55 protein-coding genes, 1 tRNA gene and 1 pseudogene (1 of these 57 running past the window's edge) are annotated in these 57,671 nt (G+C 66.7%); 28 read left to right on the forward strand and 29 right to left on the reverse strand.

Annotation, left to right across the window (positions count from 1 at the left end; translation table 11 throughout):
• Positions 1–444: pseudogene (locus tag NN4_RS17230) on the reverse strand (septum site-determining protein Ssd); the annotation flags it as partial.
• Positions 445–932: 488 nt separating this feature from the next.
• Between NN4_RS17230 and NN4_RS17235 the strand changes: the two are divergent.
• Complete coding sequence (locus tag NN4_RS17235) at positions 933–1,739, forward strand: HAD-IB family hydrolase (protein ID WP_107653782.1); 807 nt, start codon at positions 933–935, stop codon at positions 1,737–1,739.
• 503 nt (positions 1,740–2,242) lie between these two features.
• Here the strand turns inward: NN4_RS17235 and NN4_RS17240 are convergent.
• The 5 genes from NN4_RS17240 to NN4_RS17260 all read right to left on the reverse strand — a co-directional run bounded on the left by NN4_RS17240 (position 2,243) and on the right by NN4_RS17260 (position 8,598).
• Positions 2,243–2,989: a Fic family protein gene (locus tag NN4_RS17240; protein WP_147132027.1), complete on the reverse strand. Its 747-nt coding sequence runs from the start codon at positions 2,987–2,989 to the stop codon at positions 2,243–2,245.
• Between the two features lie 358 nt (positions 2,990–3,347).
• Positions 3,348–5,054 carry a dipeptide ABC transporter ATP-binding protein gene (locus NN4_RS17245; protein WP_147132030.1) on the reverse strand — a complete coding sequence of 569 codons (1,707 nt, stop codon included), beginning with the start codon at positions 5,052–5,054 and terminating at the stop codon, positions 3,348–3,350.
• Positions 5,051–6,028 carry an ABC transporter permease gene (locus NN4_RS17250; RefSeq protein WP_147132033.1) on the reverse strand — a complete coding sequence of 326 codons (978 nt, stop codon included), beginning with the start codon at positions 6,026–6,028 and terminating at the stop codon, positions 5,051–5,053. Before NN4_RS17250 ends, NN4_RS17245 begins: the two co-directional genes overlap by 4 nt.
• Positions 6,021–6,947 carry an ABC transporter permease gene (locus tag NN4_RS17255; protein ID WP_107653778.1) on the reverse strand — a complete coding sequence of 309 codons (927 nt, stop codon included), beginning with the start codon at positions 6,945–6,947 and terminating at the stop codon, positions 6,021–6,023. Before NN4_RS17255 ends, NN4_RS17250 begins: the two co-directional genes overlap by 8 nt.
• Before the next feature lie 61 nt (positions 6,948–7,008).
• Positions 7,009–8,598: a peptide ABC transporter substrate-binding protein gene (locus NN4_RS17260; protein WP_107653777.1), complete on the reverse strand. Its 1,590-nt coding sequence runs from the start codon at positions 8,596–8,598 to the stop codon at positions 7,009–7,011.
• Between the two features lie 414 nt (positions 8,599–9,012).
• Between NN4_RS17260 and acs the strand changes: the two genes are divergently transcribed.
• The 4 genes from acs to NN4_RS17280 all read left to right on the forward strand — a co-directional run bounded on the left by acs (position 9,013) and on the right by NN4_RS17280 (position 13,924).
• Positions 9,013–10,965: an acetate--CoA ligase gene (gene acs, locus NN4_RS17265; protein ID WP_147132036.1), complete on the forward strand. Its 1,953-nt coding sequence runs from the start codon at positions 9,013–9,015 to the stop codon at positions 10,963–10,965.
• A gap of 214 nt (positions 10,966–11,179) precedes the next feature.
• The gene (gene nhaA / locus NN4_RS17270) at positions 11,180–12,439 is read left to right on the forward strand and encodes a Na+/H+ antiporter NhaA (RefSeq protein WP_246180930.1); all 1,260 of its coding nucleotides are present in this window, start codon (positions 11,180–11,182) and stop codon (positions 12,437–12,439) included.
• Complete coding sequence (locus NN4_RS17275) at positions 12,436–12,942, forward strand: phage holin family protein (RefSeq protein WP_107653774.1); 507 nt, start codon at positions 12,436–12,438, stop codon at positions 12,940–12,942. Before nhaA ends, NN4_RS17275 begins: the two co-directional genes overlap by 4 nt.
• A gap of 46 nt (positions 12,943–12,988) precedes the next feature.
• A complete protein-coding gene (locus NN4_RS17280; protein WP_147132043.1) occupies positions 12,989–13,924 on the forward strand; it encodes an alpha/beta fold hydrolase in 936 nt (311 codons plus the stop codon).
• A gap of 234 nt (positions 13,925–14,158) precedes the next feature.
• Here NN4_RS17280 and NN4_RS17285 read toward each other — a convergent pair whose 3' ends face one another.
• Genes NN4_RS17285 through nth form a run of 4 tightly spaced genes read right to left on the reverse strand, consistent with a single transcriptional unit; the run spans position 14,159 to position 17,530 of the window.
• Positions 14,159–15,352, reverse strand: coding sequence for a MarP family serine protease (locus NN4_RS17285; protein WP_147132046.1), 1,194 nt, complete (start codon positions 15,350–15,352; stop codon positions 14,159–14,161).
• The gene (locus NN4_RS17290; RefSeq protein WP_147132049.1) at positions 15,349–16,065 is read right to left on the reverse strand and encodes an NUDIX hydrolase; all 717 of its coding nucleotides are present in this window, start codon (positions 16,063–16,065) and stop codon (positions 15,349–15,351) included. The genes NN4_RS17285 and NN4_RS17290 overlap by 4 nt, the downstream gene beginning before the upstream one ends.
• Positions 16,062–16,700: a TlpA family protein disulfide reductase gene (locus NN4_RS17295; protein ID WP_186818484.1), complete on the reverse strand. Its 639-nt coding sequence runs from the start codon at positions 16,698–16,700 to the stop codon at positions 16,062–16,064. Before NN4_RS17295 ends, NN4_RS17290 begins: the two co-directional genes overlap by 4 nt.
• Complete coding sequence (gene nth, locus NN4_RS17300) at positions 16,697–17,530, reverse strand: endonuclease III (RefSeq protein WP_147132052.1); 834 nt, start codon at positions 17,528–17,530, stop codon at positions 16,697–16,699. Before nth ends, NN4_RS17295 begins: the two co-directional genes overlap by 4 nt.
• A 106-nt stretch (positions 17,531–17,636) precedes the next feature.
• Here nth and NN4_RS17305 point away from each other — a divergent pair, with 106 nt between their 5' ends.
• Together NN4_RS17305 and NN4_RS17310 are read left to right on the forward strand one after the other, a co-directional pair.
• A complete protein-coding gene (locus NN4_RS17305; RefSeq protein WP_107659949.1) occupies positions 17,637–17,864 on the forward strand; it encodes a hypothetical protein in 228 nt (75 codons plus the stop codon).
• 247 nt (positions 17,865–18,111) lie between these two features.
• Positions 18,112–18,786, forward strand: a complete 675-nt coding sequence (locus NN4_RS17310) for a Crp/Fnr family transcriptional regulator (protein ID WP_011206875.1) — start codon at positions 18,112–18,114, stop codon at positions 18,784–18,786.
• Positions 18,787–18,855: 69 nt separating this feature from the next.
• Here NN4_RS17310 and NN4_RS17315 read toward each other — a convergent pair whose 3' ends face one another.
• From NN4_RS17315 to sp36, 3 genes are read right to left on the reverse strand one after another with little or no spacing between them, the layout of a single operon-like run.
• The gene (locus NN4_RS17315) at positions 18,856–19,647 is read right to left on the reverse strand and encodes an MBL fold metallo-hydrolase (protein WP_147132055.1); all 792 of its coding nucleotides are present in this window, start codon (positions 19,645–19,647) and stop codon (positions 18,856–18,858) included.
• Between the two features lie 46 nt (positions 19,648–19,693).
• On the reverse strand, positions 19,694–20,161 hold the full coding sequence (locus NN4_RS17320; RefSeq protein WP_107653768.1) for a RidA family protein: 468 nt from the start codon (positions 20,159–20,161) through the stop codon (positions 19,694–19,696).
• 11 nt (positions 20,162–20,172) lie between these two features.
• A complete protein-coding gene (gene sp36, locus NN4_RS17325) occupies positions 20,173–20,334 on the reverse strand; it encodes a Sp36 family protein (RefSeq protein WP_014981181.1) in 162 nt (53 codons plus the stop codon).
• A gap of 172 nt (positions 20,335–20,506) precedes the next feature.
• Between sp36 and bagA the strand changes: the two genes are divergently transcribed.
• Both bagA and bagB read left to right on the forward strand, forming a co-directional pair.
• Positions 20,507–21,526, forward strand: coding sequence for an ATPase BagA (bagA, locus tag NN4_RS17330; protein WP_147132304.1), 1,020 nt, complete (start codon positions 20,507–20,509; stop codon positions 21,524–21,526).
• 2 nt (positions 21,527–21,528) lie between these two features.
• A complete protein-coding gene (gene bagB / locus NN4_RS17335) occupies positions 21,529–22,659 on the forward strand; it encodes an ATPase BagB (protein ID WP_135234436.1) in 1,131 nt (376 codons plus the stop codon).
• Positions 22,660–22,756: 97 nt separating this feature from the next.
• Here bagB and NN4_RS17340 read toward each other — a convergent pair whose 3' ends face one another.
• On the reverse strand, positions 22,757–23,080 hold the full coding sequence (locus NN4_RS17340; RefSeq protein WP_014981178.1) for a WhiB family transcriptional regulator: 324 nt from the start codon (positions 23,078–23,080) through the stop codon (positions 22,757–22,759).
• A gap of 359 nt (positions 23,081–23,439) precedes the next feature.
• Between NN4_RS17340 and NN4_RS17345 the strand changes: the two genes are divergently transcribed.
• Positions 23,440–25,809, forward strand: coding sequence for a penicillin-binding protein (locus tag NN4_RS17345; protein WP_147132058.1), 2,370 nt, complete (start codon positions 23,440–23,442; stop codon positions 25,807–25,809).
• Positions 25,810–25,866: 57 nt separating this feature from the next.
• On the opposite strand, the gene NN4_RS17350 is transcribed toward NN4_RS17345, so the two are convergent.
• Complete coding sequence (locus tag NN4_RS17350) at positions 25,867–26,331, reverse strand: GatB/YqeY domain-containing protein (RefSeq protein WP_147132061.1); 465 nt, start codon at positions 26,329–26,331, stop codon at positions 25,867–25,869.
• A 146-nt stretch (positions 26,332–26,477) separates the two neighbouring features.
• On the opposite strand from NN4_RS17350, the gene NN4_RS17355 reads away from it, so the two are divergent.
• The 10 genes from NN4_RS17355 to NN4_RS17400 all read left to right on the forward strand — a co-directional run bounded on the left by NN4_RS17355 (position 26,478) and on the right by NN4_RS17400 (position 34,576).
• Positions 26,478–27,440, forward strand: a complete 963-nt coding sequence (locus NN4_RS17355; protein WP_135234433.1) for a metallophosphoesterase — start codon at positions 26,478–26,480, stop codon at positions 27,438–27,440.
• Between the two features lie 38 nt (positions 27,441–27,478).
• A complete protein-coding gene (locus NN4_RS46605) occupies positions 27,479–29,419 on the forward strand; it encodes a DUF8017 domain-containing protein (RefSeq protein WP_147132064.1) in 1,941 nt (646 codons plus the stop codon).
• A gap of 96 nt (positions 29,420–29,515) precedes the next feature.
• A tRNA-Pro gene (locus tag NN4_RS17365) sits at positions 29,516–29,589 on the forward strand.
• Between the two features lie 244 nt (positions 29,590–29,833).
• Positions 29,834–30,997 carry a helix-turn-helix domain-containing protein gene (locus tag NN4_RS17370; protein ID WP_186818485.1) on the forward strand — a complete coding sequence of 388 codons (1,164 nt, stop codon included), beginning with the start codon at positions 29,834–29,836 and terminating at the stop codon, positions 30,995–30,997.
• Positions 30,998–31,237: 240 nt separating this feature from the next.
• Positions 31,238–31,672, forward strand: a complete 435-nt coding sequence (locus NN4_RS17375; RefSeq protein WP_246180924.1) for a DNA-directed RNA polymerase subunit beta — start codon at positions 31,238–31,240, stop codon at positions 31,670–31,672.
• Positions 31,673–31,730: 58 nt separating this feature from the next.
• The gene (locus tag NN4_RS17380; protein ID WP_147132073.1) at positions 31,731–31,937 is read left to right on the forward strand and encodes a hypothetical protein; all 207 of its coding nucleotides are present in this window, start codon (positions 31,731–31,733) and stop codon (positions 31,935–31,937) included.
• 220 nt (positions 31,938–32,157) lie between these two features.
• Positions 32,158–32,376 carry a hypothetical protein gene (locus NN4_RS17385; RefSeq protein ID WP_147132077.1) on the forward strand — a complete coding sequence of 73 codons (219 nt, stop codon included), beginning with the start codon at positions 32,158–32,160 and terminating at the stop codon, positions 32,374–32,376.
• Entirely contained in the window at positions 32,376–32,729 is a 354-nt protein-coding gene (locus NN4_RS17390) for a hypothetical protein (protein ID WP_147132080.1), read from the forward strand. The genes NN4_RS17385 and NN4_RS17390 overlap by 1 nt, the downstream gene beginning before the upstream one ends.
• An 82-nt stretch (positions 32,730–32,811) precedes the next feature.
• Entirely contained in the window at positions 32,812–33,306 is a 495-nt protein-coding gene (locus NN4_RS17395) for a hypothetical protein (RefSeq protein ID WP_147132084.1), read from the forward strand.
• 37 nt (positions 33,307–33,343) lie between these two features.
• Positions 33,344–34,576 (forward strand): hypothetical protein, encoded by a 1,233-nt coding sequence (locus NN4_RS17400; protein ID WP_147132088.1) that lies wholly within the window; start codon positions 33,344–33,346, stop codon positions 34,574–34,576.
• Between the two features lie 491 nt (positions 34,577–35,067).
• On the opposite strand, the gene NN4_RS17405 is transcribed toward NN4_RS17400, so the two are convergent.
• From NN4_RS17405 to NN4_RS17430, 6 genes are all read right to left on the reverse strand, one after another.
• Positions 35,068–35,919 carry a phage major capsid protein gene (locus NN4_RS17405; RefSeq protein ID WP_147132091.1) on the reverse strand — a complete coding sequence of 284 codons (852 nt, stop codon included), beginning with the start codon at positions 35,917–35,919 and terminating at the stop codon, positions 35,068–35,070.
• Between the two features lie 167 nt (positions 35,920–36,086).
• Positions 36,087–36,611 (reverse strand): hypothetical protein, encoded by a 525-nt coding sequence (locus NN4_RS17410; RefSeq protein ID WP_147132094.1) that lies wholly within the window; start codon positions 36,609–36,611, stop codon positions 36,087–36,089.
• 25 nt (positions 36,612–36,636) lie between these two features.
• Complete coding sequence (locus NN4_RS17415; protein WP_147132098.1) at positions 36,637–36,954, reverse strand: hypothetical protein; 318 nt, start codon at positions 36,952–36,954, stop codon at positions 36,637–36,639.
• A gap of 33 nt (positions 36,955–36,987) precedes the next feature.
• Complete coding sequence (locus tag NN4_RS17420; RefSeq protein WP_147132101.1) at positions 36,988–37,689, reverse strand: helix-turn-helix domain-containing protein; 702 nt, start codon at positions 37,687–37,689, stop codon at positions 36,988–36,990.
• A 75-nt stretch (positions 37,690–37,764) separates the two neighbouring features.
• The gene (locus tag NN4_RS17425) at positions 37,765–37,959 is read right to left on the reverse strand and encodes a helix-turn-helix transcriptional regulator (protein ID WP_246180925.1); all 195 of its coding nucleotides are present in this window, start codon (positions 37,957–37,959) and stop codon (positions 37,765–37,767) included.
• A 257-nt stretch (positions 37,960–38,216) separates the two neighbouring features.
• On the reverse strand, positions 38,217–39,356 hold the full coding sequence (locus NN4_RS17430) for a site-specific integrase (protein ID WP_147132103.1): 1,140 nt from the start codon (positions 39,354–39,356) through the stop codon (positions 38,217–38,219).
• A 371-nt stretch (positions 39,357–39,727) separates the two neighbouring features.
• Here NN4_RS17430 and NN4_RS17435 point away from each other — a divergent pair, with 371 nt between their 5' ends.
• The 4 genes from NN4_RS17435 (at position 39,728) to NN4_RS17450 (ending at position 43,399) form a co-directional block, all read left to right on the forward strand.
• Positions 39,728–40,918: a DUF418 domain-containing protein gene (locus NN4_RS17435; protein ID WP_147132106.1), complete on the forward strand. Its 1,191-nt coding sequence runs from the start codon at positions 39,728–39,730 to the stop codon at positions 40,916–40,918.
• Between the two features lie 110 nt (positions 40,919–41,028).
• A complete protein-coding gene (locus NN4_RS17440) occupies positions 41,029–41,781 on the forward strand; it encodes an SDR family oxidoreductase (protein WP_147132109.1) in 753 nt (250 codons plus the stop codon).
• Between the two features lie 179 nt (positions 41,782–41,960).
• Positions 41,961–42,482: a GNAT family N-acetyltransferase gene (locus tag NN4_RS17445; protein ID WP_186818486.1), complete on the forward strand. Its 522-nt coding sequence runs from the start codon at positions 41,961–41,963 to the stop codon at positions 42,480–42,482.
• 83 nt (positions 42,483–42,565) lie between these two features.
• Positions 42,566–43,399 (forward strand): hypothetical protein, encoded by an 834-nt coding sequence (locus tag NN4_RS17450; protein ID WP_147132115.1) that lies wholly within the window; start codon positions 42,566–42,568, stop codon positions 43,397–43,399.
• Between the two features lie 74 nt (positions 43,400–43,473).
• Here the strand turns inward: NN4_RS17450 and NN4_RS17455 are convergent, their stop codons facing one another.
• Genes NN4_RS17455 through NN4_RS17470 form a run of 4 tightly spaced genes read right to left on the reverse strand, consistent with a single transcriptional unit; the run spans position 43,474 to position 48,315 of the window.
• Positions 43,474–44,457 (reverse strand): SCO2521 family protein, encoded by a 984-nt coding sequence (locus tag NN4_RS17455; protein WP_147132118.1) that lies wholly within the window; start codon positions 44,455–44,457, stop codon positions 43,474–43,476.
• Between the two features lie 3 nt (positions 44,458–44,460).
• A complete protein-coding gene (locus NN4_RS17460; protein WP_147132121.1) occupies positions 44,461–45,486 on the reverse strand; it encodes an SCO2522 family protein in 1,026 nt (341 codons plus the stop codon).
• A 6-nt stretch (positions 45,487–45,492) separates the two neighbouring features.
• Positions 45,493–46,413 carry an SCO2523 family variant P-loop protein gene (locus NN4_RS17465; protein ID WP_147132124.1) on the reverse strand — a complete coding sequence of 307 codons (921 nt, stop codon included), beginning with the start codon at positions 46,411–46,413 and terminating at the stop codon, positions 45,493–45,495.
• A 3-nt stretch (positions 46,414–46,416) separates the two neighbouring features.
• Positions 46,417–48,315, reverse strand: a complete 1,899-nt coding sequence (locus tag NN4_RS17470) for an SCO2524 family protein (protein ID WP_147132127.1) — start codon at positions 48,313–48,315, stop codon at positions 46,417–46,419.
• 612 nt (positions 48,316–48,927) lie between these two features.
• On the opposite strand from NN4_RS17470, the gene NN4_RS17475 reads away from it, so the two are divergent.
• Positions 48,928–50,067: a Fic family protein gene (locus NN4_RS17475; RefSeq protein ID WP_147132129.1), complete on the forward strand. Its 1,140-nt coding sequence runs from the start codon at positions 48,928–48,930 to the stop codon at positions 50,065–50,067.
• Here the strand turns inward: NN4_RS17475 and NN4_RS17480 are convergent.
• On the reverse strand, positions 50,064–50,747 hold the full coding sequence (locus NN4_RS17480) for an arsenate reductase ArsC (RefSeq protein WP_371865671.1): 684 nt from the start codon (positions 50,745–50,747) through the stop codon (positions 50,064–50,066). The genes NN4_RS17475 and NN4_RS17480 overlap by 4 nt on opposite strands.
• A gap of 176 nt (positions 50,748–50,923) precedes the next feature.
• On the opposite strand from NN4_RS17480, the gene NN4_RS17485 reads away from it, so the two are divergent.
• The 3 genes from NN4_RS17485 to NN4_RS17495 all read left to right on the forward strand — a co-directional run bounded on the left by NN4_RS17485 (position 50,924) and on the right by NN4_RS17495 (position 54,820).
• Positions 50,924–51,625: a GntR family transcriptional regulator gene (locus NN4_RS17485; protein ID WP_147132132.1), complete on the forward strand. Its 702-nt coding sequence runs from the start codon at positions 50,924–50,926 to the stop codon at positions 51,623–51,625.
• Between the two features lie 93 nt (positions 51,626–51,718).
• Positions 51,719–53,443: an allophanate hydrolase gene (gene atzF / locus NN4_RS17490; protein ID WP_147132135.1), complete on the forward strand. Its 1,725-nt coding sequence runs from the start codon at positions 51,719–51,721 to the stop codon at positions 53,441–53,443.
• Positions 53,444–53,587: 144 nt separating this feature from the next.
• Positions 53,588–54,820, forward strand: coding sequence for an FAD-dependent monooxygenase (locus NN4_RS17495; protein WP_147132138.1), 1,233 nt, complete (start codon positions 53,588–53,590; stop codon positions 54,818–54,820).
• 56 nt (positions 54,821–54,876) lie between these two features.
• Here the strand turns inward: NN4_RS17495 and NN4_RS17500 are convergent, their stop codons facing one another.
• The 3 genes from NN4_RS17500 to NN4_RS17510 form a co-directional block, all read right to left on the reverse strand.
• Positions 54,877–55,467, reverse strand: coding sequence for a TetR/AcrR family transcriptional regulator (locus NN4_RS17500; RefSeq protein WP_147132141.1), 591 nt, complete (start codon positions 55,465–55,467; stop codon positions 54,877–54,879).
• A complete protein-coding gene (locus tag NN4_RS17505) occupies positions 55,464–56,690 on the reverse strand; it encodes a cytochrome P450 (protein ID WP_147132144.1) in 1,227 nt (408 codons plus the stop codon). The genes NN4_RS17500 and NN4_RS17505 overlap by 4 nt, the downstream gene beginning before the upstream one ends.
• A gap of 812 nt (positions 56,691–57,502) precedes the next feature.
• On the reverse strand, positions 57,503–57,671 hold the 3' end of the coding sequence (locus tag NN4_RS17510; RefSeq protein ID WP_147132147.1) for a catalase. 1,319 nt of this gene lie beyond the right edge of the window; 169 of the gene's 1,488 nt are visible here — the last part of the coding sequence; its start codon lies beyond the right edge, outside the window — the gene reads right to left on this strand; it ends in the stop codon at positions 57,503–57,505.

Below are 57,671 nucleotides of genomic sequence, written 5' to 3' on the forward strand. Positions count from 1 at the left end.
GACGGCGGCGGCCAGGGTTGACGCGCCTGCCCCGCCTGCGGCACCTGCCACGGCGACGACAACCCCGTCTCCGGTGCGGTGTTCGCCGTACTCAGCAAACATCTCGATAAGTCCTTCGGCGGCACCGGGCAGCGCGATGACCCGCTCGGCGCCGACGGCCGCGGCGGCTTGCCAATCGGGCAGTCCCGGTTCGCCGTCGGTGGCCAGGACGACGCCGACCCGGCGCAGATATCCGGCCTCGGCGGCCGCCCGCGCGGCGGTTGTGTCCAGGATCACCAGTGGCGCACCGGTCCACGCGTGCCGCCCGACGGGTAGCAGGCGTTCGTCGAGTCCGCGTTCGGCCGCGGCGGCGACGCGCCGCACTTCGTCGCGGAGCCGGGGGTCGTGCAGGAGCACGAGGGCCGGTGGCGGGCTGCTGTTGTCCGGCGCCACTTCAAGATTCATGCGGCTGAGCGTGGCCGAAATCGGCGGACGGCAGAAGAGGAGATGTGCCGATTGTGGATAACTCGGGGGTGTGTAGAACTTTCGAGTTCCGCGACGAGGGGATTCGGCGCCTGCGAAGGGGGAGGTGAACCGTCCCCGGAATAGAGGACGGCCCCAGCCGGGGGGGGAGGAGGCTGGGGCCGTCGGGTTCAGCCCCGGGGGGTCGGGCTGAACGCGCCTGGACCATGTCCAGGTGCCAGCAATACTACACCCAAGCCCCGCCCACAACGCAAGTCTGTTGCGGCAGAACTTTCCGGCGATTACGGGCTCCGCAGGGGTGCGGCAAACTCCCCGCTCGCGGCCACGGATACCGCCGTGTGGGGCGCCGCAGCCCCCGTCGCACCGCCCGCGCTCGATCCCCAGTCGGATCCCCAGTTCCGCGCCGCGCGGTAGCCGCTGCGGGCCCGCGCGTGCCGGGAGGGTGGGGGCGGTACGCCTATGCTGGTCGGGTGGACTCACCCACCGCGGACGGACGCGTCGCCGCCTTCTTCGATCTGGACAAGACCGTGATCGCCAAGTCGAGCACGTTCGTCTTCAGCAAGCCCTTTTACGCGCAAGGCCTGTTGAATCGCCGCGATGTGCTCGAAAGCAGCTACGCGCACTTCCTGTTCATGCTGTCCGGCGCCGACCATGACCAAATGGAGCGGATGCGCGCCCATCTCACGAACATGTGTGCCGGGTGGGACGTCGAGCAGGTGAAAACCATTGTGGCCGAGACGCTTCACGAGCTGGTGGATCCGCTGATCTACGCCGAGGCGGCCGATCTCATTGCCGACCACAAGATCCGGGGCCACGATGTGGTGATCGTGTCGGCCTCGGGCGAGGAGATCGTCGGCCCGATCGCAGAAGTGCTCGGCGCCTCGCACACCGCGGCGACGCGGATGGTCGTCGCGGACGGCAAGTACACCGGCGAGGTCGAGTTCTACTGCTACGGCGCGGGCAAGGTCGCCGCGATCGAAAAGCTCGCCGCCAGTGAGGGTTACGATCTCTCGCGCTGTTACGCGTACTCCGATTCGGTCACCGATCTGCCGCTGCTGCACGCGGTGGGCCATCCGACGGCGGTCAACCCCGATCGCGGCCTGCGCCGCGAGGCACTCGCCGAGGGCTGGCCGATCTTGGCCTTCTCGAACCCGGTGTCGCTGTGGGCCCGGTTCCAGGCGCCGTCGTCCACCACCCTTGCCGCGACCGCGGTGGTCGGCCTGAGCGCCTTGCTCGCCGGCGCGATCAGCTATCGATTGCTGCGCCGGCGCAGCTGAGCTTTAGCCACCACCGACACAGGCGCGACCGCCGCTGCTCGAGCGGAAGCCTGGTACTTGCCGGAGAGGTTTGCTGAGCGCACGCGCAAGAAGTTGCGACGAGGCATTGAACCACGAAACGCCGATCGACACGCCGCAAATCGAATGTCTGAGCAGCTCTTGATGTGAAGGCTGTCACAGAGTAGAAAGGTAACTACGGAAGGTCGGAAGGCCAAGGCAGGACCGGAAGAGAAGGTTCCGTCTCCCGTCCACCCTTCCCAGCACGGACACCAGGCACCCACGCGGAGCGCGCCGCGACAAGGGCAGAAGCGTTGTGGGCCTGCGAAATCCGGGTCTTCGTCGGCGATGGCCTCGCACAGGTTGCGGGGATGAACCGCCGGAGGTCGGACTCTCGCCGAGGCCGTAGAACACAACCCACCCAGCACGCTTGGTAACCGGGTAGTCCGTGCTACGCGGGCGGTGAAGTCGGCAACGACACGCCGCCCGCTTTGACGTGTAGCGGCCTACCCCGACGCCGAATCGGCGATCGACGTGGCCTCCCGCGCACCGTCCTCCAACGCGCCGCAGCACAGCAGCACCCAGCTGCCGACAGCGTCCCCCGCACCGGATCCGAACGCCGCCGCGGCGTCGAGATACGACTGCCTGCGTCGCAGCCAGAAAACCTCGGGCACTCCCAAACTGTGCGGGTCCAGCCCGCTCGACACCGCGACCAATCGCGAGGCCGCGCGTGCGACCACCCCGTCCGCGGTCCCGAACGGACGCAATGCGAGCAGCTCGCCGTGCACCACGGCGGCGATCACCGGAGCCGGCGCACGCGACCCGAGCACCGTCTGCACCAGCAGATCGAGCCGCTCCGCCACCCCGGCATCGGACCGTGGCCTGCCGAGCGCCGCCTCGTCGGTCACCAGGTCGGCCGCGGCGAGCAGATGCAAACGGGCCAGCGCCTGCAACGGCGCGCGCTGCCAGGTGCCCACCAGATTGCGCAGCGCGTCACCGTCCAAGGCCTGGCCAACGCGCAGCGACCCGGCCAGAATCGGGTCGCCGACCTGACCGTCGGCGGGCAATTCGGTGCTACCGCCGTCGATGGCGGCCGACGAACGGGCGGCCCGCACCGCGGCTTCAGCGGCAGTGGTCGGCCAGCCGCGCCGATTCGCCTTGTGCCGATGCACCTCGGCGAGCGCATCGCGGGCGCGGTCGGCCGCGGCACGGACACCGGGGAGATCGACGAGAGGCTGTAGCGGATCGGTCACGGTTTACGAGGCTACTTGCGCCCGCCGTGCCGCCGGACCCAAGCCCACCCCGCTGCGGCCGGACCTAACCCGGCCCCAGGCTCGTGCCCGCCTCGGCCGGCCGCGCGGTGCAGCGCGGTCCGGGGCAGCGCGATGCCATGCCGTGCACTGCTGTCCGTGCCGCGGTGCTGTGCGATGCAGTTCAGTTCCGGGCATCCCTGACACCGGACAACGCCCCAGAACTGCACGATCAGGTCGGTGCACAGCCGCCGCTGACTGGCCCATACTCGGCGCTGCACACCAAGCGGCCACCCCAACCCAACGGGCCGGGGTGGCCGCCGAACTTCGAGTGTGCCGCCGATCCCGACGAGCCGATTACTCAGCTCACCAACAGATCTCGGCCCGGAATGGCGTCGAGCAGCCGCCGGGTGTACTCCTCCCGAGGATTGTCGAAGACCTCCTGGGTGGACGCCGCCTCGACCACCTTGCCGGTCTGCATGACCAGCACGTCATCCGCGATCTGCCGGACCACAGCCAGGTCGTGGGTGATGAACACATACGACAGCCCGAGTTCGGCCTGCAGATCGTTCAACAACCGCAGAATCTGCGCCTGCACCAGCACGTCGAGCGCGGACACCGCCTCGTCACAGACCACGACCTCGGGCGAGAGCGCGAGGGCACGCGCCACGGCGACGCGCTGACGCTGACCACCCGACAACTCGTTCGGGTACCGCCGCATCACGGTGGACGGCAGCGACACCTTGTCGAGCAGTTCGCGCACCGTGGCCTCGCGCTCCTTCGCGGTGCCGATGTCGTGCGTGCGCAACGGCTCCTCGATGGTGCGGTAGATCGAGTACATCGGGTCCAGCGAACCGTACGGGTCCTGGAAGATCGGCTGCACCCGGCGCCGGAACGCGAAGGCGGCCTTGCGATCCAGCTTCGCCACCTCTTGCCCGTCGAAGGTGACCTTGCCCGAGGTCGGTTCGAGCAGACCGAGGATCATCTGCGCGACCGTCGATTTTCCCGAGCCGGATTCGCCGACGATGGCCGTGGTGGTACCGCGCCGAAGCCGGAACGAAACATCCTGCACCGCAAGGAAGTCGGTCGACTTCCACGGGACGCTGCCGCGGATCTTGAACGCCTTGGTGAGGTTCTCGACCACCACCACGTCGTCGGGCACCACGGACAGCTCGGTGTCGGCCGCCGCGATCTGCTCGGCCACCTGCACCGCCTGCTCGCGGATCTCGATGCGCTGCTTCACCGAGGACAACCGCTGCGACGCGAGCGAGGGCGCCGAGTTCACCAGCCGCTTGGTGTACAGGTGCTGCGGTTCGCGCAGAATCTGCAGGGCCGGACCGGATTCCACGACGCGGCCGCGATACATCACCACCAGATGCTCCGCGCGCTCGGCGGCGAGGCCGAGGTCGTGGGTGATCAGCAGTACCGCGGTACCGAGCTCGTTGGTGAGGCCTTCGAGGTGATCGAGGATCTGCCGCTGCACGGTGACGTCGAGCGCCGAGGTCGGCTCGTCCGCGATCAACAGCTTGGGCCGGCACGCCAGACCGATGGCGATGAGCGCACGCTGACGCATACCGCCGGAGAACTCGTGCGGGTACTGGTTCACCCGGCGTTCGCCGTCGGACATGCCCGCTTCGTGCAGCAGTTCGATGGCTCGCTGTTTGGCCGCCTTACCCTTGGCGATGCCGTTGGCCTCCAACGTCTCCCGGATCTGGAAGCCGATCTTCCACACCGGGTTCAGGTTCGACATCGGGTCCTGTGGGACCAGCCCGATCCCGCTGCCACGAACCGCGATGACGTCCTTCTTCGACGCCTTCGCGAGATCCTTGCCGTCGAACAGGATCGAGCCGGAGGTCACCTGCCCGGTGCCGGGCAGCAGATCGATGATCGCGTGCGCGGTGGTGGACTTGCCCGAGCCGGATTCGCCGACGATCGCGACGGTCTGGCCCGGGTACACCGACAGGTTCACATCGCGGACGGCGGGTATTTTCTTGCCGTCGGAGGTGAAACAGACGTTCAGGTCCTTGATTTCGAGCAGGGGCGACTGTGCGCTGCGGAATTCACTCATCGCTTCCTAGCCTTCGGGTCGAGGGCCTCGCGCAGCGCGTCGCCCAGCAAGATGAAGCTCAGCACCGTGAGCGCGAGTGCCGTGGCCGGATAGAACAGGATCGCGGAGGTGCGAATCTCCTTCTGCCCCGACGAGATATCGGCGCCCCACGACACGATCGTGCGCGGCAGGCCGACACCGAGGTAGGACAACGTCGCCTCGGTGACGATGAAGACGCCGAGCCAGATCGTGGTGACGACGATCAGCGGGCCCGCCGCGTTCGGCACCACATGGCGCAGCAGCGTGCGTATTCGAGAGACGCCCAAAGCCTTTGCCGCCGTGACGTAATCGCTGTTCTTCGCCTGGATCACCGCACTGCGTGCGATCCGGGCCGCCTGTGGCCAGGTGAACGAGGCGAGGACCAGGACCACGGTCCAGATGGTCCGCGCATCGAGCAACTGCATGATCACGATCGCGGCCAGCATCAGCGGGATCGCGAAGAAGACTTCCGCGATACGCGACACGATCGAGTCGAGTAGCCCGCCGTAGAACCCGGACAGTGCGCCGAGGACGCCGCCGATCAGCACGAACAAGACGGTCGAGCCGACGCCCGCCATCACCGACGCCCGCGCGCCGTACACGGTTCGGGCGTAGATGTCACAGCCCTGTTTGTCGAAGCCGAACGGATGACCGGGACCGCGCGGATCCATGCTGAAGTCGCCGTTGCAGTAGCGCGGATCCTGGCTGGTGAACAGGCCGGGCCAGAGGACGACGATGAGCACGAACACGATCATCAGCATGGCGACGATGAAGATCGGGTTGCGCCGCAGCTGTCGCCAGGCGTCCTGCCAGATGCTGGTCGGCGAGCCTGCGTCGACGACCATGTCGGTGGCGAGCACCTCGACCTCGTCGGGCGGTGCGACGAAGTAGACCTGCCTGCCGCGGGCCGCGCTCTCCGCGAGATCGATTCCTTTTCCTTTGTCGAGGTCAGGCATAGCGAATCCTCGGATCGAGTGCGGCGTAGAGCAGGTCGACGACCAGGTTGGAGATCAGGAAGATGATGATCAGCACCGTCACGAACGACACGACGGTGGGCGGCTCACCACGGGTGATCGCCTGGAACAACGTGCCGCCGACGCCGGGAATGTTGAAGATGCCCTCGGTGACGATGGCGCCGCCCATCAGCGAGCCGAGTTCGGCGCCGAGGAAGGTGATCACCGGGATCATCGAGTTACGCAGGATGTGCACCGTCACCACCCGGGGCCTGCTCAGCCCCTTGGCGGTCGCGGTGCGGACGAAGTCGGCGGACATGTTCTCCGCCACCGAGTTCCGGGTCAGCCGCAGCACATAGGCGAACGACAACGACCCGAGCACGAAAGCGGGGACCAGCAATTCGGCGAAACTCGCCTTGCCGGTGACGGTCACCGGTGCGATCCCCCATTTCACCCCGAGCAGGAACTGCGCGAGGAAGCCGATGACGAAGATCGGGACCGCGATCACGACCAGGCTGACGACCAGCATGGTCGAGTCGAACAACTTGCCCTTGCGGAGCCCGGCCACCAGGCCGAAGATGACGCCGAACACGGCCTCGATGCACACCGCCATGGCGGCGAGTTTGATGGTGATCGGGAAGGCCCGCGCCAGCTCGTCGCGCACCGGCCTGCCGGAGAAGGCGGTGCCGAAGTCGAACGTGACAATGCCCTTCAGATACAGCAGATACTGCATGATGAAGGGCTGGTCGAGGTGGTACCGCGCGCGGAGCTGGGCTTCCACCGCGGGGGTCATCGGTTTGTCGCCGGCGAGGGCCTGAATCGGATCGCCGGGAATGAGGAATACCAGGGCATAGATGAGCAGCGTCGCCCCGAGGAACACGGGGATCATCTGAAGCAGACGCCGCACGACATACCAGGCCATTTCGTCTCCTGGGTCAGTGGTGAGCCGCGCCGTCGGGTTCGACGGCGCGGCTCATCAGCGGCTACTTCTCGATGTTTTCGAAGTCGAACAGACCGTTCCAGGCGAGCTCGGCCTTCTTCACCTTGTCCGAGCGACCGGCATTGGCGATGTAGTCGAGCACCGGGATGTCGGCCATGTCCCTGAGCATCAGGGTCTGCGCCTGCGCGACGATCTTGTAGGACTCTTCCTGCGTCGGCGCGGCGAGCGCGGCGTCGAGCAGCTTGTCGAACTCCAGGTTCTTCCAGTCGACGTTGTTGGTCTCGGAGTAGCTGTAGTACTGCGAGGTCAGGAACTGCAGCATGGTCGGGTAGTCACCCTGCCAGCCGTAGCGGAACGCCTTGCCGATGCTCTTGGCGTTCACCTCGTCGCGGATGTTCTTGAAGGTCGGGTACGGCGCGCCGACGGCCTCGATGCCGAGGGTGTTCTTGATGCTGTTGGCCACGGCTTCGATCCACGCCTGGTGGCCGCCGTCGGAGTTGTAGGCGATCTCGTAGCGACCCGACCACGGGGAGATGGCGTTGGCCTGGGCCCACACCTTCTTGGCCTCTTCGGGGTTGAAGTTCAGCGCCTCGGAGCCGGGCAGGTTCGGGTTGAAGCCGGGCAGCGAGGCCGAGGTGAAGTCGCGCGCGGGCAGCCGGGAGCCGTGGAAGATGTTCTGGCAGATCTGCTCGCGGTTGATCGCCATCGACAGGGCCTTGCGGCGCAGGACGCCTTCCTCGCCACTGAAGTGCGGGACGTTGGCCTGGATGCCGATGTGCTGGTTCTGCGCGGTGGGCTTGGTGATCGCCCGATCGCCGAGGTCCTGCTTGTAGGACGCGAGCGCGCTGTCGGGAATCGTGTCGAGCGTGTCGAGGTTGCCTGCGAGCAGATCGGCATAGGCCGTGTCGAAGGACTGGTACATCACGAACCGCAAGCCCTTGTTCTTCGGCGCGCGGCCGCCCTTGTAGTCCGGGTTGGGCACCAGGTCGATCTGGACGTTGTGCTGCCACGCACCGTTACTGGCGAACTTGTACGGGCCGTTGCCGATCGGGTTCTCGCCGAAGGCCTTGATGTCCTTGAACGCGGCTTCGGGCAGCGGGTAGAACGGCGCGTAGCCGAGTTCGGTCTCGAAATCGATGGAGGGCGACTTGAGCTCAACAGTGAAGGTGCGGTCGTCGACCACCTTCAAGCCCCGGAGCGTCTGGGCCGTCGGCTTCTCCGCGGACACCTCCTCGAACCCGACGATCGGGGTGAACACGTAGCTCTGCAACTGGGCGTTGGTGCCGAGCGCGCCGTAGTTCCACGCGTCGACGAACGACTTCGCCTTGACCGGGGTGCCGTCACTGAACTTCCAGTCCGGCTTGAGGGTGATCTTGTAGTTCTTCCGGTCGGACGACTCGATCGACTCAGCCATCTCGTTGTGCGCCACACCGTTGGCGTCGTAGTACTTCAGGCCGGCGAACAGCCGGTCGACTACGCGGCCGCCCATGTTCTCGTTGGTGTTGGTGGGCACCAACGGGTTCTGCGGCTCACCACCACCGGTGGTGACGATGCCCTCGTCGGCACTGCTGTCCGACGAACACCCGGCCAGGCCGAGGCTGGTAGCCAGCAGCGCGGCCGCGGTCAGCGCCATTGCTCTGTTGAATCTCAACGCGTTCTCCCGTTTTCGAGAAGGGCGGAATCCGTGGCATGCGCATGAGGTCACCAGGCGCATGCCAGCACAATCCGCCTTGGGTGTCTCGGAGGGTAGCCACCGAAACGGACTCTGTCATCGGATTGACCAAGGTTCATTCCACTTGTTCCCAATCCGGCAACACGGTCGAAACACCAAAAACATCGCGCGAAAACGACCTATCCACCGGAACATTGCCTCCGCAGAGGTCGCCCGGCGTCTCCCGGGTCGGGCCCCTCCGTTGCGGATTGCGCGACGGCGTGACGGGACCGAAACCCGGTGGACACACCGGCCGCGGCGTAGGTCACAGTTGATTACTGTCGAACGTGCTGCGTTTGAATTGTGCGCTCAGGCTACGTGGAAAGAAGAACCGAGATGACCGAAACCGCCGACCACAAGGACTCGTACTCGCCGAGCGCGGAGTTCGCGGCCGCGGCGAACGCCGGTGCCGAGCTCTACGCGCAGGCGTCGGCCGATCGCGACGCGTTCTGGGCCGAGCAGGCGAGTCGGTTGCACTGGCATCAGCCGTGGGGTCAGGTGCTGGACTGGAGCGACGCGCCGGTGGCGAAATGGTTCGCCGACGGCAAGCTCAACGTCGCCTACAACTGCGTGGACCGGCACGTGCTGGACGGCCACGGTGACCAGGTCGCCATCCACTGGGAGGGCGAACCGGGCGACTCGCGCGCCGTCACCTACCGCGAGCTGCTCGCCGAAGTCAGCCGTGCCGCAAACTACTTCACCGAACTCGGCCTCGAAGCCGGCGACCGCGTCGCCATCTACATGCCGATGGTGCCCGAGGCGATCGTCGCGATGCTGGCCTGCGCGCGCCTCGGCCTCACCCACTCGGTGGTGTTCGCCGGCTTCTCCCCCACCGCGCTGCGCCAGCGGGTCGACGACGCGAGCGCCCGCCTGATCATCACCACCGACGGGCAGTGGCGCCGCGGCAAGGCGGCCCCGCTCAAAGAGGCAGTGGACGAGGCCTTGTTCGCGAACGGCGATGTGCCGCACAGCGTTGAGCATGTCTTGGTGGTCCGGCGCACCGAGATCGAAGTGCCGTGGACCGAGGGCCGCGACCTGTGGTGGCACGAGACCGTCGCCCAAGCTTCACCGGAACACGAGGCGCAGCCGTTCGATGCCGAGCACCCGCTGTTCATCCTCTATACATCCGGCACCACCGGAAAGCCGAAGGGGATCCTGCACACCTCCGGCGGCTATCTGACCCAGGCGTCCTACACCCACCACAACGTCTTCGATCACAAAGCGGGACAAGACGTCTACTGGTGCACCGCCGACATCGGCTGGGTCACCGGACACAGCTACATCGTCTACGGACCACTGTCCAACCGCGCCACCCAGGTGGTCTACGAGGGCACCCCGAACTTCCCGGACGAGCACCGGCACTGGCAGATCGTCGAAAAGTACGGCGTCAGCATCTATTACACGGCGCCAACGCTGGTGCGCACGTTCATGAAGTGGGGCCGCGAGATCCCCGCCGCGCACGATCTGTCCAGCATCCGGCTGCTCGGCTCGGTCGGCGAGCCGATCAACCCGGAGGCCTGGCGCTGGTACCGCGACGTGATCGGCGCGGGCACGGCGCCCGTGGTGGACACCTGGTGGCAGACCGAGACCGGCGCGATCATGATCTCGCCGCTGCCCGGTGTCACCGCGACCAAGCCCGGTGCGGCGATGGCGCCGCTGCCCGGCATCTCGGCGCTCGTGGTGGACGAGGAGGGCAAGCCGGTGCAGCGCGGCGAGACCGAGGCCAACGGCTACCTCGTGCTCGATCAGCCGTGGCCGTCGATGTTGCGCGGCATCTGGGGTGACATGGAGCGGTACCGGGCCACCTACTGGGAGCGCTACGCCGCGCAGGGCTGGTACTTCGCCGGCGACGGCGCCAAGCTCGACGCCGACGGCGACCTGTGGGTGCTCGGCCGCGTGGACGACGTGATGAACGTGTCCGGCCACCGGATCTCCACCGCCGAGGTGGAGTCGGCGCTGGTCGGACACTCCGGCGTGGCCGAGGCCGCAGTCGTCGGGGCCAGCGACGAGACCACCGGCCAGGGCATCGTCGCGTTCGTCATCCTGACCGCCGAGGCCGAGGACACCGGCGCGGCGCTGGTCGACGAGCTCAAGGCCGAGGTGTCGCGCGAGATCAGCCCGATCGCGCGGCCGCGGGAGATCCACGTCGTGCCCGAGCTGCCCAAGACGCGCAGCGGCAAGATCATGCGCCGGTTGCTGCGCGACGTCGCCGAGGGCAGGGAACTCGGCGACACCTCCACGCTGGTCGATCCCAACGTCTTCGAGGCGATTCGGGCGACCAAGGCGTAGCCCGTTCAGCGGGGCACACATGCGGCCTCGCGCTTTCGCGGCTCGCAAGCGCTCCATAGTAGGGCCGGTGGCGGTGTTTCGTCACCGGCCCTACCCGTTAGGATTGCGTAAGGTGTGCCGGGAAGTCTGGTCGGCCTGCGAGCGTGCCCGATCGCCGAGTCGGTGGATGGCGTGCTCGCAGCGTTGACCGACCGACGCCGAAAGGTTCTCCGTGATCACGCAAGTGCGCTCGGAACTATCCCGCTATCTCCGCACCGAAACAGTCGGCGGTTCAATCCTTCTCATCGCGGCCGCCGCGGCGTTGCTGTGGGTGAACTCGCCGTGGGGCGACAGCTACGTGACGATGACCGAGACGCCGCTGGCGATCGCGCCGCTGCACCTTGATCTCACGCTGGCGGACTGGACCAAGGACGGCCTGCTCGCCATCTTCTTCTTCGTCGCCGGGCTGGAACTCAAACGCGAGCTCGTGGTCGGCGAGCTGGCCGACCCGAAACGGGCGGCGCTGCCGATCATCGCCGCGATCGGCGGCGTGGTCACCCCGGCACTGATTGCCCTGGCGGTCGGCTTCGGCGAGCCGGGCATGGATCGCGGCTGGGCCATTCCGGTGGCCACCGATATCGCGTTCGCGCTCGCCGTGCTCGCCATGACCGGTTCGCGCATCCCGACGAGCGCGCGGGTGTTCCTGCTCAGTCTCGCGGTGGTCGACGACCTGGTCGCCATCATCCTCATCGCCGTCTTGTTCACCACCACACTGTCGCTGCTGTGGCTGCTGGCCGCCGCGGCCTGCTTCGCCGGCTGGGCGCTGGCCCAGCACCAGCGGATCAGCACGCCGTGGCTCTATGTTCCGCTGGCGCTGGTGTCCTGGTACGCGCTGCACGAGGCGGGCATCCATCCGACGCTGGCCGGCGTGGCTCTCGGCCTGCTCACCAGGGTGCGCCTGGACCCCGGCGAGGAGCAGGCGCCCGCCACCCGGTTGGAGCATCTCGTCCAGCCGATCTCGGCCGGACTGTGTGTGCCGTTGTTCGCGTTGTTCGCCTCCGGAGTTCCGTTGAACGGCAGGGTGTTCGGCGAGCTGTTCAGCGACAGGCTGGCGCTGGCCGTGATTCTCGGCCTCTTGCTCGGCAAGACGTTGGGAATCTTCGGGATCAGCTGGCTCGCAATCCGGTTGGGCGTGGCGAAGCGCCCGGCCGGATTGGGCTATCGCGACATGTTCGCCCTGTCGGTGCTCGGCGCGATCGGGTTCACCGTTAGCCTTCTGGTGGCAGAACTCGCGCTTGCCGACGTCGACGACGGCTCCGCGGTCGAATTGGCGAAGGCCGCTGTGTTGGTCACATCAATGGCGGCGTCGCTCGCCGGTTCGGCGCTACTGTTGCGACGTGGGCGTGTCCACCAGGCGCGGCGGGACGCCCGTGCGCTACAACGAAAGAGTGAGGCCGAAGCAGTGCCTGGACAGGGAGAAGGGTCTACCAAGTGAGTTTCACAAACGGCGGTAACGGAAACGACGCACAGCGCGGTCGTACGGTGACCTCCATTCCCCTGTCCGACGCCAACCCCAGCGGCAGCGCCAGCTTCGGCACGCTGGTGCGCGACGCGACCGAGCAGATGTCCACCCTGGTCCGCGCGGAGGTCGCCCTGGCGAAGGCCGAGGTGACCGGCGAGATCAAGAAGGGCCTGCAGGGCAGCGTCTACTTCATCCTCGCGCTGACCGTCCTGCTGTTCAGCACGTTCTTCTTTTTCTTCTTCCTCGGTGAACTGCTCGACGTGTGGCTGGCCCGCTGGGCCGCCTTCCTGATCGTGTTCGCGCTGATGATCGTCGCGACCGCGCTGCTCGCCTTCCTCGGCTATCTGCGGGTGAAGAAACTGCGGGCGCCGGAGAAGACGATCGACTCGCTCAAGCAGGCCAAGGCGGTGCTGCCGCACGGCTTCGGCGCGGCCGCCCACGACGACTACCGTTCGCTGGAAAAACCCGCTTCGTAACCGCTCGCTCGCGCGCGGATACCCCGAACTACTAGGCTGCCTCGGCGTGTCGTCGCACTTCATTCCGGATCCGTCCAGCGTCCGTTTCGACGGGCCGTGGGCGCATCGGGACGTTCATGCCAACGGCATTCGATTCCACGTGGTGGATGCCGCCCCCGAGCGCACCGACGCGCCGCTGGTCGTGCTGTTGCACGGCTTCGCCGACTTCTGGTGGTCCTGGCGACATCAGCTGACCGGGCTCGCCGAGCTCGGGTATCGCGCGGTGGCGGTCGACCTGCGCGGTTACGGCGACAGCGACAAACCGCCGCGCGGCTACGACGGCTGGACCCTGGCCGGTGATATCGCCGGGCTCATCCGCGCGCTCGGCTACACCGAGGCGACCCTGGTCGGGCATGCCGACGGCGGACTGGTGTGCTGGGCGACCGCGGTGCTACACCCCCGGCTGGTTCGGTCCATCGCGGTGGTGAGCTCACCGCATCCCGCGGCCCTCAAGAGCGCGGTGCTGCGCAACCGGCACCAGCGCGCGACCTGGCTGCCGAACTTTCTGCGCTACCAGCTGCCCCGCTACGGCGAACGGCTGCTGACCACCGGTGACGGGTTCGAGGTCGAGCGCATGCTGCGCGCCAGGGTGAGCGGATCCTGGTCCGGCACCACCGAATTCGTCGACACGGCGCGGCGCATGCGCTCGGCCATCCAGATTCCCGGCGCGGCGCACTGTGCGCTGGAGTATCAGCGCTGGGCCTTCCGCAGCCAGTGGCGCCCCGACGGTCGCCGGTTCATGGCGACCATGCGCGAGCCGATCCGTATCCCGGTGCTGGCCATGCGTGGCGATCTGGACCCCTACGTGCTCGGCAGTACCTTCCGGCGCGGCAGTCACCTCTCCCCGGACCGCCGCCTGGCCACCATTCCCGCTGCGGGGCACTATGCGCACCAGGAGAATCCGGACTTGGTGACCGCGGAGTTGGCGAAGCTGCTCGCGTAGCGCGGCGGGTGATCCAGCCAGCTCTCCGCCGAGTCCAACAGTGCTGGAAGCGACCTCGGTCAGGTCCCGGTCGAGTCCAACGGTGCCGGAAGCGACCTCAGTCAGGCCCTGGTCGAACACGACGGTGCCGGAAGTGACCTCAGCCGGATCCTGGTCGAATCCGACCGAGCCGAACCAGTCCCCAGCCGGTGCCCGGGTCGAGTCCGACGGTGTCGAACCGGACCCGGGACCGCCTCAGCTCAGTACGCAGGCACCGGTGCCCACCGGGATGTTCGACCCGGTCGCGGCGTCGAGTTGGGCGCGGACCTCGGCCAACGTGAGCACATAGCCCGTGTCGTCGTCGGTCACGGCGGCGCCGAAGACGACTCCGAGCACCTCACCCTCCGTGTCCACCAGCGGCCCACCGGAGTTGCCCGCGCGGACGCGGCCACGCACGGTGTAGACCTCACGTTCCACGGTGCCGTCCCGGTAGATCGTGGGACCGGTGAGGTCCAACGTCTCGCGGATGCGGGCCGCGCTCGCCGTGTACGGACCACCGCCGGGGTAGCCGAGCACGATGGCACTGTCGCCGGGCCGCGCGGCGGCGGGCGCCTGCGGCACCACCGGCGCGGTGAGCCCGGGCACCGCGAGCACCGCGACGTCCTTGGACGGGTCGAACAGCACCACGTTCGCGTCCAGCGGCCCGCGCACCGTGTCCACCACGACGCTGGTGGTGCCGGCGACCACGTGGGCGTTGGTCATGATCCGCTCGGGGGCGATCACGAAACCAGAACCTTCCAGTGCCCGCTGGCAGCTCGGCGCGACACCGCGGATGCGCAGCACGCTCTGCTGCAGTGCGGCGGCGACCGGGCTGGACAGCACGCTCGGGTCCGGCGCGTCGACAGCGGCGATCGGGGCGCGGCCGAAGGGGCCGATCACGTCCGGCAGGCCGGAGGTGTTGAGCAGCTTGGAGAATTCGTTGGGCAGGCGGCGCAACCAGTTCGGCGCGACCTCGTTGACGTCGGTGAGCACCCGCGAACCGTTGATCGCGGTGGCGATCGACGGCTGCGACGAGGTGGCCAGCGGCAGCGCGAGCAGCCACGCGGTGACCAGCACGGCCACCGCCTGCAGCACGGCACCGACCACGCTGTCCACACTGCGGGTGAACGGATGCCGCATGCCGCTGCGCGCGGCGCGCCCGAGCACCATGCCCGCGACCTCACCGATGATCACCAGCACCACGATCAGCAGCACACCGGTGAGCACCCGGGTGCGGCCCTCGTCGACATGGATCAGGATGTGCGGCGCGATGAGAATGCCCGCAACCGCGCCGAGTACCACGCCGAGGAAAGCGAGGGCAGACGCGACCGCGCCTTGCCGCCACCCCGAGGAGGCGGCCAGCAGCGCGAGCAGCACCACCGCGATATCGAGCCAGGCCGAGGAGGTCATAACGTCATGCCCACGTCGGCGAGGGCGGTCTCTAGATCACGAACGTCCTTGTGGTCCCACTCGCGTTCCCAGCCTGCGGCTTTGAAGATGCCCGCCAGGATGCCGCCGGTGAGGCCCCAGACCAGCATGCCGTCCACCTGGAAGGCGGGGCTCTGGTAACCGAGGCTGCCGCGCACCAGGAAACGGTTCGCCGGATCGAGCAACGCGGACAACGGCACTCGCACCACCCGTTCGGTCTCGCTCTCGTCGACCACGCCGACCTCGCTCGGCGTGCGCCAGTAGGCCACCACCGGTGTCACATCGAAACGCGACGGCGGCACGAACAGCTTCGGCAGCACCGCAAGGGGTTCCACGCCGGAAGGTTCGAGTCCGGTCTCTTCGCAGGCCTCGCGCAGCGCGGTGTCGATCGGTCCGGTGTCACCGGGATCCACCGCGCCGCCGGGGAACGCGACCTGGCCGCGATGCTGGCGCATGGTGGCGGCGCGCTGGGTGAGCAACACCTCCGCGTCGGCGGGCAGTCCACCCGGCGCGGCCGGATCGGCCTCGGGCGAGCCGCCGAACAGCACCAGGACCGCCGCTTGCCGCGGGGTCGCGGTAAGCGACATGGCGCGGCGCAGCGTGCGCGCGAGGGTGAGCGTGTCCGAGGTATCCGCCGCGGGCTCGGTGGCTTTGCTCAGCCACTTCGGAGTGTCTTCGGGTATCGGGATGGTCATGCGGCCACTCCCAGTTCCCGCGCGACGGTATCGCTGATGTCGTCCACTCCGCTGAACGCGCGCACCACGACCTGCGCGACCGAACCGTCCGCGCGCAGCAGCACCGAAATGGGCAGCACCGCGGGAGCGCCGACCGCCGTGCGCACGCGTGCGTCGGCATCGAGGACACCAGGGAGTTTCACGTTCAATCCGGTCAATCGTGAAATCGCCTTGGCCTCATCAGGGTCGCTGTGCACGGTCAGCACGGTAATCGCGTTTCCGGCACGTTGGGCGAACTGATGCAAATACGGCAATTCTTGCGCACACGGTCCGCACCAGTATGCCCAGAGATTCAGCAGCGCAGGCTTACCCGCGAGCGCGGCGGCCAGATCGACGGTTCCGCCGTCGGCCAGGCAGCCGACGGTGAGGCCGGCCAGCGGGCCGGAACCGGTGGCACCCGCGGCGGGCCGGGGGCAGGCCGCGAGGTTCGCGGCGAGGCGTTGCTGCTCGGATACCCCGGCACCGGCGCGAGCCTGTCGGCCGTTGTCCGCAACGGTGTCGGCGTCACGGCTCCGCGGCCACAGCGCAACCGCCAGCGCGATCACCGCGATCAATCCGGCCAGCGCCCATCGCCAGGCGACCGGGAGTTGTCTCACCGGCCCACCAGCTCGAGCAGATGCTCCTTCTCCGGACCCTTGACCAGCTCGGCGGCGGTGTCCGGGTCGGTGGGGCCGGTCCCGAACGAGGGGCAGTCCTTGGCCAGCACGCACACACCGCAGGCCGGTTTGCGGGCATGGCACACCCGGCGGCCGTGGAAGATCACCCGGTGCGACAGCATCGTCCAGTCTTTGCGCTCGATGAGCTCGCCGATGATGTGCTCGACCTTCACCGGGTCTTCCTCATCGGTCCACTGCCAGCGCCGCACCAGCCGACCGAAATGGGTGTCGACGGTGATGCCCGGCACACCGAACGCGTTGCCGAGAATCACGTTGGCGGTCTTGCGGCCGATCCCGGGCAATTGCACGAGTTCGTCCATGGTGTGAGGCAATTCACCATCATGTCGCTCCAGCAGCGCCTGACCGAGGCCGATCAGCGAGTTGGCCTTGTTGCGAAAGAAACCCGTCGAGCGGATGTATTCCTCCAGCTCGGCCCGGTTGGCCTCGGCATAGGCACGCGCGTCGGGGTACTTGGCGAACAGTGCCGGGGTGGTGAGATTCACCCGCACATCCGTGGACTGCGCGGAAAGTATTGTCGCGACCGCTAATTCGAGCGGTGTGCTGAAGTCGAGCTCACAATGCGCATCCGGGAAAGCGGCGGCAAGTGTGCGATTCATCCGGCGCGCCCGGCGGACAAGTCCGAGTTGGGTTTCCGCCTGTCGCGCCCGGGATTTCCGTTTCGGAGCGGCGACCGCGGCAGGTTGCGCATCGGTCGCCTCGGGGGCGGACGCACGCCCGTTTCCGGCGGCTGTAGAGGGGGTGACACGCACCTGTCCACCATACGGAACCGTCGGCCAACGTTGCCCGTCCAGTTCGGTTGCCGTGTTCCATCTGAGACCTAGACCGTGTTTACTCCTCCGTATGCAAGGACTCGCTGTGGTGCTCTTCCCAGTGCTGTTGATGCTGTTCGCACTGGGTATGGAGCGGGTCGAGAACCGGCTCCGCAAACTTCTCGAACCCGACGAAGAGGTTCAGCAGTACCTGGACAAAGCAAGCAACGCAGAAGTGAAAGAGCTGACGAGGCTCGGCCTGCCGGCGGCCGTGGCACGGATGCGCAAGCGCCGTACCCGCGGCGAAGAGCTGGATGTGGCCCGGGCGAGTTAGCGCTCGCCCGAGGCGGGAACCCGCACCATCCGCCGGGGCCGCGACGGGCCCGGCGGCGGCAGCTCGCACAACCAGGCAGGGACCTGCGAACACCGCCGACAAACACTGGTACGGTTCTTCGCTGCGCCACGCAATCCACTCGTTACGTGGTGTCTGTCACTACGCTGTCATCATGCCGCGTAGACTGCGCTGTTGGCCGAGTCGCTTTCGGTCCAGTACGGAGCCATTTCCCATAAGGAGCACATAAGTGGACGAGGCCCTCGCCAGAGCAGGCATCTTCCAGGGCGTCGAGCCCACTGCGGTGGCCGCCCTCGCCAAGCAATTGCAGCCGGTGGATTTTCCGCGCGGCCACGTCATCTTCAACGAGGGTGAGCCAGGAGACCGGCTCTACATCATCACCTCGGGCAAGGTGAAGATCGGCCGCAGATCACCGGACGGCCGGGAGAACCTGCTGACCATCATGGGCCCGTCGGACATGTTCGGCGAGCTGTCGATCTTCGATCCGGGCCCGCGTACCTCCACCGCCACCACGGTGACCGAGGTTCGCGCCGTCACCATGGATCGCGACGCGTTGAAGTCCTGGATCGACCAGCGGCCCGAGATCGCCGAGCAGTTGCTCCGCGTGCTCGCGCGTCGCCTGCGCCGGACCAACAACAACCTGGCCGACCTGATCTTCACCGACGTCCCCGGCCGGGTCGCCAAGGCGCTGCTGCAGCTCGCGCAGCGGTTCGGCACCCAGGAGGCAGGCGCGCTGCGGGTCACCCACGACCTGACCCAGGAGGAGATCGCCCAGCTGGTCGGCGCCTCCCGCGAAACCGTGAACAAGGCGCTCGCCGACTTCGCGCACCGCGGTTGGCTGCGGCTGGAGGGCAAGAGCGTGCTCATCTCCGACTCGGAGCGACTGGCGCGCCGCGCGCGCTGACGCGAGCTCGAGACGATCGGACAACACGCTGGGTTCAGAGCTCCTGGGACCCAGCGTGTTGTCGTGCATTCAGGATTCGGCGCGTAGGTACTCCAGCTGTGCCTGCACCGAGCTGCGGGCGGCCAGCCAGAGTCGCTTGTCGACATCGGCGTAGACGCGCCGGACCACGTCCATCGCGCTCGCTTTCGGGCCGAGCACCCGCAACGCCTCGCGCACCTGATCGAGGCGTTCCTGCCGGTGCGTGATGTAGTACCGGGCTACCGGCGCCAGATCGGGATGGTCCGGTCCGTGCGCGGGCAACAGCGCCTTCCCCGCACCGATCTCGACCAAGCGGTCCAGTGAGGCCAGATAGTCGGCCAGGGTGCCGTCGCTCGAATCGAGCACGGTGGTGCCGCTGCCCAGAATCGTGTCACCGGTCAGCACCGCGTCGTCGAGCAGGAAACTCATCGAATCCCCGGTGTGACCCGGTGTCGCCACGACGGTGAGGCGCAGGCCCGCGGCCTCGATCACCTCACCGTCGACCAGCGGTGCGTCCGAACCGCGCAGAAAGCCGGTGTCCTTGGCGCGCACCGGGGTTCCGGTCAGTTTCACCAGGTGATCGATGCCGCCGGTGTGATCGTGGTGCCGGTGCGTGATCAACGTGAGTGCGATATCGCCCCCGGTGACCTCGGCGATCTTGGCGCTGTGCGCCTTGTCCTTCGGACCGGGATCGACCACCACACAGTCCGACCGCCCCGGCGCCCGCAGGATCCAGGTGTTGGTGCCGTCCAGCGTCATCTGGCCGGGGTTGTCCGCCAGCAGCACCGCTGCCGTCGGCGTGACCTGCCGTAGTTGTCCGTACGCGGGATGAGTCAGCGTCATCGATGTACCCCAGTCGATCGAATCCCAGTCCGGGACTTTTCAGTTGTTACCGCACCTCGGCGATGAGTTCTACCTCGACCGGGGTGTTCTTGGGCAGCTCGGACACGCCGACCGCGGAGCGCGCGTGCACGCCCGCGTCACCGAAGACCTCGGCCAGGAACTCCGACGCGCCGTTGATCACGACCGGCTGGTCGTTGTAACCAGGTGCGGAGGCGACGAATCCGACCACCTTCACGATGCGCACCACCGCGTCCAGGCCGACCAGGCTGTGCACCGCCGCCAGCGCGTTGAGCGCGCACAGCCGCGCGGCTTCCTTCGCCTGCTCGGTGGTCACCTCGGCGCCGACCTTGCCGACCGCGGACAGCTCGCCGTCCACGAACGGCAGCTGGCCGGAGGTGTAGACCAGCGAACCGGTCCGGATCGCCGGAATGTAGGCGGCCACGGGCGCGGCCACGGGAGGCAGGGTCAGGCCGAGGCGGGTGAGGTTGGTCTCCCATTCGGTCACTGCGGTCATCCCCTTCTCCTTTACTTCGGGCGCTTGAGATAGGCGACGTGCTGCTCGCCGGTCGGCCCTGGCAGCACGGTCACCAGCTCCCACCCGTCGGCGCCCCACTGATCGAGAATCTGCTTGGTCGCGTGCGTCAACAGCGGCACGGTCGCGTACTCCCACAAGCTCGCTTCACTCATGCAGGTGAGCGTAGCTGTGTCCAATTGGCGGCGCCTGCGGCACGGCGTTGCTCAACGCGCAATCATCCGCTGTCTGGTACAGATACACGCCCTGGACCAGGCACTAGGCGGATCCCTCGGGCGCGATCTCAGAACGAGTTATAGGCTCGCGAGCGTGGGAGTACCAACAGCAGTGCCTGTTTCGGCGGAGCCGGGACTGGAAACAGGGTGGCCGAAGCGTGCCGAGAAGGCGCGTCTGCACTATGTCTCCGGGAAGGGCGGCACGGGCAAGTCCACGGTGGCCGCGGCGCTCGCCTTGGCGTTGGCCGCGGGTGGACGCCGGGTGTTGTTGGTGGAGGTGGAGAGCAGACAGTCGATTGCGCAGCTGTTCGATCTGCCGCCGCTGCCGCCGACCGAGACCAGGATCGCCACCGCCGACGGTGGCGGCGAGGTGGTCGCGCTCGCGCTCGACATCGAGCATGCGTTCCTCGAGTACCTGGACATGTTCTACAACCTGGGCTTCGCGGGCCGGGCGATGCGCCGGATGGGCGCCATCGAATTCGTCACCACCATCGCGCCAGGTCTGCGGGACGTCATCCTGACCGGCAAGATCAAGGAGACCGCGGTCCGGGTGGACAAGGCGGGCAAGCGGGTCTACGACGAGATCGTGGTGGACGCCCCGCCGACCGGCCGGATCGCCAGCTTCCTCGACGTCACCCAGGCCATGCTGGAGGTGGCCAAGGGCGGGCCGATCGCCTCGCAGGCCGAGGGCGTTTCCAAGCTGCTGCACTCGGATCAGACGATGATCCACTTGGTCACCCTGCTGGAGGCGCTGCCGGTGCAGGAGACGGCCGACGCGGTCGCGGAGTTGAAGGCGGCGGATCTGCGCATCGGCACGGTGATCGTGAATCGCGCCACCGAGGGCCAACTGCCCACCGAGCTGCGCGCCAAGGCCGCACAGGGTCATGTCGACACCGACGCCATCCGAGCCGGACTCGCCTCGACGGGGATCACCTTGTCCGACAACGACTTCCAGGGCTTGGTCACCGAAACCGTCGAGCACGCAGCCACTTTGCAGGCGCAGGACGACAGCGCAGCCGACCTCGCCAAGGTCGATGTGTCCCGCATGTACCTACCCGCCCTGCCGGACGGCATGGACTTGGGTGGCCTGTACGAACTAGCCGAACACCTGAGCAAACAAGGGGTCCGATAGTCATGACGACGCCGACTGTGGCCGCGCCACTGGATGTTTCGGACATCATCGACGACCGCACGGCGCGGGTGATCGTCTGCTGTGGTTCCGGCGGCGTCGGTAAGACGACCACCGCGGCCGCGATCGCATTGCGCGCGGCCGAGCAGGGCCGCAAAGTGGTGGTTCTCACCATCGATCCGGCCCGTCGACTGGCCCAGTCACTCGGCGTCGCCGACCTCGGCAACACTCCGCAGCGGGTGCCGCTCGGCCCGGAGGCCAAGGGCGAGCTGCACGCGATGATGCTGAACATGCGGCGCACCTTCGACGACATGGTGCTCGAGCACACCAGCCCGGACAAGGCCGAGCAGATCTTCGCCAACCCCTTCTACCAAACGGTCGCCTCCTCGTTCGGCGGCACGCAGGAGTACATGGCGATGGAGAAGCTCGGCCAGCTGGCCGGGCGCAAGGAGTGGGACCTGATCGTGGTCGACACTCCCCCGTCGCGCAACGCACTGGACTTCCTCGACGCGCCGAAGCGGCTCGGAAACTTCTTGAACGGCAGGATGATCCGGGTGATCATGGCGCCGGGCCGCGGCGTCACCCGGCTGGTCACCGGCGCGATGAGCCTGGCGGTGCGCGGGGTGTCCACCATTGTCGGCGGCCAGATGCTCAAGGACGCGTCGAACTTCCTGCAGTCGCTGGACTCGCTGTTCGGCGGCTTCCAGGATCGGGCGGACCGCACCTACGCGATGCTGTCCAAGCCGGGCACGCACTTCCTGGTGGTCGCCGCCGCCGAGCCGGACGCGCTGCGCGAGGCGTCGTTCTTCGTCGACCGGCTCTCCACCGAGCGGATGCCGCTGGCCGGGCTGGTGCTCAACCGCACGCACCCGGCGCTCAGCTCGCTCTCCGCGGACCACGCGCTGACGGCGGCCGAGCAGCTCGGCGACACCGATCCGCTCACCGCGTCGGTGTTGCGGATCCACGCGCGCCGGGTGGCCACCGACAAGCGCGAACAGCATCTGCTGCACCGGTTTACCGGCGCGCACCCTCGGGTACCGATCGTCGCGGTGACCGCCCTGCCGTTCGAAGTGTCGGATCTGGCGGCACTGCGCGCGGTCGGTGATCAGCTCACCGGCCACCGAGCATCTGCTTGATACATAGACGCATCGGCTATTGGTCCAAACGGAAGTATTTGCCCCCAAACGGAACTGAGCCCGCTTTCGCAGGCTCAGTTCCGAATGTCGGTCGGGGCTACATGGCCACCTGATGTTGGCGTTGGGCCTGGAAGAAATCGGCCCACGAGGTGACCTCGGGATGCTGCTTGAGGAGCGCGCGACGCTGCCGCTCGGTCATACCGCCCCACACACCGAACTCCACTCGATTGTCGAGGGCGTCGGCACCACACTGCATCAGCACCGGGCAGTGCCTGCAGATCGTCGCGGCTTTGCGCTGCGCAGCGCCGCGAACGAACAACTGATCGGGATCCACTTCCTTGCATCGGGCCTGGGCTACCCAGGCGATCCTTGCTTCGGCCTGCTCCACGTCCAATCGAGCGATGGGGGTTGTCATGTGCATTTGGTGTGCCCCTTTGCAGTCCGAACACCGGGTCAACGGCGCTCCAGAATCGCGTGTCAGCGTCGCAGCAACCCAAACCCCGCTGCGAACTGCACCACATTCCACTTTGAGTGTTAGCTCTATCACACTGGGTTCTCAATCTAGGTAAAGGTATGGGCCTAGCGCAAGACCGCCCTCGGAATTTTTGGTACGTCCGTCCCTGCAAAATGCCGGGAGCGGCGGCGGGTCCGGCACATTCGCGGCGCGCCGTCCCGCGACACGCCAGACTCGCGGCCGCGACACGCCCAATCGTCCGCACGAATCGCCTTCCGGTAAACGCACGGAAGAACCCTCGGACCCCACCCCGTAGGCTGGGGATCGTGCCGATCACACAAACGCTAGCGAGGCTGGCCGGCAGCTGCGCGCTGGCCGCCGTGCTCGTCGCCGGGTTGCTGTTCCCGCTCGCCGGTGGCTTCGGATTCGTCTCGAACCGAGCCGCCGACGCCGTCGACAACGTGTCCTCGGAACTGGTCGAGGGCACGGTCCCCGCCGTCTCGACCATGGTCGACGCGAGTGGAACACCGATCGCCTGGCTGTACGAGCAACGCCGCTTCGAAGTCCCCAGCGACAAGATCTCCAACAACATGAAGCTGGCGATCGTCTCCATCGAGGACCGGCGCTTCGCCGAGCACGAGGGTGTCGACTGGCAGGGCACGTTGCGCGCGTTCTTGACCAACACCTCGAGCGGTGAGGTCCAGCAGGGCGCGTCCACCCTCGACCAGCAGTACGTGAAGAACTTCCAGCTGCTCGTCGTGGCCAAGACCGACGCCGAACGCCGGGCCGCCATCGAGACCACGCCCGCGCGCAAGATCCGGGAGATCCGGATGGCGCTCACCCTGGACCGCGAGCTGACCAAGGACGAGATCCTCACCAGGTACCTGAACCTGGTCCCGTTCGGTAACTCCTCCTACGGCATCCAGGACGCGGCGCAGACCTACTTCGGCGTCGACGCCTCCGAGCTGAACGTGCCGCAGTCGGCGATGCTCGCGGGCATGGTGCAGAGCTCGTCCAAGCTGAACCCGTACACCAATTCCGAGGGTGTGCTGGCCCGCCGCAACACGGTGCTGGACACGATGATCCAGAACATCCCCAGCCGCGCCGACGAATTCCGCGAAGCCAAGACGATGCCGCTGGGCGTGCTGCCGGAGCCGAAGGGCCTGCCGCGTGGCTGCATCGCCGCCCACGACCGCGGCTTCTTCTGCGACTACGCCATCCAGTACCTGGCCAACGCGGGCATCAGCAGGGAGCAGATCGACAAGGGCGGCTACCTGATCAAGACGACGCTCGACCCGGTCGTGCAGGACTCGGTGAAGCGGTCGGTGACCGACGCGGCCAACCCGAACCTCGACAACATCGCGCAGGTGATGTCGGTCGTCGCGCCGGGCCAGGACTCGCACCCGCTGATCGCGATGGCGAGCAGCCGCACCTACGGCCTGAACCGCGACGCCAACGAGACCGTGCAGCCACAGCCGTACTCGATGGTCGGCGACGGCGCGGGCTCGATCTTCAAGCTGTTCACCACCGCCGCGGCCATGGAGAAGGGCCTCGGCATCAACGCCCAGCTCGACGTACCGAGCCGGTTCGAGGCCAGGGGCATGGGTAACGGTGGCGCCCGCGGCTGCCCGCCCGCCACCTACTGCGTCGAGAACGCGGGCAAGTACAAGTCACCGATGTCGGTGACCGAGGCGCTGGCGACCTCGCCGAACACCGCGTTCGTCAAGCTCATTCAGGCCGTCGGCGTCACGCCGACCGTCGACATGGCGGTCCGGCTGGGCATGCGCTCCTACACCGAGCCGGGCAGCTCGGGCCACGGCAACCAGAGCCTCGCCGACATGATCAAGGAACAGAACCTCGGTTCGTTCACCCTCGGCCCGGTCGCGATCAACCCGCTGGAACTGTCGAACGTCGCCGCGACGATCGCCTCCGGCGGCAAGTGGTGCCCGCCGAACCCGATCAAGGAGGTCGTCGACCGCCAGGGCAAGCAGGTGCCGCTCACTCAGCAGGCCTGCGAGCAGGTCGTCGAGCCCGGCCTGGCCAACACCCTGGCCAACGCGATGAGCAAGGACGACATCAGCGGCACCGCGGCGGGTGCTGCCAAGTCGGTCGGCTGGAACGCACCGATGTCGGGCAAGACCGGAACCACCGAGAGCCACCGCTCCTCGGCCTTTGTCGGCTTCACCAACTCGCTGGCCTCGGCCACCTACGTCTACGGCGACAGCCCGACGCCCGGTGAGATCTGCTCGTTCCCGCTGCGCAACTGCGGCGACGGAAACCTGTTCGGCGGTAACGAACCCGCGCGGACCTGGTTCAACTCCGTCAAGCCGATCCTCGACCGGTTCCCGGCGCCCGCGCTGCCGCCGCTGGACGACAAGTACGTCCGCGGCTCGAACAACGCGCAGGTGCCCGACGTGGTCGGGATGACCCAGGGTCAGGCGACCGCGGCGCTGGTCGGCGCCGGCTTCCAGGTGACGCCGGTGACCGGTCCCGGCGCGCAGGCCAAGGGCACCGTGATGGGCACCGCGCCGAACGGCTCCGCGATCCCCGGATCGGTGATCACCCTCTACATCAGTGACGGCACCCAGCGCGCCGCACCGCCGCCCGGCCCGCCACCAGGGCCACCGGGGATCCCCGGGCTGCCACCGCCGCCGCTGTTGCCGCCCATCCCGATCCCCATCCCCATCCCGCGCTGACAAAAGGGGCCGCGAACCAAAGGTTCGCGGCCCCTTTGCGTGGGACTCGAAAGGTGCCTACAGCCGGGCTTTCACGGCCGCCGACAGCCGGGAGCCATCGGCCTTGCCCTCCGCCAATGCGGTGGCGACCTTCATGACCTGGCCCATCTGCCGCATGCCCGGCCGCTCGCCGAGCTCCTCGGCGACCTGCGCGATCGCCGTGTCGGCGACGTCGGCGACCTCCGCCTCGCTCAGCTGGGTGGGCAGGTACTCGTCGATGATCCGCGCCTCGGCGTGCTCGTTGGCGGCCAGCTCACCGCGACCGTTCTGGGTGTAGATCTCGGCCGACTCGCTGCGCTTCTTCGCCTCTTTCTGCAGCACGGCGATCACGTCGGCATCGGAGAGTTCGCGCGCCTCGGCGCCTGCGGTCTCGGCCGTCTGGATGGCGGCGAGCAGCATCCGCAGCGTGGCGAGGCGCAGCGTGTCCTTGGCTTTCATCGCGGCGGTCATGTCCGTCCGCAGTTGCGCTTTGAGTTCCGACATGAGGCTCACGGTAGCTGGTCCTTCGCAACCCGCCCACCACATTTGCGCTGCTGCGGCGAATCCCGACGCTGTTTTCCGGGGCCTGCGCAAGCACTTGTGCGTAAACACACTCGGCGTTCCCCAACGGGGTCACCTATGCTGGGCAAATGCCCGTAATCTCGACCTCTGCTGTCCGCACGACCGCGTTGGGAGCCGCCGGGGCGGCCGTGGCCGGAATCGGCTATGCCTCGCTGGTCGAACGCAACGCCTTCGTTCTGCGGGAGGCCACGATGCCGGTCCTCGCGCCGGGGTCATCGTCGCTGCGGGTGCTGCACATCAGCGATCTGCACATGACCCCCGGTCAGCAGCGCAAGCAGCAGTGGCTGCGGGAACTGGATCGGCTGGAGCCGGACCTGGTCATCAACACCGGCGACAACCTCTCGCATCAGAAGTCGGTACCCGCGGTAGTCCAGGCCCTCGGCGGATTGCTTTCCCGCCCGGGGCTTTTCGTTTTCGGGAGCAACGACTACTTCGCGCCGGTGCCGAAGAACCCGATGAAGTACTTCAAGAAGGACCACCGGCGCGTCTACGGTGCCCCGCTGCCGTGGAAAGACCTGCGCGCGGCCTTCACCGAGCGCGGCTGGCTGGATCTGACGCACATCCGCCGCGACCTCGAGGTCGCAGGCATCCGGATCGCCACCGCGGGCGTCGACGACCCGCACCTGCACCGCGACCGCTACGACACGATCGCGGGCGCCCCGAACCCGTTGGCCGACTTGCGTATCGGCCTGACCCACTCCCCCGAGCCGCGCGTGCTCGACCGCTTCGCCGAGGACGGCTACGACCTGGTCATGGCCGGGCACACGCACGGCGGTCAGCTGTGCCTGCCCGGTTACGGCGCGCTCGTCACCAACTGCGGCATCGACCGGTCCCGGGTCAAGGGCGCGTCCAAGTGGGGCGAGCACACCCAGCTGCACGTCTCCGCGGGCGTCGGCACCTCGCCGTGGGCGCCGTACCGTTTCTGCTGCCGCCCAGAGGCCACCCTGTTGACGCTGGTCGCCGCGCCGCCGAAGCGGCCGTCGGCCGACACCGGCCAGGGCGTGTCCACATCGGAGGCCGTCGCCCGCTAAGGTCGCGTGCCGAGACGTGTGTCAGGCAGGGGACAACTGTGAGTGGATTCGACGACCGGCGCGACGACCCGACGGTTCTGGGCCGACCCGGTGCGGCCCACCCAAATCAGCAACAGCCATCCGGCGCTGACCAATTCGGCCAGGCAGGCGCGCAGGACGAGGCCGAGCGGCAGGCGCCCGCGCGGCCGTGGAAGCGGGATTCGGGCTTCCACGAGCAGGTGCAGTGGCCGCCTGCCGACCCGGGCGCGCAGTGGCAGCAGGGTGCGGCGGGTTCGAGCGGGTCGTCCACTCCTGATCCCACCGTGCAGTGGCAACCCGGTCAGACGCCAACGCCCGACTATCAATGGCAGCCAGGCCCCAGCGGGCAATCTCAACCGGCACAGCAGTGGCAGGCCGGCGGCTCGCCCGTGGCCGACGCCCAGTGGCAGCCGACCGGCTCGACCCCCGACGCCAACGCCCGATGGCAGCCCAACGGCAGTTCAGCGCCCAACGCGCAATGGCAGCCCGGCGGGAGCGGCCAGGCACCGCCGACACCGCAATGGCAAGCCCCCGCAGCGGGATCCGGTCGCGCCGACCCAACTCAATTGGCACAGCCCGTATCCGGCGGGCAAGCGCAGTGGCAGCCGTCGACCGCCACGCCGGGACAAGCCGACCCGACCCTGTTGGCACAGCCGGTTTCCGGCGGGCAAGCGCAACCCGCGCAGTGGCAGCCGCCGACCGCCACGCCGGGACAAGCCGACCCGACCCTGTTGGCACAGCCGGTTTCCGGCGGGCAAGCGCAACCCGCGCAGTGGCAGCCGCCGACCGCCACGCCGGGGCAGGCCGACCCAACCTTGTTGGCACAGCCGCTTTCCGGTGGACAAGCCCAGCCAGCGCAGTGGCAACCGCCGACCGCCGCACCAGGGCAGGCCGACCCAACCCTGTTGGGACAGCCGCAGTCCCGCGATTTCGGTGAACCCGTCGGCCTGTGGCAGCCCAGCCTCGGCACGCCCGAGCCGAGCCGGCAGGCGCCGAGCGAGGCGGCACCGACCATGCTCGGCTATCCCAACGCCACTCGACTAGGCCAGCCCGACCCCGCCCTCCAATGGCAGCCTGCGCCATCGGCACCCACCTATGCCGCACCGCAGTACGGACAGCCGGTAGCGGGTGCGTACGCGCCGCAGAGCGGGTTCGGCGGACCGCCGGGGCAGCAGCCACCCGGCTACGGTGCGGGCGGTCCACCGCCCAGCGGGCGCGGGAAAGCGGTACTGCTGGTCGGACTGGTGGTGCTGCTGGTCGCGGCGGGCGCGGTGACCGCGGTGACGCTCGCGAAGCGCGGCTCGGACAACTCTGATTCGCAACGCAACTCACCCTCCATGGTCAGCGCATTGACCACCAGCGCGGCGGCTTCCCCGACCCCGTCGAAGTCCAGCACCCCGCCCACGCCGGCCAACGGCCGCAACGAGCCTCCCCTGATCCCCGGCTACCAGGTGGTCGTCGCCCCCGACCGGGGCGCAGCCTACGACGTGCCCGCAGGCTGGACGATCGCACCGGAGACCGCCATCGGCGGGTTCGGTGAGCCGCCGAACGCGGTGGCGGGCAAGGGCTACGCCAGCGACGGCAAGGGCTACTGCCCGGGCTCGACCCGCACCGCGTCGTTCCTCACCGGCTCGAAGGACCCCGATTCCGGCGCCGCCGCAACCGAACTCGGCACCAGAACGGCCAAACTCGCCTACACCGCCTCCGCCGACGCGCACCCGGCCCCGCCCGTCCCGATCGACTCGCTGGACGGGACGCAGCACGGCATGTTCGTGGAAACCAAGGGCACCGTCACCGAGGCCAAGCCCGGCTGCGCCACCGCGTACTCCGTCTACACCGCCGCCTTCCCCACCGAGAACGGCAGCTTCGTCATGGTGATCGCCGCCGACACCGGCGTCCCCGGCGCGCTGGACGCCGAGACCGCCAAGCGCATCTTCACCAGCATCCGCCCCCACGACTGACCACCCCGCCACCGAATTGCTCCGCGATAACCCCCTCTGAGCTGGGGGTTTAACGTCTACACCGACCTTGTTGTAAGGTAGTCCAGGTTCGATTCACGGGGTGTGGCGCAGCTTGGTAGCGCGCTTCGTTCGGGACGAAGAGGTCGCAGGTTCAAATCCTGTCACCCCGACTCGTGTGGTTGAGACACGAGACGGCCCCAACCTGGTCATACAGGTTGGGGTCGTCTTTTTGCCTCGCTCCGGTTTCGGGCGCGTGCCTAATCCGTGCCGAACGAACTCCAGCTTGCAACCCAGCGCCAGCTGACTTCTGCTGCCTGAGTCGTGACCGCCGTCGACGGGATGAGCACGGCCGACTCGATCACGACTGAGCGAAAGCCATGTACGTGGCGAACGCTCGGTCGTAGCGTGGGATACATGACTGTGGACAGCGGCGAACGGCTGAAGACCGCCCGGAAACGGGCGGGTATGACGCAGAAGGAACTAGCTGCCAAGTCGGGTGTATCGCTATCTCAAGTCAAGAAGATTGAGGGCGGTACCTACAATCCTCGCCTAGAGACCTTACGAGCGTTCGCGGTCGCGATGGGCATACGCACATCCAAGTTGCAGGTCCAGCCGGACTTCCAAGCACCCGACGCCGATACGGCCGCCCAGTGGTCCGCCGTGTGGCCTGCCCTGTCCGGCGTCGTCGCCCAACCCGACGAGCCTGCCACGACCGAAGGCGTACAGCGAGTTCTCGACAGCGTCCAGCGGATGATCAGCGCCGATCGGTACGCCGAAGTCACTGCGCTGTTGCCGGACCTGGTCCGAGACGTCGACAGCCTGGAAGGTGCAGGTGCTCGCGCACTGAAGTTCCGGGTGTGGAACATGGTCGGCTCACTGCTGGCTCAGACTCGGCAGTTCGAGGCGGCCGACGAAATCCTGAATCGCGCGTTGGACATCGCGGACAATGGCGTTGAAGTCGCAACCGTCGTGGATACGAATCTGTGGGCGGTGCTTCGGCAGGGCCGTCTTGAGGATGCCCGCAACATGGCCATCCGGACGGCCGACGACATCGAACCCCGCTTCAGCCGTGCGAGCGTTTCCACTGTCGCGATGTGGGGTCGGCTGTGGTTGAAGGTCGCGAACGCAGCGGTGCGAGACAATCAACCAACCGAGGCGGAAGACGCCATGTCCATGGCGCGGGCCGCCGCATACCGGATCGGTCGAGACATTTACGTCGAGCGGCTGCTCGGCCGCACGTTCGGTCCCCTCGAGGTTGGCTACATCACCGGCGAAATGCATGTGATCGCAGGCGAACCAAGACTGACAATAGCCACAGCCAAGCAACTTCCGCCGCCGATGCTGGAACCCGCTGGGTCGAGCCGGATGCGGCACCGGCTGGATCTTGCCAATGCCCATGTGCAGCTCGGGAACTACGGAGACGCCTTGCGGGAGATGCGTCGCGTACAACACACTGCGCCGGAATGGCTTGTACAGCAACGCTATTCGCGCGACATTCTTGGGACCATGATCAGTAAGCGTCGGTCGCTGACGCCGGAGATGCGAGAGATGGCCAGCGCGATTCGCCTGGACTACTAAACATCCTACGAATGTCCCTTTCGGTCAACGGCGGCCGGAAGGGACATTGTTTGCCCTGGTAAAGCGGTGTGACCCTGGTTCAACAACCGGTGCAGTATGGCGCGATCCCGGCCCAATCGGGAGGGACCTACCGAGCGGCACCGCGAGAACATCCATTTCGATGTGAGCAGGGGGCCTAGGCCGATGAAGAACATTTCGTTTGGGGATACACCAGTCTCTCGATGCGTCTACTACCGCCTGGTGTGTGGACTGGCCGCCAATATCGACCCGCCCGGCTCCGGGCGCATCAACTTCCTCGCCGGGAGCACCGCCGTGCTGAGCATGCCTGGTTCGTTGGGAATCGTTGTACTCCAATACATGCAGCGTCACGGCGTCGCGGTCGGCCCGATCGTGGCACATGCCGGTTCCAACCGGTGGACCTTCCTGGTTCGGCCGGACGTACCCGACGACGACACCGGGCTGTTCAAGGAACTTTTCCGGCTCAATGTCATGTTCTGGGGTGAGGGAGCGATCGCATTGCCGTCGCCGACCGGCGAACTCGGAGGCGGTAGCAGACGGTGGATAGAACTACCACGCAACAGCTTTCGGCCATCCGGCCGTGTTGTCGTTGACGCGATACTCGGGTGTACCGGTATCCAACGCGATTCGCGATCGTTGGCGGTGCATCGTGGCTGACTGCGGATGCGGATGCGGGTGTGGTCCGTGGATTAGGCTGTCACACTGCGCTGTTGGGATGCACAGCCCTTCGGGTGAGCTGATCAAGGTCCGGTGCCCTTCGATCTTCTGCACGGGCCTGGTCGAGTTGATCAATGGCAGGATCGCCCCGCACGACGGCACGGTGCCGGGGCACTGCCCGTGGATCGGTACACGGGTTGTCGATGACACCACAGATATCGACCCTGACTACTTCGCCAAGATGCGGGCGAAGAGGGAGGCGTGACCGTGGGCACGTTCGAAGACCTTCGTCAGCGTGTGACCGTGCAAGCCGCCCGCGCCGGATACGGGTTGAAGCGCAACAATCGTCCGCCCTACGGATGGTCCTTGATCAGCGCGGGCAGTCATGAACCGGTGAAGTCAGGCTCGTTGGATCATCTCGAAAACTGGCTGGCTGAGCACCGGGCGACAGCATGTTCCGACAGCGGCAGCGACGGGCGGAACCGATGAACACCGACACATCCCCGCATCCGGAGGAGCCCGACGTGCACCTAGCCGTGGTGCTGCACGGTCGGCGGCTGGACTTCGCCGCGTGTCTGACCTCGGCACTGGTCTTCGTCCAGGAGCAACAGCAGCAGCGCTATATCGACAGCGTGAGCGTGATCCCTGGTGCCACAACAGGCTTGGATCGACTCCCGAACGAGCGACTCTACGAGGGGCCATGATGACGCTCAAGCCTATCGCGGTCGGCTACCTCCGTCGGGACATCGCCGGAGTAGCGCAGCCGTGGAATGAGACCCAAATCCGTAGTTTGGCAAGGCGACTCGGTTACAACCTCGCCAAGACCGTAGTCTTCGGCGCTAGCACCGCACACCCGGTACCGGAACTCATCGAGGCGGCTCGGCGGGCGAAGGCCGACGCCGTGATCGTGCCTAGCGTGACCCACTTCGACGGTAATGCCGTCCCTGGTGAACTCACACGGGTAGTCGACGTGGTCACCGTGTCACCCGAAGAGACTTACGCGCGTTGGTCTCTCAACCCGACACGGTGGAGCGACCACACCCCAGACCCCACCTGACGGAGGCAGCCTGCTTGTACCTTGACCGTGAACGGTTCGACCGATGCACCGTCTCACCAGGCCACTATGAGGAGAACTCGCAATGGATGATCAGATGGGTTTCGATATCGAGTTCGATGACACGACCCAAGCCTTTCTTGATTGGGTCGCGCCCGAACGAATGGAATCGGAAGTGCAAGCGTTCCTCGCGAAGGTTGTCCCCGATATTGAGGCTGACGCTCAATGGTGGAAGCCGCCGCTTTCGACTGAAATCATGGAGGCATCTGCGCGGCTGTTCGGTGATTGGGATGGCTTCCTTGCGGCGGATAATCGTGAACTCGCCGATAGGTACATCCGATTTCAGGGCGAGTGCTATCTCCGCCGCGCTAGTTATGGGTGGATGAACGTTCCGGAGTGGGGGCCGCCGTTGTACACCGATTTTGGTCCATCGGTGCGATTCGGTAACGATACGTATTCCGACGTGTCGATGGTCGCCATAGCGAAGCGCCTTTTCAAAGACGACGGGCCTGCAATGATCGAATACAGCATCACCGACGCGGGACGCTATGCGCGGAAGAATGCATCCGACACACAATGATCTAACTCTCCTGACGTAAACGGGGGTGGGTGCTGCCGTGCCCGACGAATACGACGATATCCGGCGAAGACTGTCCAACTATGAAAAAGGTCTGTATTTCGAACTAGGCAGGGCGCACGAAATGGGGGAAACCCCAGACAAAGGGTGGGTGAAGCAGTTCAGGATTCGAACCAGCGAAGGCCCGCGTGTTCTGGATAACGCCAAAACCATCGGTCGAGGCATCGAAGCGGTTGAGCGCAAATCAGGGCGAATCAATGAGCGTGAAGCGGGCCATCAGCTGGATAAAGAGCGCGCAGCGATCGAAGCAGGTCTACTGGCACGTTCCCGGTGGGAAACGGTGGCCGGGGAAAAGATTCCCGAGAAAATACGTCAGCAGATGCGGGACTTGGCCCGCGACACTAAGGGGAAATTTCAACACGTCGAACTCAGCCGAGAGGCAGCGGTTCGCGCTATCGAAATTGGGCGAAGCTTAGCCAGTCAGCAGCTCGAGCTGGTGAGATCGTATGAGCTACAGCGGGCCGACCGTGCCCGTGAACGTCTGGCGAAGATACGTGTAATTGCACGAGCGCAAGAGCGCGCCGAGAAGTTCCGGAAAATGGAAGCATTTCGGGAGGCCGCTGCTCGTGGTCGGGCGGATGCTCCGCGACACGTTCAAGCCGAACGTGCACAGCAGGCTGAACTACGAGCCGAGCGGGCTAAGACTCGTGAAACACCAGAGACTGAGCGCGATCGGATTACCCGCGAAGCTGCCGAGAAGACCGTAAGAGAATTTCAGGAACGACTCAACATCGGGCCGTCCACGGGTAAAGAACCCGAGAAGACCTCTCCGGGACGAGGATCACCCGAAGCAGCTAAAGCGGCCCTGATCGAGCAAGTGGAACGCGATGCCGCCCGTCTCGCGGCGCGGGAATTCCCATTCCCGGCACCTGATAAGCCCAGAGAGCAACAAACCGTCGAGATCGAGGAACGGAATACCCCCGAGTTGGCCGACGCGGCGAGCGTGGCACGCGATGCGGCAGACAAGGCGCAAGCCGAGCGCGAAGCCGCCGACAAGGTCCGTGAAGCAGCCCAGGAACGCGCAAAGGCATTGGAACAGGCGCAAATGCACGGTATTGCGCCCGAAGTCAGGGATCTGCTGGCGTTAGGTCAAGCCCAACCGCCGACAGCGGCGGTGGAGACGAAACCCGGTTACGCGCCGGGGGTTGAACGTGGCGGTACCGGACAAGGGCGAGACCCCCGAACCCTCGGTGTAGATCCACGCGGCCGATGAGCCGGGCCTTGAGGCCGCTTCGGGCCACGGCTGTCACGCACAACAACCCTGAGAGCTTGTATTGGCAAAAGTCCACAGAGCGGTGCGGATGGGATGGTAGGGCGCCGGGGAGGGGTGGGTGCCCCTGCCTGCCTGCGGTGATGCGAGGCCGGCGAGGGGCAAGCCGCGGGACTGGCCTACCCGGCAATTAGCTGCCGTCGCCGAGTGGGCCGCCTCGGAGTGTTCCCGCTCGCGTGACCTTCTTGCGGCGCATGGAATTCGGCGCGGGTCCGCTGGCGTTCGGAGCAGGTTCGGGGTCGCTGTCGTCGGCGGCGAGTTCGACCCATCCGTGCCGAGACCACCGCTCGGCGTCGACCGGATCGGCGTCAACGTATTGGCCAGCTGTCCCGTGCTCGCCGCGCACGGGATCGAATATCAGATGGGGCGGGAGAACTCGGCACCGGACTGTTTCTCCGTGGCGAGTCAGCGGAGTTTCGTTTGCCTCCACGGGATTACGCCGGGATGTTGATTTTGACGACGGTCGCCGGTTCGGGCCACCCGTAGGAGACACGGAGTTTCGCGCGAATCGCGATCCGGTCCGAGGTGAAGTACACGCTGCGGTCGGCCTCAAGTGTCACGTCCTCGGCAATGGCCAGGAAGCTGCGGCTCTGGTCGATACCCCAGATGGTTCGCGACGCGACAGCCGGGGAAACGAGCAGTGGTCGACCGAGGACTTGTCTGCGGGTCGGCAGGGCCGGGTCTGGCTGCAATGCTGGCATTTGCCCACCCACACCGCCCAGCGGCGTTGTAGCGACCAGCAATGCGGCGTCGGGTGCGGCGATCCAGTGCGTGATGTTGCCGCCCGCGAGCGCGGACAGGCTTTCCGCTTCGGCGGCCCAATCGAAATCAGTGAGCTTGCCGCCCTGCACATGCGCCGCTACAGCCTTGACACCCGACAATGTGGCCAGGCCGGGCGGGGCCGGTGCGGGCAGGCTCCCGAACGCACCCATATCCAACTTCTTCGCGATGTCCTTGGCCAAACCACGCCCGACAATGTCAGCGGCTTGCGGCGTCGAGCTCTGCGCGAGCTCACTGGTGATGACCGAGAGTCCGGCCAGCTTGCGCGGATTCAGAATCAGCTCATCCAAATCAGCGTCGGTGACCGGGATCTCCGCGCCCTCGGCGACAAACGACGCCGTTGGTGTCGCGGCGGTGGTCGGGATACGCAGCGCGGACATGCCCGCCGTGCGAACGATGGTGGAGCACAATGCGATTGCCGCGATGGATTCGAGCGGCTTGACAAGGCTCGCTTCGATTTGTGCGGGATTGAGGACGGCAGCGCCGGAGACAGTAGAGAGTGCCATTGGTGAAACTCCGTGAGAGCGAATGGTTTCGATTCATCCGCTCGCTGAGCTTCAGATGCTGCCCGACCTGGGGCCTACGGTGAGAACGCGATCCACACCCGGTGCATCGCGTCCTCACCGGTAATTTTCCGGGATACCGGAAGATGGTTCCAGATGATTCAGCTTGTTTAACTCTTGAGGAGTCCGCTCCAATTGCTGCCGCTACGGGCAGTTTCGCCGCTGTAGCCCTGCCCATAATTCGCGTGCCGGGCCACCGACGGAACCCGCGCGTTCTTCGACAGGCCGGGGCGGGTGCTCAGCAGTTCCTGAACAGCGGCATGCACTTTTGCCTGATCGGGATCGTCGTTGTTGTCGAGCAGCGCCGAGACGTCCGTCTTGCCGATGTCGAACAGGTCGGCGGGGACGGCGAGGTGCCCTGCGGCGATGCGCTCGATTTCGGCGCGCTGATACCGGGCGATCCGTTCGCGTGCGGCGGTGAGTTCGGTTTCGGTGTCGCGGAGTCTGCGCCGATACTTCGCCGCCTCGGCGTTGGGACTGCCGACCATGTCGGCGGTGTCGTTGACCTGGTCGGCGCGCCCGGCAGCGTCGGCGGGGGTGGCCGCGTGGTCAGCCGAACGGTTTTCGTCGCTCTGCGTGGCATCCGGAGGGCCGGAATCGGCGGGGCTGGTCATGTTCGTGTCGTCGGTATTCACTTGTTCCTCTATTCGGTTGTGTCGGTTACGGAGTCGGTGTCTGGTCGGCCAGGGCGGGCCACGTGCGCCGCCGCAGCGTCGCGCTGAGGAATTCGACCGTGGTGTGCAGCCGGGCGGATGCGGTTGCGCCGGGCTGGTCTTCGGGCAGCCGCAACCCGAGTGCCCGCAACAGCGTCTTCTCGGTGTCGGTCGCCGGACGGGTTCGTTTCGGTGTGCCTGCGTCGAAATCGGCGGCGTGCGTGGCGTCCTCGGCGTTCTGCCACACCGCGCCCAATGCCGTGGTGAACGTGAGCCAGCCACGCCGGTCACCAGGGATACGCGGGGGAAGGTCGATACTGGTCAAACGGTTGGTCCTCTCTCAGTAATGGCTACCTGGTCAGAATGGCGGCGACCCATAGGTGGTAAACGTGACCTCATCGCGGTTGTCAGCGCAGTCGTTGATGAACTTCCCGAAAGCTGAATCCCAATCGCTGCGTTGTTCCAGAAACATCCGCCGCCGGAAATCGGCGGCCAGCCCCTCGACGTCCAGACCTGAGCGCTGACACACGACAGTGTGGGTGTGATTCGGTTTCCACGTCTCCGGAAGCTGTTTTGGTTCGACGCTGATCGTGGGCATGGTCAGCCCTGCTGACCGAGAGTGTCTAGTTACTGGTTCTTGTTGTAATGGTTCTTGTTCGTCCGTGCCCTCACAGACCACCCCGTCTTGCGCAGGCACACCACCCCCACCCGGACTATCAGGCGGGGGCCAGACAAGTTTGTAGCAATTCGGCAACTGATTTGCGTAAACCTTGTTGCGCACCGGAGACTCGGAGCCGCGTCCGTCGCCGAACCGCTGCGTTCGTGTAATGAACCCAGCCTGCTCCAACTCCCGAAGGTACCTGTCCGCCGCCTCCGGCTGAGCGCAACTCATGACCGATGCCAGCGTCTTCCGCGACGGCCACGCCTCCCGAGTCTTTCCATCGGCGAACTTCGCCAACCCGGAATACACCATAATAGTTTTGCCGGAAATCTCCCCGCGCATAGCCGCCTCGATAAGCGAATGAGGCACTTTCGCGTACTTCACCTTTTTATTATTCAATTGAAATCCTCTACTGGCGGAACCTGTCTAAACATCGGCTTCGGTTGCCCCAATGGGGCAACCGAGATTGCCGTGTCAGCGCATCGGCTTCATAAGGGTTTCCAACTCGTTCAGATCCACGCGAATGCTCCGGCAACCGGGAACGCGGTAGCCGGTGATGGTGCCATCGGAGATGCGGCGACGCATTGTGCGCACCGACGTGCCGGTGAACTCGGCACCTTTCGTCAACGAAACGTAACGCGGGTACACACGCATATTGGCAGAGGTCATGGTGAGGTTGCCCTTCTACAACTGGAATCGCGCGAAGTCCTCACGCCATGACTCGAGCGGCCGTTGCGGCCGTGCTCTGGTGGCGACGATACCGGCCAGACAGGGACAGGCAAACTACTACCGCGCGCGATCTGCATCACATATGCGGCTTGTGGGATATAACTCCGAACGTCGGGTTTCGGTCTCGACGTGACCAGCCACACGCCGACTTCTTGCCGGAGCCGTCAAAAAGCCCTGCGGGGTATCGGACACACCGTTCAGGCGGCCCACATGCGTTGTGCCATCTCGCGATTGCGCTGCGGGTTGCTGTGGACGTAGCGCTGGCTCATAGCGACGCTGGTGTGCCCCATGAACGCCATGTGCTCGGACAAGGTCGCGCCCTGCTGGGCGAACAGGGTGGCCGCCGAGTGCCGGAAATCGTGAAACCGCAGCTTCGGCATGTCGAGGGTGGCAGCGACCTTCTTCAACCACTTCCGGACCGTGTTCGCGTGCACCACTTCGCCGTCCTGATTGGGAAAGACCAGCCCGTCACGCCCGGATGCCGCATAGGTGGCGATGTGGGTTTTGATCTGCTGGTACAGCTCCGGGGGCAATGACACCGTGCGCAGGGCTGCCTTGGTCTTCGGGGAGTCGATGATGACTTGCTTTTTGATCCGCGACACCGCCCGCGCCACCGTGACCGCGCAGTCTTCGGGGCTGAGCTTGAAATCCGAGCGCCGCAACGCAGTCACCTCACCCCAGCGCAGCCCGCCGAAGCCAGCGACCAGAACAAGCAGTCGCCACTGCTCGGGCATCAACGACGCGAACTGCCGAATCTGACTCGGCGACAACGTGATCGGTTCGACCTTGCGCGTCTTGACGCCCGCGCGCTTGATCCGGCACGGGTTCGACGGAATCAGCTCTTCATCGACAGCGTGATTCATGATCGTGCGCAACAGGCTGTAGGCGTTGGCATTGCGCGTCGGAAACGGCTCCAGCTTCGCAAACCACGTCCGCACCCGAGACAACTTCAACTCCGCCAACGGGATCTCACCCAACTCCGGCAGGATCACGTTTTTCAGGTAGCCCTTGTTGAGTGTGCGGGTCCGGGGCTTGTGCCGATTCACCGTCTCGTCATGCCACCGATTGCAGTACTTAGCGACGGTCAACACACCCTCAGCTTGTTTGGCCGCCTCGGCCTGCTGCTTCTTCAACCGGTCGGCCGGTGGCGTCCACTCATCGAACTCGATGAGCTTCCGCTCCTGCGACAGCCACCCCATGCAGTCGTCCTTGGACTCCCACGTGCGCGGTCCGTAGTACTGCTGCCCATCCGGGCCGGTATAGCGAGCCTGCCACCGCCCCGACGGAAGTTGCCGGGGAGCGCCGAAGGACCGTTTCGCCTGCTTCGTCTGTGCCACGTACGTGCCTAATCCTTGCCTAACGAGGGTCCATTCCTGACCACTTCTGTCCACCTAAGTCACTAGCTCTACCTCCATTCTACCAGGCAGACAACACTTTTCGTCTGGTGAGCAACCTGCCATGATCATTTTGGGAGGCAGTTTCAAATCCTGTCACCCCGACTCGTGGTTGAGACGAACACTTTGCCCCCGGCCTGCCAAGGCCGGGGGCAAAGTGGTTTCCGGGGGGTGCTATTCGGCGCGGACCCGTTGAGACGCAAGCCATTCAGCTGAGTGAAGTCAATCGTGGTCGAGCGGTGTACGAGTTAGTATCTGTCATATAGTATCTGTCACATACTTAATAACCACCCGATCGACGGAAGCCGGAAACCATGACCGATCAGCTGGTCGCCCCCCGCGCCCGCATCTACGACGTAGACGCCCTGCGCGGGTTCGCGCTGCTGGGGATCTTCATCGTCAACATCACCTTCATGTCCTCCGGATACCCCGGCAACCTCGCGACCGACCCCGCCTACACCGCGCCGCTCGACGACCTGGTCCGCGCGCTCTCGTCGGTCTTCATCGACATGAAGTTCTACCTGCTGTTCTCATTCCTGTTCGGCTACAGCTTCACCCTGCAGACGATCGCGGCGGCCCGGGCGGGCGCCGCCTTCGAACCACGCATGCTTCGCCGGATCGCAGGCCTGTTCGTGCTCGGCGTGCTGCACATCGTGTTCCTCTACGGCGGTGACGTTCTCACCACCTACGCGCTGGCCTGCCTCGTCCTCTTCTGGATGCGCGGGGTCACCGACCGCACCGCGCTGCGGGTGGTCGCCGCGATGTACGCCTTCGTCCTGGCGAGCCTGCTGCTGAGTGGCCTGCTCCTGGACACCTCGGCAATGCTGCCTTCGGCCACTGAGGCGCAAGCCAACGGCAGGCAGGCCACCGAGGCGCTGCTCGGCGGATGGGGCGACATCATCGGCGAGCATCTCGCCGGACTGCCACTGCTCGTCCTGCAGGCAGTCACTTTGCAAGGACCGACGGCGCTCGCGATGTTCCTGCTCGGCCTGATCGCCGGGCGCCGGAAACTGCTGGCGCAGGTGCGCGGCGACGAACCGATCCTGCGACGCATCCAGTGGATCGGCTTCCCGGTGGGCCTGGCAGGCAGCGTGCTCTACACGCTCGGCGGCGGCACCGGCACCGCGCTGCCCGTCGCGGTCAGCGTGGCCACCGCACCGCTACTCGCCGCCGCGTACGTCGCGACCCTGCTGCGCATGATGCACAGCCCACGCACCGCCTGGCTGCGCACCGCACTCGCGCCCGCCGGACGAATCGCGCTGACCAACTACCTCGGCCAGTCGCTGATCGGGCTGCTCCTGTTCACCGGCGTCGGGCTCGGCGCGGCGGGCAGTCTGTCCCCGTTGGCCACGCTCGCGGTGGCGCTGCTGGTGTTCGCGGCCCAATTGGCGGTCAGCGCAGCGTGGTTGCGCCGGTATCGGTACGGACCCGCGGAGTGGCTGCTGCGCTGGATCACCAACGGCCGCCGCCCGGCCTGGCGAGCGGTCGAGAGTCGCACGGGGTAGCGAACCGGGGTCGATTCGATCGGCCCCGGAATGCATACTGGCTCTGCCGGTCACCCAGCGGCGAATGTGTCTCTGCGGTGGTGGTTTCCGCACAACGGAAAGGCGAAGTCATGAACGCGTCCGGCCCGCTCGCCGGCAAGACGGCCCTGATCACCGGTGCGGACGCCGGGATCGGCAGGGCCATCGCCTGCACCCTCGCCAGGCAAGGGGCGCAGGTGGTGATCCAGCATCCGCACTCCCCGGAATCGGCCGCCGACGTGGTCAAGGAGATCACCGCAGCCGACGGCTCGGCGCTCGCCCTCGCGGCCGACCTCGGCGATAGCGCCGAGTACGACGAGCTGATCCAGGTCCTGCTCGAGGACTGCGGACACTGGGACCTCCTGGTACACACCGGGTCCACCGCCCTCACCACACCGCTGCGGGAGCTCTCGGCGGAAGAGTTCGAGCTCGGTTTCGCGGCTCCGGCCAAAGCCCTCCTCAACGGTATGCGACTCGCCGCAACACACCTCGCCGGCGACGGCCGCATAATCACCGTCGCCGCGGCCACCGCGCCGGGCAACGCCGTCGACAACGCCGCCACCGGAGCCCTCGCAGAGTTCACCCGCCTGCTCGCCACCGACTTCGCGGCGCGGCGCATCACCGTCAACGCGGTCACCTCGGCCGCGCATGCGGGCGCCCGGGCGGAGAGCGACGACCAGGACAAGAGCGAGCACGAGCCGAGTTACGCGCCGGAGTCGAGCGTGCTCGATCGACTCGCGGCGGCCACCGAGATCACCGATGTGGTGGCCTTACTGGCGAGCGAGGACGCCGCAGCGGTGACGGCGCAGCACATTCGAGTCGGCGCCGGGACCTCAGGAAGCTGACCCGCAGGTGAGGCAAATTTTTCGCAAATGTGCGGCAACTGGAGTGCACGTACGATGGAAAGTAGCAGTATCGCAGGATGGCGCGGCGGCGCGGCGCGGGGAGGCCTAAACTACCTCGATGCGGATCGCGCGAGCCGGGTTCACCTCGACCGGCCGAGCAAACGCCTACGCTGTGGTTTATGACCCGTGTTACCGCGCAAGGGAGCACATTGGACATCGCGACGACGAAAATCGCGACGACGTCACCGACGCCTGTGTATCGGATTGCCGCGCTGTCCGATCTGGACGGCGTCGCCGCGATCGAGACCGAACGCTTCGGCAATCAGTCATATCCGTACTTCGCGCTGCGCCAACTCTTCGACCTGCACGGGGCCAACTGGCTGATCGTCGAGGTCGACGGCATCGTCCTCGGCCATGTGCTGGTGGCCCTGCTGCCGGATCGGCGCGCGTGGCTGCTCAGCCTCGCGGTGACCCAGGACAGCTGCGGACGCGGCTACGGGTCGACGCTGCTGACCGAAGCGATCAAGCTGTGCCGCAAGCAGAAGATGCGCAGCGTGCTCATCACCGTGCGCCCGACCAACCAGTCGGCATACAACCTCTACCGCCGCATCGGCTTTCAATGGACCGGACACCATGAAGAGCGCTATTTCGGCGCAGGCGAGCCACGGGACGTGTTGGAGTACAAGCTGTCCAACGCCTGATCAAGGGCTCCAGAAACTCCCGCGAACTCGGTAACCTGGATCAGGCGCGTCCAGGCGGGTGCCCGAGCCCCCGGGGGAGCTGAATGACCGAGCAGGAACCGCGTTCGGAATTCGTCGAATCGACCACGACGCGAATCCTGCGCCGGGCAGCCAAATACGCCGACGAGACCTACCGCGACAGCGCACCCGGTGAGTACGCGCTGCTGGACGGGCTCAATGCCGACGTAGAAGCGGTACTCGGCAGATACCACCCGCCGAGCCCGTGGCGACGCGGCGACAGCCTGGTGTTCGCGCACCTCTACGCCGACGTCCCGGACACCACAGCGTCGACCGACGAGGACGGACGCGCAGTGGTGGACGTGATCGCCGCGCTGCTCGCCGCCGAGGTCGAGTTCCGCGGGCCGCTACGGCTCAGCCATACCCAGAACACCCTGCTCGCCCAGGTATACGAGCGACTCGGCGCCCAGCTGCGCCCGCTCGGCCTGCCCGCGCATGCCGTTCAGTCCTTCGGCCGGGCGGCCACCCTGCACCGCCTGAACGAGGACATGGACGCGGTGGACCGGTGCGGACTGCAGCAGGCGCGGGCGCGGTGCCAGACGAAGCCACGCGGCCTGCCGCGCGTGGGTTCGCTGCTGTCGGATCTGCTGTGCGGCTACGGGTACAAGCCGTTCCGGCTGCTCGGCTGGATCGCGGTGCAGCTGGCCGTGTTCAGTGTCGCGCTGGACCTGCTGAGTCAGGAGTCGCTCGGCGACACGCTGTATCTGAGCATGACCAGTTATCTGAACCCCATGGGGCTCGGGGATACCGAAAGGCTGGCCGACGGCGGGCAGGCGTTGCTGGCCACCGAGTCCTGGGTGGGCACGGTATCGCTGTCCGTGTTCTTCGCGCTGCTGGTTCGCCGCTGGTTCCGTCTATAAAGCTGCGCTGCAACCTAATTCGATGTGTGCTGACGTTGTGCCGGAAGTGCCCTTGTGAATGTGCCTGTGCACGATCACCACTCGGTGGTGCTCACCTGGATACGACGGGAAAGGTTGTTCCACTGCGCCACTCGCAGCCGATCCCGTACCTGCCCGATCAGCGCGGTCCATTGGCGGGAGAATCCCGGATCGGATTGCAGATCCTTCCACAGGCTGCGCAGGGCGGGCGGGGTGTGCGCGCCGGGCATCCACAGGTGCGCGAGGTGCTCCAGCACCGCGGCCAGGATCTCCATCTGTTCCCTACTGGACGGGGGGAACCGATCGGCCTCCTCGATCGCGGTGTCACCGACCGTCAGCAGCCAGTCGTGCGCCGCCAGATCCTCGCAGAACCGCTGTGCCGCATCCAGATCCGTCTCGCTCCGGACGATGATCCAGGCCGAGCGCACCGAGTCGTCGTCCAGCCGCAGGCGCACCTTCGGCCCCGCCGAGCCGCCCACCTTCGCCGTCCAGCGCAGCCGCGTGGTCGCCGCTTGCAGCGGCGCCTGCTGGTCCAGCCTCGGGTCGGCACGTAATCGGGCAAGCAGGCGTTCGCTGATCGAGGCGAGATCGAGCGTGTCCGTCGAGGGGCGGCCGTCCAGATAGCCGTCGGCCAGTGCGTCACAGGCCGTTTCTCGGTCGCCGATCCGGTCGATCACCTCGGTCACACCGACCCGGCTCAGGTAGTGCGACCAGGTCTGGCGTCGCCGCTCCGCCGCCCGGATCACCTGGGTGCGCACCGAACTCTGCAGCACCCGCCCGCCCGTCACGACCGCGCGACCAGCGACCGTGCCGACCACGCGCACCGGCTCGGCGTCGGGCAGCAACAACTTGCAGTCCACTCCGACCGGTGTGGTCGGCGAAACGGCCAGCGTGCAGGGCCGTTGCCGCCACAACACCCGCCGACCCGGCACCAGGGCGAGCAGCTCGCCGGCTTCGGCACGATGCAGAGTGGCGGACGCGGGGACCAGGCAGGTGCGCACCTCGCCGAGGGCGATCAACGGAGTGGTCGACGGCCCCATCACTCAGGATCCGTCGAGCAATAGGTGGGATAGGCGTTCAGTGACCTTGCGCGACACCGTCACCGGCACCTCGTCGTAGACGCCGCACCTGATGATCTGATCGACCACATCGCCGTCCAGGTCGATGTGGTCGAGGATGAGCCGTACCGAATGTTCGATGGCCAGATAGCGTTTCGGCAACATCGACAGCGCCTTGTAGGCCGCGAACGGGGTGGCGTCCGGATTCAGCTGCACCACAGCGGGAATCTCGCGCCACCGGCCCGGCCAGCCGTCGCCCGCCCGCCACGGCTGCGGCAGCACGACCGCCGCGCCGTCATAGCGCAGCATGCCGAGCCGCAGCAGATGCCAGACCGAGGCGAGGAACGCGCACGACCATTTGGTGTGAATCTCGTTGCGCCCGTTGACCACCTCCGGCCGCTTGCTCCACAACTGCACGTCCAGGAAGATCGAGTGCTCGCGCCTGCCGAACTCCTCCGGCGGCCGATACGGCTGCACCCGCATGGCCTGCGCCGGTTCGTCCAGCGAGGACCGCCGCCCGTTGCACAGCCAGCCGGATTCGGCGGTCGGCGGCCGACGACCGGTCGATGACGAAATCTCCGGCTCGGCCACGATTCTGGCCGCGACCATCTCGGCCAGCCGGATCGGCTCGTCCAGCGGCACCCCGTCGACGAACGGATCCGCCTCCCAGCAGCCGGACTCGCGCGCCAAATAGTCGATGCGCAAACCGGTTTCGTCCGCAGCGGTGAGCAGCTTGCCGAGGATCTCGCGCGGATCGGTGTCCGGCTGGAAGTAGTCGTCGATCAGATAGCAGGTACTCACCCGCGCCCGCGGGCCGAACTGCACCCTGGCCGAGGCGATGAAGGCCTCGACCAGCGGCACGATCCGGCGGAACTCGCGGACCACCTGATCCATGTCGTTGGCGATCTCGTTCATGTAGAAGTGCCCGACCTCGATCGACAGATGCGACAGCGGCACCCGGTCGATCCGCGCCCGTTCGGTCTCTTCGCTGTACCCCACGGAGTCCCTCACGGCGGATCAGAACCTCTCCCAGGTCGCGGCGTCGAGCAGGCGCCTGGCCAGGTCGGCATACGCCGCCGTGGTGGCGGGGTTGGCGATCTTCGCGTCCACGTCCATATCCATGATCACCTGTTCACGCCACTGCAATACCGGCTCCATCGGGGTCTCGCCGAGCAGCGCACTCGCGCCGAGCTGGTTCGCCGACGCCAGCCGCTTGAGCGCGGCATTCTGCTCCATCAACCAGGCCGTCTGGGCGGGCCTACGGTCCACCGAGCCGGGCAGCGTCGGCGCGGGCACCGCGGTACGCACGTAGCGGACCGACTCCAGCAGCTCCACCGGATCGTGGCCGCACTCCTTGCCCGTCTGCTTCAATCCGTGCGGCCCGTGCACCAGCCCGCTCGCCGCCAGAATGTGCTGGCGGGTCCACCGATGAAAGATCAACCAGCGGGCCGTGAACGAACGCAGCTGCGGCAGCGCGGTCGCCTTCAACACCAACTCCAGCGCGACCGAGCGGCCCGCGCTCAGATCGACCAGCACCACCTTGAACTCCTGCTCCAGCGCGAGCAGCAGTTCCGCGCACCGCGCGACGACCGCGTCGTCGGCCGTGAGAAATTCGGCGCCGCCCTCGTCACCCGGCAAGAGCATCAGCTTGCCCGCCCGGGGACCCAACCGGCGCAACGCGGGCCGGTCCGACGCTGTCCGCACATCGATCCTGGCAGCAACACCCGTCTCGCCGAGCAGATACGAATGCACGCCGTCCTGGTGGGGCGTACCGCGTTCCATCGCACTGATTTCGAACAACGCGCCCGCGGTCGGTGACCCGAAATCGAAGTCGACGTAGGCGACATTGCGACCGCTCGTACACAGCCGATACGCGAGGTTGCAGCTGGTCACCGAGCGACCGGTGCCACCCTTGTCCGAAGTCGAGAACACCAGCATGGGTCAGGCCCTCGTCGCATCGCGGCGCGCGTAGGCCAACTCGTACAACTGCTGCAGCGCCTGCCCGGCCAGGATGAACGCGGTCGCCGGCTGCTCGTTCGACAGCCGCCGCGCCTCGTCGAGCTGCTGCTCGATCCGCGAGAGCATGACCTGCGAGACGTCCGGATCGCCGACCTCCAGCATTTCCTGATTGAGCAGATGCTCGGCCTCACTGCGCATTTCGACGGCGCGCGTGATCATCGACCGCATGGCCAGCGGTGGCTCACGGAAATTGCGGTCCGCCGAGACCAGGCATTCGACGACGCGTTCGGTCAGATACCAAGAAGGTTGCACCGCAACGTCTTCGGACTCCGCCTCGAAATCCGGCTCGACCGCCGTCTTGGCCAGACCGGGCCGCTGACTACCCGCCACCCGCTCGGCGTCGTCCCAGAGGCCGGTCGCCGGGCCGGTGGCGATCTGGCGCCTGCCGAGGTGATCCATGGTGAGTTCGGCCAGCGACATCAACCGGTCGCGCATGGCCACGTCGCCGGACAGCTGCCAGGCCTGCAGGGAGCGTTTCAGCAACAGCGTCGCGAAGTCCGGCACCACCCACACCAGCGGCGGGCCGCCACCGATGCCCTCGCTGCCCGGCAGCGCCATCTGCACGCCGGGGTAGTGCAGCGCCGCGGCCGGATCGCCCGCGGTGAGCCTGCTGATGATGCGACCACGCCTGGCCAGCTGGTCGAAAACGGCCACCAGCTCCGGTAATTCCTCGGTGGTCTGCCGGTTGGCGAAATCTTTCAACACCATGGTCGCGACGGCGAGGGTGTAGTAGTCGGACTCCTCGCCATCCGAGGTGCGCCAGGGGATGTCCTCGAGCGGCCAGCGGCCGGGACCGTAGCGCGCGGCGGTGGACCAGTAGCGCTGGGTCAGATCCCAGCGCAGTTCCAGCGCGTCCGCGAGTTGGCGTTGCTCGTCGTTGAGCAGGTCCATTTCCCGGGTGCGGCGCCAGGTCAGATCGTCGATGCCGTCCAGCGCGACGATGGTGAAATACAGGTCGGGGCGAGAGACCGCGTAACCCGGCTGGTTGCCGATCCGGCCCGAGACGAAGTCGATCGGCGAGGCCTTCTGATCAATCCCCCAGCTCCAGCCGCATTCGAACAGCAGCAGATCGTCCTCGAGATCGATGTCGGGAGTCTGCCCCAGTTTCACGTCGTTGGCCATCTGCACGCGGACCCGGTCGAGCCGGCGCGCGATACCCGCGATCACCGCGTCTTCCGGCGCGCCGATCTGGTTGAGCATGCCCAGGATCGCTTGCCCCTGATCGGATTTCGGGCTCGGGGTGTGCACGACGAAGCTGCGCACCAAACCCGTCATCGCGGCGGTGAGCCGGGTGCTGACCCGCGGCATCAGGACCCGGATGCGGGCCGAGAGTTCCCTGGCCTCGCGCCGCACCTCCTTGTCCACGAACCGCTGGAAGACCCGCAGGAAGCGCAGCGACGAGATGCACAGGGTGAGCGACATCGAGTACGCGTCGACCACTTCCAGGCCGTACTGTTCGGCGCTCGGTTCGCGCTCGTCGGTCGTGCGCAGATAGCTGCCCGCGGCGAAGATCGGTTCCCCGTCGGGCGCGGTGTAGCGGGTGAAATAGTCCTCGAGGACGCCGACCAGCGCCCCGCCGATCCGCGTTTCCTCCCCCAGCGAAATAAGCACCGAACGAATGTCGTCGGACATATCGTCGGGTTGATCCAGTGCGAATGCCTGGATCTCGGTGGCCGGATACAACAAACAAAGCAACTGCTCGGTATCGCTGATCGAGTTCGCCCCGTCGCGCCCACCCCAATGCCACGCCCCTTTGTCGTAGCAAGCGGAAAGCAACGACCGCCACACTTCCAAAAGCTGCTGTCGCGGCTGGATCCTCATCAGCCCCCCGTTCTCGCTACGAACACTGACTGCCTAAAGTGTCCCCCCGTTCCGAGTATTTACCAAGGGTATTGACCGACAACACGATCTACGCACGGTGTAGTAATCGGATATTCGGCGAGGTCACCGCAGTGTTGAAAACCGTTCGAGGACACGTCGGTACACCTCCCCGACGCGACAGAAGATCGAATCACAGTGTTCCCGTGCACCGCTCCCGTACCTTTCGGTCCATTTCGTCACTCCATTCCCGAGCTCGTTCCTCCGTTGCGACTCGGCACAGCACGTTCGGCCGAGCGAATCCACGACAGCCGGTAGCCCTTTTCCCGATTCGAGCACACCTCGTAAACCGTCACCGGATATGGATCCCGCACTCGAGCGCGCACTCGATTTCGCTGCCGAATTGCTGCCTGCATTTTGCAGAAGCCGCCCTACCGCACGATTCGATCGAGCCCCCTGAGCCGGCCGCGCGCGAAACGGCCGCGTCAGCATAGCGGCACCGTGCGGATCGGTCGTCACGCTTCGGCAGGGTGAGATGTCCTGATGTCTCTAATCTAGAGACACATGTGGGCGCTTGTCCTAAGATTAGAGACATCTGGACATGGAGGTCGATCAGTGCTGTACGCGACACCCGAGCTCGACCCCACCGACAAGGCCGTGCTGACCGGCATCTATCGGCGCCGCGCCAGCCTCGCGTCGGCCATGCGCGTGCCCAAACGCTGGCCGGGCCTGCTGCGGCGCAATCTCATGGCGCGCGCCATCCGAGGCTCGAACAGCATCGAGGGCTACCGGGTGGAAACAGACGACGCGGCGGCTGCGGTGGACTACGAAGAAGCGCTCACCGCCGACGAGCAGACCTTCGTCGAAATCCGCGGGTACCGCCAAGCGCTCGGCTATGTGCTGACGGTGGCGCAAAGTGCCGCGCCCGTCGACGAATCCACCATCAGAGCATTGCATTTCATGCTACTCGGCCACGATCTCGCGAAGAGTCCCGGCCAGTACCGCACCGGGCCCATCTATATCCGCGAGGACACCAGCGGCGACACCGTCTACGAAGGTCCCGGCGCGGCACTGGTCCCCGGGTTGATGGCTGAACTCGCCGGGGCGCTCGAGTCCGATACCGACCCGATCGTGGCCGGTGCCATGGCGCATTTGAACCTGGTGATGATTCATCCATTCCGCGACGGCAACGGGCGGATGGCACGGGCGCTACAGACCCTGGTCGTCTCCCGGGGTGGGATCGCCGAGCCGACGTTCTGCAGCATCGAGGAGTGGCTCGGCGTGAATACCGATGACTATTACCGCATCCTGGCGATCACCGGAGCGGGCGCCTGGTCACCGGAGCGCGATGCCGCCTTGTGGCTGAAGTTCAACCTGCGCGCCCACGATATCCAGGCGCAGACCGTCGAGGGCAGGATGCATCGCACCGAACGCGCCTGGCTGCACCTCGATGACCTGGTCGGTACCCACAAGCTGCCGGAACGAACCACCGACATCCTGTACGACGCCTTGATCGGTTTCCGCATCCGCCGACACGGCTATCGCACCCGCGCCCAGATCGACGAAAGAACCGCCTCGCGCGACCTCAAGGCCCTGACCGATCTCGGACTCCTTGCCGCGCGCGGCGCGACCCGGGGCCGCCACTACGTGGCGGGCACCCACCTGATAGAACTCAGATCTGTTCTCCGAGAGGAAGTTCCGCGCCGAATCGTGGATCCGTACCCGGGACTCAGGGCAGAGTTGGTGAAACCTTAGACAGCGACACCGAGTTCGGTGAGTAGGTGTTCTACTCGGGTGCGGATGGTGTTGCGGATGGGGCGGATTTGGTGGAGGGGGAGGCCGGCGGGGTCGTCGATGAACCATTCTTCGTAGCGGGGGCCGGGGACGAGGGGGCAGGTGTCGCCGCAGCCCATGGTGACGATGACATCGGCGGCGCGGATGATCTCGTCGGTCCAGGGTTTGGGGTATTCGTTGGCGATGTCGACGCCGATCTCGGCCATGGCGGCCACCGCGGCGGGGTTGAGGGCCTGGCCGGGGTCGGAGCCGCCGGACCAGGCGACGGCGCGGCCCTTGGCGAGGTGGGCGAAGAAGCCGAGGGCCATCTGGGAGCGGCCCGCGTTGTGCGTGCAGAGGAACAGCACGGTGGGGCGCGGGCGGGCGACCTTGCCCTGAACCTTGGCCAGTGCCTGCAGCCGCTGCCCGCCGAAGCGTTCGGCGAGCAGCGGAAGGTAGCGCGTTACCGTTGCGCGCGAAGCGAATTCGTCGTACGACGAGTGCAGGTAGTGGTGGATGGTGGCGAGGTCGAACATGGTGGCGAACTCTTCGCGCAGCCGTGCTTCGGCGTGCTCGAGCGCCGTCTCGTGATCGAGGGAGAGCAGGCGGTATGCGGGTGTCGCGGAGCTTTCGGTCGTACCCGACTTTTCAGGCTGAGACACCCACCCAGGGTCTCAGGCGGGCATTGACCTGGGCAAACGAACACCCTGTAAACCACGTCACACCGAGGTGAACACGACACCGCGACGAGGCGATCCGGCGGGCGGTGAGCAGGCCCTTACACCTCGCTAACCTGTCGTCACCTCACCGAAACGCGAGGTCCATAGCGTATACACCTATGTCGACACGGTTGGCCACACTCGAAGACGCCGCGGGCCGGCCGCTGCGTGACGTGGTGTACGCGGCGCTGCGCCGCGAGTTGATGAACGGGGACATCAAGTTCGGCGAGCGACTCACCGAGCCGAAACTGTCGGCGCGCTTCGGGATTTCCCGCACGCCGATCCGCGAAGCGTTGACGGTGCTGTGCGCCGACGGACTGCTGCAACGCGAAGACTACGGTTTCAGCCCGGTGCGCCCGAGCGTGCCGCTGATCCGTGACCTCTACGAACTGCGAATCACCTTGGAGCTCGGCGGAATCCAGCGTGCGATGACCAACCCGGCGGTGTCCCACGACCGTGCACTGCTCGAGGTGGAGCGTGCCGCCTGGCTGGCATTGCGCGCCGACCCGCCCGCGCAGGAACCGGGATTCGTGGTGCGCGACGAGGAGTTCCACGTCACCTTGCTCACCGCGGCGGGCAACGCCGAAATGGTGCGGGCGCTGCGCGCGGTGAACTCGCGGATCAGGCACGTCCGCATGTACGACTTCATGGTCAACAACCGCATCGAGACCACCATCGCCGAACACCTCGGGATCCTGGAAGCCGTACTGGCCGCGGACCTTCCGCTCGCCTACCAGTTGCTGCACAGCCACATCGGCGAATCCCTCGATGTCGTGCTCGAGCGGGTCACCCGCGCCATCGCCGCGATGGCCGCCGAATAACGCCCACCGGAAGAAGCCGGAATTCGCAGCTCCTGGTCGCGCAAGTGCCAAGGTAGAACTGCGAAACCGTCAAGCAGTGATCGGAGTCGACCCATGTCTGCCGACAGCCCAGGCAACAGCACATCACCCACCGAGCGAGTGCGGGCCGCGTATCGGCGGATCGCCGAGGTGGATCGGCCCGAAGTGTGGATCACCCTGCGGCCGGAGCACGAGGTCGCCGCCGAGGCCGCGGCGGTCGAACAGCAACTCGCCGACGGTGCGTCGCTCGCGCTGGCGGGCGTACTGCTTGCGGTCAAGGACAACATCGACGTCGCCGGGCTGCCGACCACGGCGGCCTGCCCGGAATTCGCCTACACCCCCGACGTCACCGCGTCCGCGATCGAGCGACTGGTCGCGGCGGGCGCGATCGTGCTCGGCAAGACCAACCTCGACCAGTTCGCCACCGGCCTGGTTGGCACGCGCAGTCCGTACGGCGCCGTGCGAAACGCGCACGATCCCACGCTGGTTTCCGGCGGGTCCAGTTCCGGCTCGGCTGCGGCGGTGGCGCTGGGCATCGCCGATATCGGAATCGGCACGGACACAGCGGGTTCCGGCCGGATCCCGGCGGCGCTGCACGGAATCATCGGCCTCAAAGCCACGTTGGGCATCATCCCGGCCCACGGTGTCGTGCCCGCCTGCGCGGACTACGACGCGGTCACCGTATTCGCCACCGACCTCGCCGACGCGGTGGCGGCCGCCGCGATCATGTCCGGACCGGAACCGCGTGATCCGCGCAGCCGCGGCTGGCCCGCCGATGTCCGGTTGGCGGCACCGCGGGCACCGCGCATCGCGATCCCCCGTGCCGCGGACCTCGCCGCGTTGAGCGGGCCGTACCGGGACGCCTTCGCTCGAACTGCCGCTGCCGCAGCGGCATCCGGCGCGAAGCTCGACGAGATCGACATCTCCGGCCTGCTCGACGCCGCGCTGCTGCTCTACGACGGCGCGATCGTCGCCGAGCGGCATGCCTCGGTAGGCGCTTTTCTGGCCACGGCACCCGTAGGCGCCGATCCCACGGTGGCCGCCATCATCGAAGCAGCCGGTAAGACAACAGGTCCCGAGTTCGCCGCCGATCTCGACGCACTCGCCCGAGCACGGGCAGCGGCGGCCGTACTACTCGACGGCTTCGACGCACTCTTGCTGCCGACGACCACCGAGCACCCGAGTATTGCTGCGGTGCAAGCGGATCCGATAGGTATCAACAGGCGGCTGGGTACCTACACCAACTTCGGCAACCTGCTCGACCTGGCGGCGATCGCGATCCCCGGCCAACCCACCACCGACGGTGCGCCGTTCGGCGTCATGCTGGTGACGCCGGCCTTCGCCGATCAGGTCGGCGTCGATCTCGCCGCCCGCCTGCTCGGTGCCCAGTCCACGCCGCTGCTGGTCGAGCGCGGTGTCGAGCTGGCCGTGTTCGGCGCGCACCTGCGTGGCCAGCCCCTGCACTGGCAGCTCGAACAGATCGGGGCACGCTTCACCGGAGACATCCGCACCACCGACGCCTACCGCCTGACCGCCCTGGCCACCACACCGCCGAAACCGGGTCTCGTGCGCCACGGTGACGGCCGCGGCGTCCCCATCGCCGGTGAGCTGTTCCGCGTCGCCGAGGCAGGACTCGGCAGTTTCCTCGCCACCCTGCCCGCCCCCATGGCGCTCACCAGTATCGAATTGTCCGACGGCCGATCGGTTATCGGCTTCGCCTGCACCTATGAGGCCGCGGCCACCGCGACCGACATCACCTCCTTCGGCGGCTGGAAGGCCTATCTCGAACAGCGCCCGTAGGTAGCACTCCAGCCTCGACTCGCAGTCGTCCGCAGCACCTCGGCCTTGCCTGCACATCAGTCTTACACATATGTACTAGACATTTGTGCAAGATCCCGGTAGACATAGGTCCAAGCCATTCGGAGTCGAGCAAGGGAACAGATCATGAGCGCCACCACCACCCAGCCCCGCGTCCTCATCGCCGGCGGCGGCATCGGCGGCAATGCGGTTGCGCTGCAACTGCTTCGGGCGGGTATCCGGGCCACCGTGGTGGAGCGCGCCGAGGCGCCGCGACCGGGCGGGCAGGCGGTCGACCTGCGCGGCCCGAGCGGTGCGGTCGCGGAGCGGATGGGGCTGATGCCCGGAATCCGCACATATCAGCTCGACGAGCGGGGTCTGAAAATCGTGGACGCCACGGGCCGCGCCCTGGTGCGCATGCCCACCGAACTGTTCGAAGGCAAGGGTGCCGTCGCCGAAATCGAGATCACCCGAGGCGATCTCAACCAGGTGCTGCTCGACGCGCTGGCCGAGGCGGGCGGCGTGGACTACCGCTACAGCGAGTGGATCACCGCTATCGAGCAGGACGCGACCGGCGTACAGGTCACCTTCGCCTCCGGCGCGCAGCAGCGCTTCGACCTCGTCATCGGCGCCGACGGCCTGCACTCCGGCACCCGCCGCATGGTGTTCGGCCCGGAAGAGCAGTTCGCCACCTACCTCGGCGGTTACATGTCCTTCTTCACGCTGCCGTCGCCGGACGACGTGGAGCACCACTGGTTCACCATGCACTCGCTGGTCGGCGCGACCAGTATCGGACTGCGCCCCGACGCCGACCCGGCGACCGCCAAGGCCCTGATCACCATCCGCACCGACGCCGATCCGGCACTGCGCCGCGATGTCGCGGCCCAGCAGGACCTGATCCGGCAGCGGCTGGCCGGTGGCGGCTGGGAGTCGGCCAGGATCGCAGGCGCGATGGGCGAGGCGACCGATTTCTACTTCGACGAGCTGGCCAGGATCGACATGCCGAGCTGGTCGAAGGGCCGGGTCGTACTGCTGGGCGACGCCGGGTACTGCGGTTCACCACTCACCGGCAACGGCACCGCGATGGCGCTGATCGGGGCGTACGTGCTGGCCGGTGAAATCGCCGGGCACACAGACGATCTCGCGCAGGCGCTGGTCCGCTACGAGGAAGTGCTGCGCCCGTTCATCGCCAAGGCGCAGGAGCTCCCGCCGGGCGGGCTGAAAGCCATGACGCCCAAGACGAGCTTCGGCATCCGCACGGGCCAGACCCTCAGCAAGCTGATGACCACGAAGCTGCTGCGGCCGCTCATGCTGAAGATGCTCGCCACGACCGAGTCCTATGAACTGCCCGACTACACCACGCAGAACGTCGGCCGGTAGCTCGAAAACGCAACGACCGCAGCCACTCTCGGGCTCCGGTCGTTTGCGCACGAGCGCTACTCGATCGTCGTCCGCTGGTCGAGCAGGAACGGCAGCGCGAAGTTGCGCAGCATTGCTCGCTCGTCGTCTTCGGTCGCACCGGGCAAGGTCAGCAGCGACACCATCACGCGCACGAACCATTGGCCGAGTCGGCGGGCGGCCGGCGCGGGAAGGTCCGGCCGGAAGCCGCTGACGAAATCGCTCGCGAGGGTGTCCACCACGCCCGACGAATTCGACAGCTGCGCAACGATTCCCGCGTTGGCCGGCGCGAACCAAACGGCCAGATGCGGGGTTTTGCGCACCTCGGCGAGCAGTGCGGTGAGGCCGTCGAGCAGTCGCTCGCCCGGGTCGGTGGCGGCGGAAACGGCCGGGTCGCGCCACACCCGCTCGACCACCTGGCGGGCCTCGCGGCCGGCGAAGGCGACGTACAGCGCCTGCCTGTTGTCGAAGTAGCGGTAGAGCGTCGCCCTGGAACAGCCTGCGGCCTCGGCGACTTCGGCCATGCCGACGCCGCTGACCCCCTTGTCGAGGAACAGCGCGCGCACCGCGTCCAGGATGCGCTCGCTCGCCAGCTCGGCGCGACCGTCCGCCAGCCAGTCGCCGGTCATCCGGCGCACCGGAACGGGACCGTGGTCGGCCTGCGCACGTAAGGCCCCGGTGCGTATTCGACGGCGTCGATATCCACTGCGAAGTTCGGGAAGCGATCGAGCAGTTCTTCCAGAGCCACCCGGGCTTGCATCCGGGCCGCGGCCGCCCCGAGGCAATGGTGCGGTCCGTGCCCGAAAGTGAGGATCCGCTGCGGATTCCGGCCGATGTCCAGCGCGGCCGCGTCGGTACCGAAAGCGCGCTCGTCACGGTTGGCGGAGCCGAATACGAGTAGGACCTTGCGCCCCGCGGGAATCGTCTTGCCGCCCAACTCGACCGTGCGCGTCGTCGTGCGCGCCAGACACTGCACCGGCGCCGTCAGCCTCGCGAATTCCTCTATGGCCGTGCGGATCCGGTCCTTGTCGGCGACCAACGCGGCGCGCTGCTCCGGATGTTGTTGCAGCAGTTGCACCGCACCACCGAGGAGGCCCGTCGTGGTGTCGTTGCCGCCGGCGACCATCGTCCAGGTGTAGGCCAGAATCTGCACCAAGCCACGCACATCCGCGCCGTCCGCCGCCAGGCCGGCCTGCACGAGCAGCGACACCGTGTCCGTCCCCGGGTCGGTGCGCCGCCGCTTGATGAGTTCGGCGAAGTAGCCCATCATCGCCATCGAGGCGGGCATGGCTTCGGTGCTCGCACGATCCGTACTGCCCGCGACCACCGCGTCGGTCCACCCGTCGAACCGATCCCGATCCTCGGCGGGCATCCCGAGGTAGTAGGCCACCACCATGCTCGGCAGCGGCTTGAACAGCTGCTTGACGATGTCGCCGCCGCCGTCCGCGGCGATCCGGTCGAGGCGCTCGCGGACGAAGGCGCGCACCACCGGTTCCACCTCGGTGACCTGCCGCGGCGTGAACCCGCGGGCGACGAGCTTGCGAAAGTCGGTGTGCTCCGGCGGATCCTGCATCACCAGCGGCGGATTGTCGGCCAGCCCGATCTGATCCAGCTCGCCGTACTCCACGGTCAGCCCGTCGCGCGAGGAGAAGGTCTCGCTGTCCCTGGCCGCCGCGTACACGTCCTCGTGCCGGGTGAGCACCCAGTAGTCGTGGTCGGGACGCGTCGGCGGCACCACGTGGTGCACCGGATCATGTTCGCGCAGTGCGGCATACATCTCCCACGGCGACGTCCAAGTGGCGCCGGAGCGGAGCTCGAAGACGGGAGCGGGCCGATACGCATCGATCACCATGTAGTGACGGTAAGACAGATAGACGATTATGTCTAGAACAAGTTCTACTTCGGTGGCGCCGGGCCGATCACCCTCCGAAACCGGTCCGGCTGCCCTCCCGAGTCGGGACCGTGCCGCGCACCCGCGGTTACCTTCGGCAGTGGCAACACGGTGATCGTTGCCGGTCAGCTCCCGGAAGAGCCTGCGAAAACGTGTCCGGTACCCGAGTGGCCTGCCAGGCCGGTCACCCCTCGAAGACCGGCCCGGCAAGCACTCTCCCCGAGGCCCGACCTGTCAACCCCTCGAAGACAGGTCGGACCCCGTTCCCCACCCCCGGCGGTGGATCCAACACCGCCACCCGGCTCCCCCACCCGGCTCCCCATCCGGGTTTCCCACCCCCGGGTGGCGGTGTTGACACAAACAATGCACGGGCGGGCTTAGCACGCACTTAAGAACACCTTGCAGGCGGAAAGTCGCTGGTGATACGGCCATCTGGGCGGCGGATGCGCCGAGCCTGTAGCACCCGGCCCCGGATGGCGGATGATAGAGGTGAGTGGCCGAGGAGATTGGGAGCGACGATGGAAACCGCAGTGGTCTGGGTGTTGGCCTGCCTGCTTTATTGGTGGGGCCTGCTGTAGTCATGCTCGACAACCTGGCCGAGAAACGGCCAGGTCTACGCAACCACGCCGGGTCTCGGCGTCGGTCCGGAATTCACCCGATTACGTTGGGCTACCGCCTTGTTCGCGGTCGCGCTGCTCACTCACGATCGGTGAACGGACAGCAGGTGCGCACCCGAACGGGTGCGCACCTGCTGGTTATTTGTATAGCGTCGGTCAGCCCTGCGAAGGGGGCGGCGTCGACGCACCGTCGAGCCCGGCGCGGACGCCTTCCTCGACGCGCTTGCCCAGGTCAGGATCCACGTTCGTCCAGTACTCGAAGACGCGGCTCAGCACCGGCTCCTGCACACCGCCGAGCACGTGCCCGACGATATTGCTCACCAGC

The organism is Nocardia ninae NBRC 108245, assembly GCF_007990755.1.
Taxonomy (GTDB): Bacteria; Actinomycetota; Actinomycetes; order Mycobacteriales; family Mycobacteriaceae; genus Nocardia; species Nocardia ninae.

Bases quoted from the DNA above. Each gene is read 5' to 3' on its own strand.
- NN4_RS17245 (WP_147132030.1), bottom strand. From the start codon at position 5,054: ATGAGTGAATTCCGCAGCGCACAGTCGCCCCTGCTCGAAATCAAGGAC.
- NN4_RS17250 (WP_147132033.1), bottom strand. From the start codon at position 6,028: ATGCCTGACCTCGACAAAGGAAAAGGAATCGATCTCGCGGAGAGCGCG.
- NN4_RS17255 (WP_107653778.1), bottom strand. From the start codon at position 6,947: ATGGCCTGGTATGTCGTGCGGCGTCTGCTTCAGATGATCCCCGTGTTC.
- NN4_RS17260 (WP_107653777.1), bottom strand. From the start codon at position 8,598: ATGGCGCTGACCGCGGCCGCGCTGCTGGCTACCAGCCTCGGCCTGGCC.
- acs (WP_147132036.1), top strand. From the start codon at position 9,013: ATGACCGAAACCGCCGACCACAAGGACTCGTACTCGCCGAGCGCGGAG.
- NN4_RS17285 (WP_147132046.1), bottom strand. From the start codon at position 15,352: ATGACCTCCTCGGCCTGGCTCGATATCGCGGTGGTGCTGCTCGCGCTG.
- NN4_RS17290 (WP_147132049.1), bottom strand. From the start codon at position 16,065: ATGACCATCCCGATACCCGAAGACACTCCGAAGTGGCTGAGCAAAGCC.
- NN4_RS17315 (WP_147132055.1), bottom strand. From the start codon at position 19,647: ATGACGCTGACTCATCCCGCGTACGGACAACTACGGCAGGTCACGCCG.
- NN4_RS17320 (WP_107653768.1), bottom strand. From the start codon at position 20,161: ATGACCGCAGTGACCGAATGGGAGACCAACCTCACCCGCCTCGGCCTG.
- sp36 (WP_014981181.1), bottom strand. From the start codon at position 20,334: ATGAGTGAAGCGAGCTTGTGGGAGTACGCGACCGTGCCGCTGTTGACG.
- bagB (WP_135234436.1), top strand. From the start codon at position 21,529: ATGACGACGCCGACTGTGGCCGCGCCACTGGATGTTTCGGACATCATC.
- NN4_RS17340 (WP_014981178.1), bottom strand. From the start codon at position 23,080: ATGCACATGACAACCCCCATCGCTCGATTGGACGTGGAGCAGGCCGAA.
- NN4_RS17350 (WP_147132061.1), bottom strand. From the start codon at position 26,331: ATGTCGGAACTCAAAGCGCAACTGCGGACGGACATGACCGCCGCGATG.
- NN4_RS17355 (WP_135234433.1), top strand. From the start codon at position 26,478: ATGCCCGTAATCTCGACCTCTGCTGTCCGCACGACCGCGTTGGGAGCC.
- NN4_RS17370 (WP_186818485.1), top strand. From the start codon at position 29,834: ATGACTGTGGACAGCGGCGAACGGCTGAAGACCGCCCGGAAACGGGCG.
- NN4_RS17380 (WP_147132073.1), top strand. From the start codon at position 31,731: ATGCACAGCCCTTCGGGTGAGCTGATCAAGGTCCGGTGCCCTTCGATC.
- NN4_RS17385 (WP_147132077.1), top strand. From the start codon at position 32,158: ATGAACACCGACACATCCCCGCATCCGGAGGAGCCCGACGTGCACCTA.
- NN4_RS17390 (WP_147132080.1), top strand. From the start codon at position 32,376: ATGACGCTCAAGCCTATCGCGGTCGGCTACCTCCGTCGGGACATCGCC.
- NN4_RS17395 (WP_147132084.1), top strand. From the start codon at position 32,812: ATGGATGATCAGATGGGTTTCGATATCGAGTTCGATGACACGACCCAA.
- NN4_RS17405 (WP_147132091.1), bottom strand. From the start codon at position 35,919: ATGGCACTCTCTACTGTCTCCGGCGCTGCCGTCCTCAATCCCGCACAA.
- NN4_RS17425 (WP_246180925.1), bottom strand. From the start codon at position 37,959: ATGACCTCTGCCAATATGCGTGTGTACCCGCGTTACGTTTCGTTGACG.
- NN4_RS17435 (WP_147132106.1), top strand. From the start codon at position 39,728: ATGACCGATCAGCTGGTCGCCCCCCGCGCCCGCATCTACGACGTAGAC.
- NN4_RS17440 (WP_147132109.1), top strand. From the start codon at position 41,029: ATGAACGCGTCCGGCCCGCTCGCCGGCAAGACGGCCCTGATCACCGGT.
- NN4_RS17445 (WP_186818486.1), top strand. From the start codon at position 41,961: ATGACCCGTGTTACCGCGCAAGGGAGCACATTGGACATCGCGACGACG.
- NN4_RS17450 (WP_147132115.1), top strand. From the start codon at position 42,566: ATGACCGAGCAGGAACCGCGTTCGGAATTCGTCGAATCGACCACGACG.
- NN4_RS17455 (WP_147132118.1), bottom strand. From the start codon at position 44,457: ATGGGGCCGTCGACCACTCCGTTGATCGCCCTCGGCGAGGTGCGCACC.
- NN4_RS17465 (WP_147132124.1), bottom strand. From the start codon at position 46,413: ATGCTGGTGTTCTCGACTTCGGACAAGGGTGGCACCGGTCGCTCGGTG.
- NN4_RS17470 (WP_147132127.1), bottom strand. From the start codon at position 48,315: ATGAGGATCCAGCCGCGACAGCAGCTTTTGGAAGTGTGGCGGTCGTTG.
- NN4_RS17485 (WP_147132132.1), top strand. From the start codon at position 50,924: ATGTCGACACGGTTGGCCACACTCGAAGACGCCGCGGGCCGGCCGCTG.
- atzF (WP_147132135.1), top strand. From the start codon at position 51,719: ATGTCTGCCGACAGCCCAGGCAACAGCACATCACCCACCGAGCGAGTG.
- NN4_RS17495 (WP_147132138.1), top strand. From the start codon at position 53,588: ATGAGCGCCACCACCACCCAGCCCCGCGTCCTCATCGCCGGCGGCGGC.
- NN4_RS17500 (WP_147132141.1), bottom strand. From the start codon at position 55,467: ATGACCGGCGACTGGCTGGCGGACGGTCGCGCCGAGCTGGCGAGCGAG.
- NN4_RS17505 (WP_147132144.1), bottom strand. From the start codon at position 56,690: ATGGTGATCGATGCGTATCGGCCCGCTCCCGTCTTCGAGCTCCGCTCC.